Genomic DNA, 57,671 nt, shown 5'->3' with positions numbered 1-57,671 from the left:
ATGATCAAGGCCAACAGACCAATAATGACAAGATCCTTCATCGAAAAACTCCTAAATAAAAGCAAAATCAACCCATTAATTTATGGGACATATGTACCATAGACGGTTTTATGATACATGTCCCCCACGACATTCGCCCACCAATCCCTACACTAACAGCACACTTTATTACCATAGAATCGTCCTATGTCTGTCAGTACGTCTTGTATCAAGTTATGTCTGTTGGCGACCTTAGTCAGCAGCAGTTTCCTGTGCCACGCCGCGCATTCCGAGCTATCTCAAGCACTCACCACCAGCCAAGCAAGATTACATTCTCTATCTCAATCAGGCGGTCAGTTACCGCAATCACAAATAAGCTTAAGCAGTTCATCTTGGCTCAATGGCCTGCCGAGCATTAGCTTGAGTCACTTAGGTAGCCTAGATAATGGTAACAGCTACGAGCAGGAACTCTCACTCAATTTGCCAATAAAATCCCCTGCTTTGCACAGCAGCGATAAGCAAATTAAACAACTCACCCAAGGCATTCAGGTGCAACAAGCTGCGCTGCAAGGCCTGTATTTATCGGGATTATTGCGACAAAGCCTTTGGGAACATCGTCTTGCCGCAGTGAAACTGGCCCAGTTAGAACGCAAGAGCCAATTACTCGACAAACTCCATAATCAGCAAAAGCAACTCACAGATGCGGGCGAACTGCCGATTGCCCACATTCTCTTGTTAGAACGCGAACTGGTGGATATTGCACTGGAGCGGGTCGATCTTAATCAGCAACAGGCCGAGGCGCGTGCCCTCTATCAACAACTCACCGGACAAGAGCAAATACCGCAGAACATAGCCGAAACCGCGCGGCCACTTTCTGCCAACAACCAACCCAATGACATGCTCACGCAGCATCCATTATGGCAACTATTGAGCCTGCAGAAGCAGCAACAGCTGTTGATCATCCAGAGTCTGCAAGCAGGGAATAACGATCCTTGGGCAGTCTCACTCACGGCCAAAAATACCGCCGATAATCAAGTCGATGATCAACAGCTTGGCATCGCCGTTTCTGTACCACTGACCTTAGGTTCTGCACTATCACAAACCGAATTATCCCAATGGCAACAAGCCAATACCGAGCACACGCTCAACCTCGACCGTACCTATATCGAGCTAAAAACTCAGCTTAAAAAGCTAGAGCAACAGCAACAAAACTTACTCGACCAACAGACATTGCTAACCCAAGCCTTACACCTTAGCCGCACCATCACTGAAGAGCTGGCCAAGGTCAAAGACCAAAATCAAGTTAGCTACGAAGTCTGGCTGCGCCGCTATATGGATGCCCTCGATACTGAATCCCGCTTAGCACTGAACCAAGTCGCGCAGCAACAACTGCACTCCCAACAACTGCAAGCCTTAGGAATTTCATTATGATGGCCAAGTACGGCGCATGCCTTTTCTGTTTATCCGCCAGTGTTGCCACCTTAGTGCAGGCTGAATCCTTAACGATAAGTTCCCTCGGTAATTTAGACCTGAGCTACGTGCAACCACAGAAAGTCGCCAGTTATGAGGGCAGCCCGTTGCCAGCACAGGTTGAAATCCTCCCCGGTAATGATTACTGGATCAGCACGCCGGAGAATATCCAGCAGATCAGCTTTCTCGTCGGTCAAGGCCAGCTCGTCACTAAAGGCCAAGCGATTGTCAAACTGACTGGGCCAGAAGTGTTCCACTACCTCGCCCAAGTCGAAGCCGCCAGCAGCTTATATCAACTGGCCAAAAGCCGTTATGAGCGCAATAAACCCTTATTAAACAATGGCAGTATCAGCGCAGAAAAATGGCAAGAGATCAGCCAAGACTACTTCAGCACTCACCTCGAATACGAGCACATGCAGCATTTTATGGAGATAGTCAAAAGCACAGATGCCGCCACAGACTCCCTAGTGGTAGGCACGCCAGTGGCGGGGATCGTTAAACTCAACCAAGTGAATGGGCCTTATATGGCGGGTTCACAGCTATTCTCAATGGTGCCCAGCGACAGCATTCGCGTCAAGGTCAGTGTGCCTATGGGTCAGTCGCACTCGCTTTCGGCGGTGAATATCAATCAGTGCCATATCGCCATTGAGTCCGTGTCGGCCATCGCCGAAGGTGCCTTTGTGGCCGCTTGGTCATCACCCGTACCGCAGGAATGTAACTTACTGTTAGGACAACAGATCACTGTGATACCCGAGTATCAAAAGGCGGTGTATTTATTGCCTAAAAATAGCGTATTCAGTTGGGAGCAAGACAGCCAAGTCTTCACTAAAACCGCCGACACGCTCACCTCGATTACAATCAATATTCTTGGCTCAACCCCAGAGCAATATATCGTTGAAAGCGATCAAGAACTCAGCCAAATCCAAGTGTTATCCCAGTCGGTTGCCGCAGTCAAAGGCATAATGCTTGGCTTAGGAGGCGAATAAGATGTTGACCTCAGTCATCCGCTTTTCGCTTACGCAGCGCTTATTTGTGCTGATTGTGGCGCTGATCATCATGTTAGCGGGAGCGCGAGCCTGGTTTTCCATTCCCTTGGATGCCTTTCCCGATATTTCGCCCACCCAAGTGAAGATTATCCTCAAGGCGCCCGGCATGACGCCGGAGGAAATCGAAGCGCAAATTACCGTGCCGATTGAAACCGAACTGTTAGGTATTCCCCATCAATCGATTCTGCGCTCGACCACTAAATACGCCATCAGCGATATCACCCTCGATTTCGACGAAGGTACAGATATCTATTGGGCGCGCCAGCAGGTGAGTGAGCGCATCGCCGCCGTGTGGGACAGTTTCCCTGAAGGTGTAACGGGCGGCGTAGCGCCAATGAGTACGCCGCTCAGCGAAATATTTATGTTTTCACTCGAAAATCCCAATCTTTCGCTGATGGAAAGACGTCAATTACTCGAATGGGAAATCCGTCCGCTACTGCGAACCGTTGCAGGTGTCGCCGATGTGAATATCCTCGGTGGCTATGCCAAAAGCTTTAGTGTGACCCCCAAACCTGCGGCTATGGCGGCCGCGGGAGTAAGTTTTGCGGCGCTGCAACAGGCGATAGTGGAGAATAATCACAACGAAGGTGCGGGCAAGCTCACTATTGGTACAGATACCATCATAGTCCGCGCCGAAGGTCGCATCGATGATATCGACGAGCTCAAACAATTGGTGATCAAGGCCGATGATGCCAGAGTGTATCGACTGCAGGATTTAGCCGATATTCAAATTGGCCACTTAGCCCGCTATGGCGCAGTCACTAAGGACGGTAACGAAACCGCCGAAGCCTTGATCATCGCCCTAAAAGACGCCAATACCGCACAAGTGGTCAAAAACATTAAAGAAAAACTCGATCAAATCAGCCTAACCTTGCCAGAAGGGAGCCAGATAAACACCTTTTATGACCGCGCGAATCTGATCAATACCGCGATTGATACCATCTCCAATGCATTATTCGAAGCCGTAGTATTGGTGATCATCTTGCTGGCGCTATTTTTAGGCAACGTGCGCGCCGCATTGGTCGTGTCACTCTCGCTGCCTCTTGCCGCGTTGATGACGTTTTTGATGATGGATTACTTCAATCTTTCCGCGAACTTAATGAGTCTAGGTGGCTTGGTTATCGCCATCGGCATGTTAGTGGATTCATCTGTGGTCGTGGTCGAAAACATGGTGAATCTCATCGCGACTAAGCAGAGATTACCGCGGCTGCATTTGATTTTTCGCGCGACCAAGGACGTTGCCATTCCCGTGGTGTCGGGCACTGTAATCGTCATGATAGTGTTCTCACCCTTGCTGACCTTGAGCGGGCTTGAAGGCAAACTCTTCACCCCAGTTGCGGTCACTATCGTGTTTGCCATGCTGTCGGCACTAGTGTTGTCGTTAACTGTTATTCCGGTTATCGCTTCTTATCTCGTCAACGAAAAAGCCGCCAAGGAACCTAAGGCGATTGAAAAGCTTAAACAGCTTTATCTGGCCAGCCTCAAGAGCACGTTTAGCCATCAAAAACGCTTTATGGTGATCGCCTTTAGCTTGCTTATCGTCAGCCTAGGGCTGTTCGGGTTAGTGGGAAAAACCTTTATGCCGACCTTAGATGAAGGCGACATTATCCTGCAGCTGGAGAAATCCCCATCGATTTCACTCGAAGCTTCGATTGCCATCGACAAACAAATTCAGCAAACCTTGCTGGCTAAAGTTCCTGAAATCAAACAAATGGTGGCGCGTACTGGCGCGGATGAAATCGGCTTAGATCCCATGGGACTCAATGAAACCGATGTGTTCTTAGAACTTTTGCCCCGCAGTGAATGGCGCTTTGCCAATAAAGAAGCGCTTATCGATGCGATCCGCACTGTGTTATTGGACTATCCCGGCGTTAATTTTAACTTCACTCAACCGATACAAATGCGTGTGTCCGAAATGCTCACCGGCAGCATTGGCGACGTGGCGATTAAGGTCTTTGGTAATGATATCGACACCTTAGGTCTGCTCACGAGCCAAATCCAACAGCTGGTTAATGCCACCAGCGGCAGCGTCGATGTGAAAATGGCGATGATCGAAGGCAGTCCTTTTATCAACCTCACCTTAGATAACGAGCTCGCCCGTGGCTTTGGCATGAGCACCATGGAGTTTGCTCGCTACCTGAAAAGCCAACTCGAAGGCGTGATAGTGACCGAAGTGCTGCAAGGTAAGAAGCGCACACCCGTACTGATGGCTAACAATCAGAGCCACTTAAGCAGCATCAATGAACTTAAAAATCAATTACTGGTGATGCCAGATCACTCCTTAAAACGCCTTAGTGATGTCGCCACCTTAAGCTATAAGCAAGGCCCCATCCTTATCGAGCGTGAGCAAGGGAATCGCTTTTCAGTGATTACCACCAACGTGCAGGGTCGCGATATTGTGAGTTTTGTAGAAGAGCTCAACGCTAAAATCGCAAAGGAAATCAAACTCCCGAGCGGTTATAGCGTGAGTTTTGGTGGTGAGTTTGAAAACCAACAGCGAGCCACCAGCAATTTACTGTTAGTGATCCCCATTGCTATCGCACTGATCACTTTGATTTTATTCACCACATTTGGCTCGCTGGCCAAAGCGGGCTTAATCCTCGCCAACGTTCCCTTCGCTATGATGGGCGGCATAGTTAGCCTGTATTTATCGGGGGAATATTTGTCCGTGCCCGCCTCAGTTGGCTTTATCGCCCTGCTCGGCGTCGCTGTGCTCAATGGCGTGGTAATGGTCAGCTATTACGAACAAACCAAGCACATGTTCAGTCATCTGCGCGAACGGGTAGAACAAGGTGCGGCGCGGCGTTTACGCCCCATTTTGATGACGGCGACAACGGCCATGTTTGGTCTTATGCCGCTAGTGTTTGCCTCAGGTCCTGGGGCAGAAATTCAAAAACCTTTAGCGATTGTGGTGATTGGCGGTCTGCTCACTTCAACCATTACCACACTGTATTTACTGCCAATTCTGTATTTTTGGCTGGAGAAACGTAAATGAGCACAGAACAACTGTTAGTACTGATCGCCCAAAATGATATTAAGGACGACATAGTCGATACCTTGATAGAGTTAGAGTTTCTATCGGGTTTTAGCCTAGGGAATATTTGTGGTTTTAGCCGTGAACACAGCCATTTTAATATCAAGGAACAAGTGGAAGGTTATCGGGAGTTTTGCAAATTCGAAATCATGCACCCCGTTGCACAACAAGCCGCGCTGCTCGCTGCGCTGGCGTTGGTCTGCAAACATAATCCCTGTCGCTATTGGATTATGCCCATTTATCAAAATGGCACTTTGTCCTAACTCACTGCGCCATTAACCGCGTTAAATCTCGTCATCCGGCCTTATCGCTAAGGTCGGGATGCCTTATAAAATAGCTACAAAATTGGCGTTGGACGCCGCACTAAAAACCCACTCAGAATCGATAAAATGCAGTAAGCGGTAAAGAAGTAAAAACCATTTTCAAATTGCGCCTGTGTTTTTAACATTTCCCCCATGCCACCTGAGGCGTTCCCCGCCATAAAGGTGATGATCAGTGCTACCACAAACACATCGGCCATCGACCACTTGGCGAGTGCATTGACGACGGCATTAATCCTCAGTTTCAGGCCAATCGAGCTAACACATTGCTGTGCCAGCATTAAGCTCAACTTCAAGGCAGGCACCACCACACTGAATAACATGACTAATCCCGCGACGAGCCCATTACCAGAGTGATAAAGCTCGGTTACCGTTCCCCAAATACTACGAGTCTTCTGCAGCACTTGGACTTCACCTTTAAGGCTATTAAACCCAAGCAAACCACTGACCATGCTTAACATACCGCGGGCACTGTCACGCCCAGAGTCCTCATCAAAGCTTTGGGCAACTTGCTCTATGCCTTGTTCCGCCAGCTTGGCCTTATCGATACTGCCGCTGATACTCAAAATAGGTTGAGTCACCCCAGGGATTAACAAAGCCAAGGATAAGATAATGATAAAAATAGGAAATAGAGATTTCATAGCACTGTTCATAGCATTGCTCGACCAGAGAAATACTTTCAGTTTACGGTTTTTAGCGCAGGCTCTGCAATCATTCACACCAGCCATCGACTCAGATGACCGGCATTTAAGGTAGGATTTGAAGATTAATAGAAAGGAGTCGGATCGATATCTAATGTACTCGGTGACACACCGCGTTCAATATAAAGTTCAGATTTTAATAAATCCACCATAGCGACATCAGTGTAACGTTTTACTTTTAAAGAATAAAAACACTTTACGATTGGATGTAGCGCATCCCTATCTTTCGAGGCCCAAACAATACCAACACGACCATCCGACAATTCAACTAAGGAACCCACAGGGTAAACACCAATACAACGAATAAACTCATAGACCAATTCTTGATCCAAATGGAATGGCGTCAGACTGAGTAAAATTTTAAAGGCCGCGGCAGGGCTCATAGCCTCTTTATAACATCGCGTCGCTGTCAAAGCATCGAAGATATCGACTATACAACTCATACGGCCATGGCGGGGGATTTCATCACCCTTCAAACCCCTTGGATAACCTCTGCCATCTAATTTTTCATGGTGCATTAAGCAGATATCTTTACTGATCTGCGACAGACCAGTAGTTTCGTTCATAATTTCAAGCGCATACACTTGATGCAGCTTCATATGTTCGAACTCTTCCGGCGTCAGTTTGCCCGGCTTGTGCAGCACTTTATTGTCGACTTTAATCTTGCCAATATCATGCAAAATACCCCCGACCGCCATTTCCCGTAGCATGACACGATCTAGCTTTAAGTATTTACCAAAGGTAACCAGTAGAAAGGCGACATTCACTGAATGTTCAAGTAGATAGGCATCTTTTGAACGGAGTGCAGACATACATTTAAGCGCATCAGCATCCAACATCACTGACTCTATCATGGTATCGGCTAACGCTTCGAAGGGGGCAACTTCGATGGCTTTACCTTCGAAGGTCTCAGATAAGACTTTACGAATGAGGTCTTTCGCCTCGGTAAGCATGACTTTAGCTTGAGCTTGTTGCTTATCGCGGCTAATGAGTGCTTTTTTATTGTCGGTTTGATTATCGTTAGTGATTTTTTTCTTTAACCCACAATGTTCAGCCGAACGCTCGGCGTCTACCCAAACAAATTTAATACCGCTTTTGGCCAGTTTTAAAATCGCATCCTTGTGTTTAATTTGTCCTGCATTTGCAATAGCAAGTTGACCTTTATCATTTTTGTCTATGGCACTGACAAACATACCTAATGTCAATTGCGACACAGGTAATTTGATAAGTTCAACTGATTCTGCCGACTCACTCATATCTACAACCCCAAGGATGATGTGCCTGAATAAAATATCAACTTAACCATACGACATTAAAGCGACTTACGCTCAAATGTTCTGTTGTTATTTTTGATTATTATAGAACAGACGTGAGGGGCATTCTAAGACGAGGATTAGAAAATCACCATAGACTTTCTTGGTAAATAAAGGGGCTTAAACAAGATACGATGAAATCAGAGCTTAAGGTGTAGATTAGACCCATTTCAATCTCTCATTATTTCAACAAATGCCTAAGGGCTAGACATTCAAAACCTGCGCCCCTCACGCGCGAAAAGCTCACAACTACCCCACATAACGCTCAGCCATTTCAGTTGACTCTTCCACCAATAAACCATTACGTAAACTCAGTTGCCGTGACACTGCGCTGTGTTCAATGCTTCTGTGAGTGCTGAGCAAAATAGCGCAACCTTGGGAGCTTAACCGCTTTAGCAAGTACCACACTTTGCCGTAGTAATGCTTATCCATCCCCGCCAATGGATCGTCCAAAAGCAGCACCTTAGGGCGTAGACAGGCGAGTGACGCTAAGGCAATCAAGTGCTGTTGGCCGTAGGATAATTTGTGGGGCGACAGATGGGCTAAGCTAAATAAATCCAACTCGTCTAACATTTGCACCGCTCGCTCTTTGGGGAGCTCAAAGCGCCTAAGGCTAAACTGCATTTCGGCTAGCACGTTAGACTCGAATAATTGTCGACTCGGCCTTTGCATCAACAGTCCCAATTCAGCGCCATAAATCCCCAATTTAGGTCTTCGCCCTAGCACTTTAAGGGGAAGACGCTGCCTTAAACTGTGCACGCCCGCTATAGTTTTCAATAGACTCGTTTTACCAGAGCCGTTGTCGCCCACTAAGGTCACTATCTCCCCAGCTTGCAATTGGAATCCTTGTGGACACGCAAATAACGTGGGACAAGCATCGAACCCAAAATCAAAGGCTTCGGCACTGACCAAGACTTTGCCTAAATGCTCAAATTTAGCTTGATGTCGCCACGCAGGCGCTTCAATTTGCGGCGCATCGCTCACGGTATAGATGCCTTCGGACAACTTGCCAGCCTCTAACTGCCAATAATGCTGAATAATCTCGGCGAATGCCGAGGCGTTATGCTCAACTAATACTAGCGCCATACCATCTTGGATAAGATTGCGAAGCACGACCAGCAGCTCACTCACACCGTGATCATCGAGTTGTGCCCAAGGTTCATCGAGCAGCAGTAAATGCGGCTCTGACACTAGTTGGGCGGCGATCATTAAGCGATATTTTTGACCGAGGGAAAGCGTGCTGACTTGGGTATCGAGGCGCAGATACAAGCCCACACGCCGTAGTGCTAATTGCACTTTAGGTAGCATTTGCTCAGCGGGAATACCGAGGTTTTCTAAGGCGAGAGCCACCTCGGCACCAACGGTTTGCCTTAGTAGCTGAGTTTGTGGGTCTTGCATTACCAGACCCGTAACCAATTGAGGATAACGCCAGATGTCACCTTCATGCGGGCGATTTAACACGCCCGCCAGTAGGTTTAGCAGACTCGATTTTCCTGAGCCCGTAGGACCGCTCACGCAATGGCATTGGCCTGTACCAATCGCCAAGTTAATTTCCTGTAATACCGTCGGTAACTGGCTGCCATAGTTGAAGCTAACGCCTTCGAGATCTAAGAGTTTCATGCTATATCTGCCTATAAAGATCTAACGAACAGCCTATGACAAGGCTTCACCCTAGTCGTCTTTCATTCCCCACGGCGAGTCATACGTTAATAGACATCTAACTTGTCACGTAGAAAATTTAAGATGTGCAAGCTATTGTGGACCGCGATTATTCTGTCTCAACCGAAAAACGTTTAAAAACCAACCTAGATCGACTAATTACGACAAAGGGAAAGTACATTTAGCGACTAAGAGACAAAATGTCCACCGAGGGTGACTTGCCCGACAAAAAGACCCACTCAAGTCACATTTTTTATCAGCGTAAAATGAGACTATGGCGAAAGTCACACGATAGGGCCTTACATCTTGACACACTCGACCGTGGCCTTTAATTTGAGCGAAAGATTCTTATTTACAGACTAAAATCACTACAGGTAAATGGCTTGTAAAAGAGGACATTAACCTGAGTCGAATTTACTGACGCTGACAGAGTGACCTTCAGCTTTCGCCTTCATCCGTTATCTTTGGAGTTCTATTTGCCCGTTCATGCCCTGTCTGAAGACCTTAAGTCTCTCATCGACAAACTCATTCAATTAAAGCAAGTTCCACCGACGGAACCGATAGTGCAGTTGTCACTAAACACTGTCGCTATGCCTTTAATTTCATGGCTGGCATCCCAGGCTCAATACCCAAGGATCTACTGGCATGGGCGCGACAGAATCGAAGAAGTCGCGGCGATAGGGGCGTGCAAAGACTTTAGATTTGAAACCGGAATCAATGATCAGCAACTGGCCATGGCCTACCAAGAGCAGCGAGCCTTATCGACGAATCAGAATATTCGCTACTACGGCGGTGTTGCCTTTGATCGCACTATAGAGTCTTGGCCTGAGTTCGGTAATAGCCGCTTTATCCTGCCGCGCATTGAATTTAGACGCAGTGGGAACAAATTTAGCCTATTAGTGAATCTTAATTTTGCTGATAATGATCACCATAGCGAGATAGATAAGGCCATCGGCGCTATCGAAGCCGTCATGCCTGCTAAGCCACTCTCGCCACCTAAAAAGATCGTTCCACTTGGGCGCAGTGACAAACCTGATTTTGAACGTTGGAAGACATTAGTCGAGCAAGTGGTGGATCCTAAGTTCAATCAAGATACCCCAAAAGTCGTGTTATCCCGCTTAACACAACTTGAAGTCAACGAACCTATCGATCCTTGGATGGTGCTGGCTTGCTGGCAGGGCCGTAATCCCAATAGTTTTCAGTTTGGCTTTCAATTTAGTCCAGATCGCACTTTTATCTCTTGCTCACCAGAGCGTTTATTCCGCCGCCGTCAGCAGGAGCTATTTACCGAGGCACTTGCTGGTACAACGGTACGCGGTCTCAATCAAGAAGAAGATGTTGCGCTGGCGAACGCTTTATTAGAAGACAACAAAAATAGCGTTGAAAACCAACTTGTTCGCAGTCACATAGTGAATATGCTCACGCCGCTGAGCAATTATGTTGGCGCCGATGAATTAGCGACTATTTTTAAGCTGAACCATATTCAACATTTACACCGTGCAATTCGAGCCGAATTGAAACCGGGCGTGAATGATTTCCAACTGTTACAAGCCCTGCATCCTACTCCTGCAGTTGGCGGCTTGCCGCGGTATTCAGCGCTAAACTTTATTCGTCAACGTGAAGGTTATATTCGCGGTTGGTACGCCGGTGCCTGCGGCTATTTCAATAAATATGAGAGTGAGTTTTCGGTAGCGATCCGCAGTGCGCTGATCGAACCCGGTCGGATTAACCTATTTGCGGGTGCGGGAATTATTGCAGGTTCTGAGCCCGAAGCTGAGTGGCAAGAGCTTGAAAATAAACTCGCAACCATAATGTCGATTTTATTCGAAATGTAATAAGCCTAGTAAACATTAAGACTATTCAGCGCCGTCAGCCCTTCGTTTTTCAATCGTTTCAAGGTAAAGCCTGTCCTGTTCACCCGAATCGATTAAGCGCTTATGTGCAAGGTCAAAATGTTGTTTCAACATCTGGCCTTTCTCGGTGTTAGCGAAAACAAAATAGGTTTCGGCCTTGAGTACACCTTGAATAATCACAAAATTTTGTGGCGCCTTTAATTTAGGAACAAACGTAAGTAAATTAGGTTTGTAATCTAGCACGGCATCTATACGTCCAGCATTTAAGCTATTGAGCATAGTCAACATATCGCTACTTTCTTCGTAATACATAGGCACAGGTGTCAGCATATTGTATCTGTAGGCCAGCATGGCCTGAACCTTCTTGTGGGATAGGCTTTCAATACCAGTCCATCCTGCCGCCACCTCAGCAGTAACAGCCACATCGATAGAGTCCACTTCAACCATATTCTCTGTTAATAGCCCCTTTTTAATATCACCCTTGTAAACGCTGAGCGTGATATCGGTACGATTGTGCTCAACAAGATATAAACTGCGGGCAAAAGGCATAAACTGTACATTGAGCTGCCATTCTGGCTCAGGGAAAATCCGGTGAAGTAACTCGAAGTAGTAACCCGTTTTATCACGATTGGCAAATCCCTCCCACGTTGACGTTGCGACATTGACCACTATCGGCTGAGCGGCGGAAACAGATACAGGTAACACAGCTAAAAATAAGCAAAAAGTAGCAAAAAATCGTCTCATGGCTATCCTCCTTCGACGTATTCAAAGTGTAGAAGAGTTTTCATTCTATGTGCACATTTAAACAGCAGACTTGCATCTTAAAACTCGACCACTATAATGGCGACCCGATTTCAGCACGCTGTCACCGGCAATAAAGTCGTAAACATAATAAATTGAATATTAGCGGGTTCCCTCACCCCGCCCTACACAACTAAAAAGGCCACATATGTTAATGTTAACCACAGCGCAGCTTCGCCGCGCTTTATTCCTATTAGTAGGATTTCACATACTGATTATTTGCGTCAGCAACTACTTAGTACAATTGCCATTTCAACTGTTTGGCTACCACACAACTTGGGGGGCATTCAGCTTTCCGTTCGTGTACTTAGCCACAGATCTCACTGTCCGTATTTTTGGCCAACAAGCCGCACGAAGCATCATACTCAAAGCTATGATTCCCGCTTTGATGATTTCCTACGTGATGGGAGTGATGTTCCATCAAGGCAGCTTTCAAGGTGCTGATTCACTTGCACAGTGGAATACCTTTGTGTTCCGAATTGCCTTTGCCAGCTTCGCGGCTTATTTGATTGGTCAGTTGATGGATATTAAGGTTTTTGCCCGTATTCGAGCCAGTCGCTCTTGGTGGGTCGCCCCTGCAGCCTCCACCTTAGTTGGAAATCTGGTCGATACTTTAGTCTTTTTCAGTATCGCTTTTTACGCCTCTTCCGATAGCTTTATGGCAGCCAATTGGCCCGAAATCGCTACCGTTGATTACGGCTTTAAGCTAATCGTGAGCTTAGGCCTTTTCCTACCGGCATACGGTGTTTTGCTAAAAGTCTTACAGGACAAGATTTTGCGAGCCAATCCGCAAGAATCAATTTCCTGATTAACCCAACTGGCCAGACCTGTTATAATTTAACCAGTTAATAGCTCAGCCCTGCTCCTGTTAACGCGCGAGTGGGGCTGATTTTTTATGAGAGTAAACTATGTATTCTATTGAAATTAAAGCAGAGTCAAGTTTGACTCCCGAGTTAGCCGTTCAGCTTATCCAACTTAGTCAACAAATCCCAGAGCTCGATCACCCACTCACAAACGAAGTGTTGGACCAGCGCTTACAGGGCAAGACATGTTTGATCTTAGTCGCATACGTAGAAGGTGAACTTGCGGGTTTTAAACTGGGTTACGAGCAAGAAGAAACCATATTTTACAGCTGGTTAGGTGGAGTAGCATCCGACTTTAGACGTTTAGGCTTAGCGCAGAGTCTACTCGAATATCAAGAAACTTGGGCACGCCGCCATGGCTATAATCATATTCAGGTGAAGACGCTGAACCGCTTCCCTGCGATGCTTAATTTGTTGATCAGTAATCAATATTTAATTACTGAACTAACAGCCGATCCTAAAAGCTTAGTCGATCATAAACTGTATCTGTACAAGTCGATCTAAACCGTTAATGGATGAGAGCAAAACGATATTTGTAAAGATGTGCACTTTTTGCAATAAATAGCTTGCAAACACAATTGAGAATGATTATCGTTAACGTGCGTTCCAAAACTCATCTTTAACAACGATGACTGGTAATCGACGTTGTTATGGAGCTCCTGAGTTTGCAAGCACGACATTGCTCACACACACTCTTTGTGGCCGGACTCATCATCCGGCTTTTTTTTGCCTAAAAATCAGTAATGCAAAGCCACATAATACAAAGCCAGCAATCGCTCGACATATTTTAATTTAAACTTAATCAGCCAAATACAACACACTGCCTATCTAACGGGATAAGACTAATCTGCAGACATATCGCTGTAGTTGCCCGCAAAGTGTAAGCCATCGTAGGGATTATTTTGCTGATCTTCCTTCGCTTCATGATACAAACCTATGGTAAATAAAGACCCTTTACCCAAAGTTGAACTCACTTCTATCGTGCCACCAATCCGCTTGATAATGCCGTAACTGAGCGAAAGACCTAAACCAGTGCCATCCTTACGTGTGGTATAAAAAGGGTCGAAAATCCGTCCCAGCTGCTCTGGCGCTATCCCTGAGCCTTCATCTTCCACTTCGATTTTGACGCCAATCGGCATATCCTGCTGCACCCAGTCATAGGTTCGCACCCAAATACGTCCTTTACCGTCCATCGCATGCGCCGCATTCACTACAAGATTAATCAAGACTTGCAGCAACTGCGGACGATTAACCTGTACTGGACAACTGGCGTTTAACTCAGTGATCAGCACGACTTCTTGTTTTTGAATCGAATGTCGCACCAACACCAACATTTCTTCGATAATAGGAGTCATCGGATGCATTTCTAGTGGTGCGTTGAATTCGCCTGGTCGGCTGTATTGCAACAGGCTACGGATGATAGTGCTGATCCGCCCAACCTGTTGAATGACTAGATCAATTTCTTCTTTCACTACTTCTGCATTATCGCCAAGCTCGTAGCGCAGTAATTCCATATTGCCGAGGATAACGGCCGTCGGATTATTGATTTCATGGGCGATACCTGCGGTCAATTCGCCAAGAGCTGTGAGCTTCTCGTTAGTGACGAGCTGTTGACGCGTTTCGTTTAGTAATGCCACGTTACGTTGCAGCTCTAAGGTTTTATCCTGCAGGCTACGAGTACGCTCTTCAACCTTCATTTCAAGCTGTTCTGCCGCCGCTTGAATTTGGGCATTTCGACGCTGTAGCAAGTCAAGCATACTGTCAAATTGCTCGGCTAGGTTCGATAACTCGTTATCCCTATCTAATCCTAAGGCGCCAATACGAATATTACGCCCCGACTGCACAGCTTGTACAACATGGTGAATACGTTCAATGGGCTGCAATAAACTATAGGCGCCGCGATAAACCAGCAGGCCAGAGACCAACAGCACTAACATTAGAATCGTGCCTAGCTCTATGATATTGAGTAAATAATTATGGATAAATGGCGATTCAGAAAAGCCAGTATAGATCATACCGACACGTTGGCCGCGAACATCTTCCAAGGGGGCATAAGCGGAAATAAACCAATCGTTAAATACGAAAGCGCGATCGACCCACTGCTCGCCTTGAGTTAACACTTTGTCTTTCACTTCCTCCGACACTAAACTGCCAAGCGCGCGGCCCAGCGTCTCATTGCCTGTGGGATAAAAATGCAGCGGCACGTTGGTGGAAATACGGATGTTATCTAAGAAGATGGTCACAGTGCCGATGGAACGCTCGGGCAAGGTGCCTTTGTCGTATACCAGATCACGAATGTGGTCGACAATTCGAGTATCGCGATTAAACAAGATCCCACCATCGAGATACCAAGCCACTTTGCCTTCCATATCAGGGACGGGCAATAGGCTACGGCTCAATAAACCACGTTCTTCAACGGTTTTAACGGGGCTCTGCGCCCGCAAGGTTGCAACTATCGGAATGCTCGCAGTGATAGCCAATTCGGGATCGATACGTGCTAAACGCTCGGGCGGCAGCACCATCAAGCCGGAGTAAGGTAATAAACCGTCTAACTTAGGAAGGATTTGTCGTAAATCGGGGTCTGCGGCCGCTTCGGCAACACTAACTAAACGCAAATAATCGAGATTTAGCTGTTTTTTCTGTTCAAGAAGAAAAGCATCAATACTGGCTCGGTAGCTGACTTCGCCACTTAATTCTTTACCACTGAAAAGTGGCCTAAAGTCATTTTGAAAAGTCCAAGACGTCACCACACGTTCAAGTTGTTTTTCTTGGCGTACTTGCACTTGCTGCAAAGTGTTTTCGGCAACAGATAAGTCAGCTTTAACCTTCATAAACAGCTGCTTACCTGTATAACTGATGTTCCAGTAAATAGTGATAAACACTAAACTCACCAGTGTCAGTAGAATGGGCAGTAACGTCAGGATTAATATGCGATAGCGCACCTTGGCCTGCATTTGCTGCCAACTGACACCAAAAAAGTGAGTGAAGAATGACACTCTATGACTCCTGTTCGCCACTAAAATCAAACCACTCTTTATACTTGCGATCTAAGGTTTTGCGCGATACGCCTAAATCCCTCGCCGCGGCGGACTTATTGCCAGAATGTAAGTCCACAACACTGGTCACATGGTGTTTTTCCACGTCTTTCAATGGCCAATCCAATGGATAACCCGATGTGGATAAAGACTCACTCTTCAGCTGTTGCTTCCAATATTCCGCTGGCGGTTTGCCCAGCAAAATACAACGCTCAATCATGTTGCGCAGTTCACGAATGTTACCAGGCCACTCGTGTTGCTGTAGTTTCACCATATCTTCATGGCTCCATACGACTTCTCTTACCCCTAATTCAGCGGCAAGTTGGCGAGTGAAATGATGGGTTAACTCCACGACATCTTCGGGTCTATCACGTAATGGCGGGATTAAAATATCGAGCACATTCAGCCGATAATATAAGTCTCGACGGAAATTCCCTGCATCCACTTCATCAATCAGAGTACGGTTAGTGGCCGCGATCACTCGCACATCGATGTTCACTTCTTTCTCGCTGCCCACTGGGCGAATCGCTTTTTGCTCTAATACTCTGAGCAATGCCGTTTGCATTTTCAGTGGCATTTCGCCAATTTCATCGAGGAAAATCGTCCCGCCCGAGGCAAAACTGAATAAACCTTCACGATTGCCTTTCGCACCCGTAAATGCACCAGCGGTATGGCCAAACAATTCACTTTCGAGCAGTTCAGGGGCGATAGAGCCACAGTTAACGGGGACAAAAGGTCCCTGACGTCCACTGAGCAAATGTAATTGCCGTGCGACTAATTCCTTACCCGTGCCCGACTCACCTTGGATCAAGACGACGGCATTGGTCGGCGCTACACGTTCGATGATATGTTTCACCGACTTCATGGCTTCACTGCTGCCAATAATGGTCGATGAATAACCGATTGAAACCTCACGACGCAGCATCAAGTTTTCACGTTTGAGCAAGCGACGTTCGATACAGCGATCGACCGCAGTCATCATCTGTTCAAGGTGGAAAGGTTTCATGATGAAGTCAGAAGCACCAGCACGTAGCGCGGTAATCGCGACTTCCATGTCGGCATAGCCAGTCATAAATATGATGTCCGAACGACGCCCCTGCTCATCCAACGCTTCATGCCATTCGATACCTGAACGACCAGGCAGACGAATGTCGACGATAAGCAAATCGAAATGGCAACGGCTACGCAGCTGCTCAGCATCTTCGATACTGCCCGCCGTTTCGACTAAGGCAAATTTCTTCGAGAGTGCCTTATTTAAAAAACTCCGCATTCCGGGTTCATCATCAACAATCAGTACCGATACTGCCGATGGAAGAGGCTTGAGGTTATTATCTATCTGGCTCATATTGTCTGCTTCTGGACATTTTGACTCATTTGCGACCAATTCTAGCACTGAAAATAGATGAATAGGTCACTATGAACCATCAGAAGTTTGTCCTGAGACAATTTGTCTGAAGAGTATTTGTTAAGCTTGGGATCAAGCTCACAAATTAGGTTAAGCTGTGAAGAAAATGACCGCATTCTCAGCTTGGCATCTAACTTGCTTTCAACCGAACGTATTACAATTTACGAGACCTTCCACTCAGTAGGCATTTGAGTTGGAATCCTATTTTCCGCCAAGGAGTACCCATGCTAAACATGAAATCTCATATGAAGTCATTACTGGGACTGGTTGTTGCAGCCAGTATGTTCACTGTTTTACCCGCTCACTCGACTGAAATTATCAAGTTAGCCACCACCACCAGCACAGAAAACTCAGGCCTATTGAAAGAACTGTTACCTAAGTTCGAAAGTGAATCAGGCTACAAGGTTCAAGTCATCGCCACTGGTACAGGTAAAGCCCTGAAACTAGGTGAGCAAGGTGACGTGGATTTAGTCATGACTCACGCACCTAGCGCCGAAGCTAAATTCGTCGCCGATGGTTTTGGTGTCGAGCCCCGTGGCATTATGGAAAATGATTTCGTAGTACTTGGCCCTAAAAACGACCCAGCAAAAATCCGTGACAGCAAAACGGCCGAAGAAGCCTTCGTTAAAATGGCAAAATCAGGCGTACCTTTTATCTCTCGTGGTGACAACTCAGGCACTCACATCAAAGAGTTAGAAGTATGGAAAGCGGCAAATGTTACTCCTAACTTCAAAGGTTATACTTCAGTCGGTCAAGGCATGGGTAAAACCCTGCTGATGGCAAACGAAATGCAAGGTTACACTCTGTCTGACCGTGGTACTTTCGTGGCTTATAAAACTAAACTCGATCTTGCCGTTGATTTCGATGGTGGCAAAACCTTAGCCAACCCATACCAAGTCATTCTCATCAACCCTGCTAAATACCCAGATCTGAACCACAAAGGCGCTAAAGCATTCAGCGACTGGTTGATCAGCAAAGAAGGTCAAAGCATGATCAACAACTTCAAAGTCGAAGGCGAGCAATTGTTCAAGGCAACTTATAGCGAATGAACGACGGCTGGCTAGCACTATTACAGCAGGCGTTAAGCCTGCTGTTTTCTTTAGACCCTGACGTTTGGTCCATCATTTCGATCTCGTTTTCGGTTTCTTTCGCGGCACTGCTGATCACGCTGGTTCCTTCCATGGTGCTCGGCTTTGTGTTGGCGTTTGCACCATTTCGCGGCAAATGGATAGTCACTAACTTAGTTCAAACTCTGCAATCAATCCCTACAGTGGTTATCGGTCTACTCGTGTATTTACTGCTAACGCGTAACGGTCCTCTGGGCGATCTAAAATGGTTATTTACCCAAGAAGGCATGATTCTCGGGCAAATGTTCATCTGTGCCCCCGTGCTAATTGCAATGAGCCAAGCCGCATTCACTAGCGTTGATCGCAGAGCTTGGGAAACCTCACGCACCTTAGGTGCCTCTTGGTGCCGTGCAGTGTGGACAGTATGCCGAGAACTGCGCATGCCCTTACTGCTGGCGATTGTCGCGGCCTTTAGTCGCATTCTGACCGAAGTCGGCTGCTCTATGATGGTCGGCGGCAATATTTTAAACGTGACCCGTAATATTCCTACCGCAATCGCACTTGAAACCAGCAAAGGTGACTTCGCCCAAGCTATCGCCCTCGGGCTAGTGCTGCTAATCTTGGCCTTGATCCTCAACTTTGCCTTAGGTAGTTTACGCGGCAAAGCCATGCCAAGGAGCCATTAAGCAATGACTAAGGTCAAACTGATCGCCCGTGACGTAGAAATGTCCTTTGGTGCGCGCCTGTTATTCAAAGCCGACGTATTATCGCTCTGCCAAGGAGATGTGATTTATCTGCAAGGCGACAATGGCACAGGCAAATCAACCTTGATGAAAATTCTGGCGGGCTTAATGCCACCAACCAAAGGTCATATTGAGGCTGTCGGTTTTGCCCAAAATGCTTGGTGGCGACGCAATCCATTGTTAGGTAAGGCTGTTTATCTGCACCAACATCCTTATTTGTTCGACGGCACAGTAGAATATAATCTCACCTATGGGCTGAATTTCAGCTCAGAAACAAAAGCCAAGGCGAAACAGCGGATTACTCAAGCGATTGAGATGGCGCAGCTAGGATCGCTGCTGCAGGCAAGGGCCAGTAATCTCTCTGGCGGCGAAAGACAGCGCCTCGCGATTGCGCGCGCTTGGATCCTACAACCTAAACTGTTAATGCTCGATGAACCCACCTCCAATATGGACAAGGATTCCCAAGAGCTAGTATTAAAAATGATCCAACAACTCAAACACGAAGGCACAGGAATGTTACTGAGTAGCCATCAGAATTGCGCGCTAACCGCCATCTGCGAACAACAGTGGCACATAGAAGGTGAGCGCGTGATGACCTCTTATCAACAGCCTGAATCTTTGCCAGCACAGGAGCCTTTGTATGTCATCGCAAATTGATGCCGTTATTCTCGCCGGTGGTATGGCCCGTCGCATGGGTGGCGACGATAAAGGTCTTGTCGAATTAAACGGCGAAGCCATGATTAAGCACACAATAGATAGAATAAAACCTCAGGTTAAGGAGATCCTGATCAACGCAAATCGTAACCAAACACGTTATGCTGAGTTCGGTTTTAAGGTGATAAGTGACGAGCATAGTGGTTTCCTCGGACCTTTAGCGGGTATGATCACCGCTATGGGCCAAACAGATGCAGACTACTTATTAGTAGTGCCCTGCGACTGCCCACTCCTGCCACTCGACCTTGTTCCGCGTATGTTGGCAGCAATTGAAGCAGAAAAAGCCGAGATTGCTGTCGCCAGTGACGGTGAGTATGAACAACCCGTTGTTTTACTCTTAAAACCTAGCTTACGCGACTCGATGAAAGCGTTTCTTGAGGCGGGTGAGCGTAAAGTGGACTTTTGGTATATCAAACATCACTTCGTCGTAGCGTCATTCGCCGACCAGCCCAATGCTTTTGTGAATGTGAATACGCCAGAACAAAAACAACGACTAGCGATAGAAATCACCCAATAGCTAAAAAGGCTCCAATAACCCAAATTAGAGGTGCAAATGAGTAACCCCTTCGACAATCCGCTCGCTATTCCCGTTCTCGGATTTTGTGCCTACAGTGGCACGGGGAAAACCACCTTACTCAAGCAATTGATCCCCGAATTAAATCAACGTGGCCTGCGCTTAGCCGTAATCAAACATGCCCACCATAATTTCGACGTAGATATTCCCGGCAAAGACAGTTACGAAATGCGTAAAGCGGGCGCACGACAAATGCTGGTCGCCTCCCATGTACGCTGGGCGCTGATGACAGAAGATGCGCGCGATGGCGATCCTGAGTTAGTCCATTTACTCAAGCAAATCGAAGCCGACAAAGTCGATATCGTCCTCGTCGAAGGCTTTAAAAAACTTGCCTTACCTAAGATTGAATTGCACCGCGCCGCCCACGGCAAACCTTTTATCTACACCCAAGATGAGAATATCCTCGCCATCGCCTGTTGCGATGACACTCAGTTGCCAAACGACGCACTCCCGAGTGAGCTGCGCCGACTCGATCTCAACAATGTCAGCCAAATTGCCGATTTTGTGATGGAGTACGCCCAAAACTGGGAAGCGCCACTCCAATACCCCATTTCGGCAGTGGATACCTGCGCCATAGGCGACAACAAAAACCTCAGCGTCAGCCAAGGTTTAGCGCAAATTTTATCCCATGTTTCACCCGTGGCAGAGATTGAAGACATTGAGTTAGATGCCTTAGATAACCGCGTTCTGGCCAGCGACAGCATTTCTCCCGTCGACGTACCACAACAAACTAATTCGGCGATGGATGGCTACGCCTTTGTCTATCAAGACCCAATGCCTACCACCTTAAAATTAGTGGGAGAGGTTCTTGCCGGTCATCAATATTCGGCCACGCTTAAGGTCGGCGAAACCGTGCGTATCATGACAGGCGCAACAGTGCCCGCGGGTGCCGATACTGTGCAGCCCCGAGAGCTTGCCAAGGAAGTCGATGGCATTGTTAGCTTTGAAGGCCGTATTCTTTCTGGCCAACACGTTCGCCTCGCTGGAGAAGATATTGCTCAAGGCCAAGTCGCACTTGCAAAAGCCACTCGCCTAAGCGCCGCCGAACAAGGTTTACTGGCCTCACTCGGGCTCAATCACGTGAGTGTATATCGCCGACCAACTGTTGCAGTATTCTCCACCGGCGATGAAGTGAGCCAGCCCGGCGAAGTACTCAAAGCTAACTGCATCTATGACTCAAACCGCTTTACCATCAAAGCGATGGCAAAACGTCTCGGTTGTGACGTTATCGATTTAGGCATTATCGAAGATTCTGAAGCCGCCCTTGAAGCAACTCTCGCTAAAGCCGCCAACCTTGCTGATGTCGTCATTAGCTCGGGTGGTGTGTCTGTCGGCGATGCAGACTACATCAAAACCGTGCTTGCACGCCTCGGAAAAATTGATTTCTGGCGGATTAGCATGCGTCCGGGTCGGCCACTCGCCTTTGGTAAAGTGAATGACAGCTTATTCTTCGGGCTACCTGGCAACCCAGTCGCAGTCATGGTGTCTTTCCTGCAATTTGTGCAGCCCGCTTTACGAAAATTAGCAGGTGAAGTGAACTGGCAAGCGCAGCTATTCCCTGCAATAAGTGATGAAACTCTACGAAGCCGTCAAGGCCGCACCGAATTTATTCGCGGGATTTATCAGCTTGGTAAAGATGGACGTCTGCACGTGAGTAGCACGGGCAACCAAGGTTCTGGGATGTTAAGTTCAATGGTTAAAGGGAATTGCCTCATCATCATAGGGGATGATGCAGAAGCCGTGAATGCAGGTGAAACAGTATTTATTCAACCCTTTGCGGATCTGCTTTAGGATCCAGTGAGTTTTTATGAGTCTAATTGTGGATTCCTTTGGCCGTAAGGTCGAATATTTACGGCTCTCGGTCACCGACCGCTGCGACTTTCGCTGTGTTTATTGCATGACGGAAGATCCCTGTTTTCTGCCAAAGGACCACGTACTCCACCTCGAAGAATTAGCTTGGATTGCCCAAGCCTTTACCGAGCTTGGTGTGACTAAAATTCGCCTGACCGGCGGTGAGCCCTTAGTTCGCACCGATTGCGACCAGCTAGTGGGTCTGCTTGGCAAACTGCCTGGGCTGACGGATTTATCCATGACCACCAATGGTTCAAGGCTGACAAAATTAGCTAAACCCATGTTTGATGCAGGATTAAAGCGCCTCAATATCAGCCTAGATACCTTAAACCCCACACTGTTTACTCAGCTAACGCGTAACGGCAAATTAGACAGAGTCATCGACGGTATAGATGCGGCTATTGCGGCGGGATTTGAACGAATCAAGATTAATGCGGTGATTTTAAAACAGCAGAACGATAATGAAGTTATTGATTTAGTTGATTTCTGCCGTGGCCGCAACTTAAACATCGCCTTTATCGAAGAAATGCCACTTGGCGAAATGGATGAGCGGAAACGCGCCCGTCATTGCAGCAGCGATGAAGTAAAAGCCATCATTAATAGTCACTATCCGCTACAGCTTTCCAACAAACGTACCGGTGGCCCAGCACGTTATTACACTATGGCCGACAGCCCAATCCATATCGGCTTTATCTCGCCCCACAGTCACAACTTCTGCCACGAATGTAATCGCGTGCGCGTCACAGTCGAAGGCCAATTACTGCTGTGTTTAGGCAATGAACATGCCGTTGATCTCAAAAGCATAGTCCGGGAATTTCCGGCTGATATTGAAAGATTAAAAGTCGCTATTCTCGCGGGAATTAATCTCAAGCCTAAGCAGCACGACTTTGGCAATAATCAGGTACAAATCCTACGCTTTATGAATGCCACTGGCGGTTAAGCATCACCACTCCATCGCTTAAGGGCTAGCATCTCAATTTGGCCGTGATAAACTCGAAGCATCACCCCATACTTAGCGTTACACATTTCTATGGCATTAACTCGTAAGCAATGGAATAACATCATCATAGTCGCCTGCGCCTTTATGGTCGCCGTGCTGACTTTTATGGATAACAAAACCAATAATGTTCCGAGTGATGCTCAGCGACTATTTGACGATAATGCGCCGCTTTCACAGCTGCAACTCGACGGGTTATGGCTGCACAAGCAAGCATCACAATGGGAGTGCGACACTAAAGTCCTCAACTGTGATGAATGGGCAAAGGCGTGGCAAACCATACGGGTATCCCCCTTAACCGCCGCGCCAGAAACCACAGATAATCCGCAAGAGTTAGTCATCCAGATTGCAGATATCCGCGATGCTCAACTGTGGATCTATTTTCCCAATGAAGGCGCCTTAAAGTCTCCCGCAGGTAATTGGTATTTAGTACCACCGAGTTTAAGAGCTAAACTGCAACCGATCCTCGATGCGAAACCCGCAACTTAATGTCACCCCATTTTACTTAAGATAAGAAAGAATCCATGCCGGAATTACCAGAAGTTGAAGTCACCCGTCAGGGTATTGCCCCATACCTTGTCGAGCAAACCGTAATAGATCTTGTGATCCGCAATGGCTCGTTGCGCTGGCCTGTGCCTGACATAGCCAAACAGATTATCGGTCAAGTTATACGCCAAGTGCGACGCCGTGCTAAGTATCTATTAATCGACACTGACGCGGGCACCAGCATAGTGCATTTGGGTATGTCAGGGAGTTTACGGATTTTGCCCCACGACACGCCAGTGGAAAAGCATGACCATATCGACTTAGTGCTCGCCAACGGCCGCATTTTACGTTTTAACGATCCGAGACGATTCGGTGCTTGGCTATGGTGTGAACTCCCAGAAGAAGCGCATCCATTACTTGCCAAACTGGGGCCAGAGCCACTGACTAATGCTTTTAATGTCAAACAATTAGCAGCAGCTTTAACGGGCAAGAAAAAAGCGATCAAACTCTGTCTGATGGATAATCATATCGTAGTGGGAGTGGGCAACATTTACGCCAATGAAGCCCTGTTTGCGGCGGGCATTCACCCAGAGGCCGAAGCAGGTAAAATCGATATCGAGCGTTTGACCGTTTTAGTTGCCGAAGTGAAGCAAATCTTAGCCCATGCCATTAAACAGGGTGGCACCACGCTGAAAGACTTCACCAATGCCGATGGCAAGCCCGGCTACTTCGCCCAAAAACTGCATGTCTATGGTCGCGGCGGTGAAACCTGCACCAGCTGCGGTAACTTGCTGAGTGAAATCCGTTTAGGCCAGCGCACCACAGTATTTTGTGGCATTTGCCAAACACGCTAATATTGCGTTATTTATAAGCCAAAATGCCAAGCAAGTGCTTGGCATTTTTCGTTATTTAATCAATTATATCTGTCAAAAACGATACTCAAAACTGCTAAATAGCGTGGCATTGGTATCATTTTCTTGAACTTCAAATTCCGATCTCGATACTGTTCCACCTAAGCTCCACATGCCTTTCCACACTGGCATACGGTAAGAAAGCTCCAGCATCAATAAATCTTCTTTTGGCGGTTGTGGTGCCCAAGTGTTAACCACATTGGAGCCATCTTTATTCAGCTTTGCATAACGCAGCAACGAGGTAAAACCACGGCTGTTATTAAACTGGCCAACTAATCCAACCACAAACACTTGTGCATCACTATCATAGGTAGAACCCAAAGCACGACCATAGTAGCGAGCACCACTCAGATAGACAGGATCCTCATAGAAACAATTGGCACTATCACCATCGCATTTTACATAGGTGTCCGAATATTCCATGAACAACTTAAACTGCTTACCCGATGTGCCAAAATGGGTATCAATCCCCCAAAGTGAGCCACAGTCACTACCATTTTCACAACTATGTTCGAGATATAATCCAACGGGGATATCCTGCAAAGTATCGGCATAACGCATATCAATACTTTGAGTTCTATGGCCTGCATCGCGGCGCTCATTAGGCGCACAATCATTTGTACCATCGATACAAACAGCATTACTCGCAACCGAATCCCACCAAGAGTCAAAGTTACAATCTTGGCCCTCACCACAAAATAAGGTCGACCAAGACAATCCCACTTCTAACTGTTTAATCGGTCTTGCACTTAAGCGCATATCCCACTCAGCCGTCTTAGGCACAGCACGATCCACTTCAGTTAAACTAAATCCGGTTTTAAAGGTCCAAGGGCCAATCCAAGATAACCAAGGTGTTTCAAAAGCCGCGGCATTGTTACGGCTCAAGGTTAACGATGACATAGGGCGGGCGTTATTAGAACGATGTAGAGCCGAGTCAAACCCCGGTCCCCACCACTGCTCAACCGCGCCTAAGGTTGCGATCCAATTGCCAAAAATGATGGCAAAATAAGACTCATCAAGGCGGAAATTTTTATTATCTTGCGGATCATAGGTTTCTGCCACAGTCGCCTTATAAGCAACACGCGATCCTAAATACTCGTAGGAGCCCAGCACTTCACCTTTCTCGCGATAGTCAGAACCATAATGTTGAAAGCGAGCAGGATCAGATGCTGCCGATACTTTTATCCGTGCATTACCACGATTATCGACAGCATTTTGATAATAAAAATTAACCCGTGCAAAGGCTTGTACTAAAGAAGGAGAAAGCAGCTCAGGCTCAATTTTCGCTAAATCACCACCAATGCCAGACCACATCAATGGATAAGTATTCACAGGCACAGTGATCACACCCGCATCAGCAAGTGCTTGAATGTCAGCTCTAAGATATATATCAGAGGCATCGACCCAAGGTGCAGCAGCAAGCATTGAAGAAAAAAATAGGCCAGAGGCAATGCTAGTAGCAAGGATCGTGGGGGAAAAAAAAGCCTTCATAACATCCTTTTAAGTATCATCACAAGGCAACAATGCCTCAAAGTTAACACAAAACTCCTACGTAAAAACTATCTAGTTCGCAGGTAAAATCTAAGGTTTAACCAACTTAAGCTTTGCCACCAATGCAGCCGTTACTTCAGGGTGAACAAACTGGCTCACATCGCCACCATGCAGGGCGACTTCCTTTACTAAGGTGGAAGATATAAAAGAATTCTCCTCAGCGGGCGTTAAAAATACGCTTTCCAGATCTGGGCTCAATCTGCGATTCATATTTGCTAATTGGAATTCATATTCAAAGTCGGATACCGCGCGTAACCCACGCACAAGTACACTGGCCTTTTGCTCCTTGGCAAAATCCACTAGCAACCCAGAAAACCCCACCACCTCGACATTATCCAAATGAGCAGTCACCCGATTGACCAATTCAACTCGCTCTTCAAGGGTAAATCTAGGCTGTTTGGAAGGATTAGCCGCAATGCCAATCACCACATGTTTAAACAGTTTAGCCGCACGCTCAATCAAGTCGGCATGACCATTGGTGATAGGATCGAAAGTTCCTGGATAAATAGCTCTTGTATGCACTTTGCTGACTCAACTCACATGGATGCCAAAAATCATTGCTCGCCAGTCTACTCGTTTTAGCCAAGCGAGTGAATAATCGCAGCAAAAACGACTTTAAATACCGATAAAAAACTTAAAAATAAGCAAGAACGCTATTGATTAAGCCCATGTAAAGGCACGAACAGGTATAATGTTGCACGAAATTAAAACCGACCACATACAATGTTGCTCCCCCTGTTTAACGATATACACTGAGCAGTGTTAGGTTTAAAAAACGACGTTTGAAGACACGCAGAAGAGCATATATGAAGAAAATCGCGATTTTTTGCCATAACTTTTTCTCCAACGGCACAGTGAAAGTCGCCTTGTCGCAGGCAGAAGTGTTACAGGAAGCAGGACAAGATGTGCATTTGTTTGTGTTTCACAAGGAAGGCGATTTTATACCTCCGCAAAATGTGACCATTCATTATCTGTTTGAAGCGGGTCAAAAACCTTCGCTACAGGAGCAGATACAACAACTCAAAGCTAAAGTGAGCGCCGCCGAAAAAACGGGCAAGTTTTCACTCTTTCTAAGTAATTCAACTGACTGCGATGTTGTTGTTTCCGGCTGTCATTTCGATCCTTGCTACTACTTCTGTCATTGTGCGTTAAAACAAGAGTTATTGATGGAGTTAAAACGCGGTCCAGTACACTTCTGGCGCAGATGGAAAAAAGCCAAGGCTCTGATCGGCAAAAAAATCATCACAGTCTCAAATGGTATTGCCGACGAACTCAGAGCCACTTCTTGGTTAAAACCCCAGAGCGTGCAAACCATCTACAACCCTTTTCGCTTAGAAGAAATAAAAATTAAGACTCAAGAAGTCATCGCCGAAATTCCCAATGAGCCTTATATGATCCATGTGGGTAGAGTCACTCGTCAAAAGCGCCATGACATTCTCTTCAAAGCATTGAGGGATATGCCGACAGCACCTAAACTCGTGCTTCTCTGTAATCGACCAAATAAAGCGCGTAAATTAGCCAAAAAATACGGTGTTGAGCACCGAATTATCACACCCGGTTTTCAACATAATCCCTATGCTTGGATTGCCAACGCAGAATTAATGCTACTGAGCTCAGATTTTGAAGGCTTGCCAACGGTAGTCATTGAGTCATTGGCCTGTGGCACCCCCGTCGTAAGCACTGACTGCCCTCACGGCCCGAATGAAATCCTTACCGGACATTTAGCTAAATATTTGGTCCCCGTTCGCCAACCTGCATTGTTGGCACAAAAGGCTCTGGAATGTCTGGCATCGCCTCCATCGCTTGAAGACCTTGCTATTCTTAAAGCCGTAGATAGTCAAAATATTGCAAAGCAATATTTGAACTTAGCCGAATAAATATCTTTAATACGGTAAAAAGTAGAAACTCTATTGAATATAAGTAGAGTTTCTACTTAACCTCCAACACCCGTTACACTCTGATACAGTATGAAAGCTCGTTTTAATTGGATTAAAAAACACAAGACGTTAACAAATGCATCAAACAAAGAGTAATAACACACAGAAATACAATACATTTAACCTGTATAATTACTATTATTGAACATCGATAAAACAGTTTATTATAAGGTTAACCATTCTGTATTTATGAATAAATAAATTCATTGATAGTCTATTTGAAAAATATCAAAATACTTCCCATCAAATAATTCTGCCTAAGTAGAATTAGCAATAAATGATTTTTTGGGGTAGTAATGAGTAAGCTTAAAGTGGCTTTATTAGTTGATGAGTACTTTGGTGGTACAGGCACAGTGTATGGTGGATACGGTTTTCTAGCACGCCACTTAATCGCCAAACACTTACCCAACGAAAATATTGAAGTAGAAGTGCTGATAAAAAAAGACTGCAGCAAGCAAAGATTAATACCTCGTCGCTATATGATAGATGGCATTAAAGTTTATCGCTTAGCGGCTAAGTTTATGGATTTCCTTAATATTAGGTTTCTGAAAAAGAAGAATTACGATATATTTCTGTCAATAGAAATGACAACCCACTCATATCGTATTCTAAAAACTATCCCCAATATTGATAAAAAACTCCTATTTTGGGTTCAAGATCCAAGACCTGATTATGAATGGGATGAAATTAATACCGTAAAACTTTTCCCTGAGAAAAGTTATTGGGACAGTAATATTTATCAGTTTGTTCATGACCTTTGGGCGGCAGGGAAAGTCTCATTTATTTCTCAGGCACGCTTTTTAGATCGTAAAGCCAGAGATCTCTACAATCTCGATGATAAAACAGAAATCAAATATTTACCCAATCCTATCGAGATCGATCATAATTTCGATGTAGAAGCACACCCGAAGAAAAATCACATTATCTTTCTGGGACGAATTGAGTCAGTCAAACGTGGTTGGTTATTTTGCGAGATAGCTAAACTGATGCCTGAATATGAATTTTTCATGCTAGGTCAGTCATTTAGGCAGTCAAAGAAAAATCAGTCCATCATGAATGACTACCTAAATATTCCCAACCTACATTTTGTAGGGCATGTAGAAGGCGATCGAAAAAACCAGCTAATCAAAGATGCTAAAATTTTAGTCAACACTTCAATTCACGAAGCTCTACCAATTTCTTTCTTAGAAGCGTTATCTTATGGCACCCTTCTCGTCAGTTGCCGTGACCCCGACGAGCTGACGAGTCAATTTGGCGTATTTACAGGTACAGTGCTCGGAGATGGTTTTGATAAAGTCGATTTATTTGTCGATGGTATACGCCATCTGATGGAAAACGAACAACTAAGACAAGAACTCGCGGTTAAGGCAGTTGACTACATCAAAGCAAACCACAGTATTGAAGATTTCCAGAAAAATATGCAAGAAATCATCTTTAAACTGGTTGAAGAAACGAAACTGCAAGGCTAACAAAATGGGCCGATATTTCAATATCGGCCCATAAGTAACGACAACTAGCTAAAACAACTTCCAATAACCTAGCTTGCGCCGCATCTTAAAATGGCGCAACAAGTTCAATGGTTTAGGTTTTAGCCAATCTGTGCCTTTATCAATCAAAGCATCTGTTGCGGCTAAAACTCGCTGGCTAGATTGACCATCGCCCGTAGGGTGAATTTGATTGCAATAATCATGGATGTGCGCCATCAAATCATCAGGACGACTCAGTGCTCGCGTTAATGCAGATTCAATATCCTCAACCCGACTGATATCGATTAAATGATCTTTCGGTGACTGATTTTTAAAGGTCACCACTGGTTTTCGCTGCATTAAAAACATCAACAGAATCGATGAAGTGTCACACAACATCACATCCCCCGCCTGTAGCAAAGGGATCACATTATCAGTTTCAACAAACTGTAAATTCTCGTTTTCTAAAGCCTTGTACTGCTCAACAATCTTAGGATTCATCTTTGGATGAAATTGCACTAACCAGCGCCATTGGCTCTTTTGCGACAGGGCTTTAATCTGCTCAAATACCACAGGTGCGCAGGTCAAACTTGGGGAAAATGTTGAGCAAAAGAGTACTACTGGCCTTGGGTCATCAGCTTTGATATAGGGATTATCTTTATTCTCAAGAAATAGGGGGTCGAGCGCAGGCCATCCCGTTTCAACGACAGTAAAAGTACCAAACTTTTTCTCTAGTTTCAGAAAGGGCAGAGTCGTCGCAGGGCCTTGGGTACAATACAAATCAAAACAATCTCTGATTTCGAAGTGATCTTCTCGGCCCTTATGATTCATTTTACCCGCATTAAATCCATGGAATACGCACACTTTAACCCCAGGAATAAAACGAGGGACAACGTTCCCAGGGACGAATACCGCATCTGGTTTCCACGCTTTCACAGCATCGATGCTCTGCAAGCGCAGTTCATCGGTTTTTAAAAACTTAGGATCGACCTCATTTCCCTCTAAGAACCAGCTAACCTCATCACCTCTTTCCAAAATGACTTGTTGAAGTGGCCTTAACATCGCATAGGAATAGTTTTGCGCTATGTAAAATAAATAACGTCTTTTGGCTTGTTTGGCTTCTTCCACAAGCATGCTCCTAAAACACAAACGAATAAATTATTTTGCCAACGCTAAATATTGTTCGGCAATTAAGGTCGCATCGACTTTGGCCAAAATCTCAACCTGCTCGAGGGATGGCGGCAAGCTAACAACCTCGTCTATCATTTTAGCTAACGCTTTGGGATCACGACGCGGCACGAGATAAGGCACTAAATTCCCCGTTAAAATTTCACTGGGTCCATGTGGGCAATCAGTGCTCACAACAGGAGTCCCACAAGCTAAAGATTCAATCAAGACTGTCGGTAAACCTTCAAAATCAGAGCTGAGCACTAATGCCTTAGCCTGCTTAATCCATGGAAAAGGATTACTTTGAAAACCGGGAATAATTAATCGCTTTTCAATACCAAACTTTTTCGCTGCTTTTATCGCTTTTTTGTGGTTATGACACAAGAGCACGACAGGAAGTTGATTTTGCGTGAGCTTGAGGGCTTCAAACAACACATCATGGCGCTTTTGCTTAGCAAAGCGACCGACATGAATAAGATAATCTCCCTGAGGGATTTGCGGATTATCTTGCTGTGATTGAGATGTGATTTCGTTAAATTCAAATGGATTATAGATAGTTTGCATAGATGCTGGATGCAAACGACCTTTATCTTTAATCTCCTTTGCAATGCCATTTGAGACAGTAATCAAATGCTGGCCATTTAGCGCTTTTTTGGATTTTAGCTTCTTGAAATAAGCAAACGGTCCCAGTTTAAATTGGCGGCTCAACTCTTCTTCTACAGAAGAATGGACTATGACATAAAGCGGTGAAACACCAGTTTTGGTCATCATTAAATTGGTTTTATCTAAATTTGATAAAAACAAATCAAACTTGCCCACTTGAAATTCAATTTCCGCGATTTTTGCGCTGAGTTTGTTAACCGAAGCATTCAATCGCCCAAAATGGTCGAAATCTTTATCCTTAGGGACAAAACATTGATGAATGGGTAAGTCATCTGGGATTTCATAATAGCGATTATCTTCCATGACTAAAAAATGCGGCTCATGCCCTAAGCGAATAAATTGCTTGGCTAAGGTAATCATGACCTTTTCGGCTCCGCCACCCGCTAAACTGTCAATGGCAATGGCTATCCGCATGATTTATCTCCTAAACGATATTCTGAATACCCACCGCTAATGCAGCGATATTTCAAGAGTGCTGAACAAGAATGCACGATACTAACAAGCCTGAACTGAGTGTCTGCTGAACCACTAACTCAAACTTCTCAATCACAGCTTCAACACTGATCAATGACATTAGATGCTCGCCTTTGGCGCGAGTGCCCCACTTAACTTCGCCACTATGTTGGGATGCTATTGCCTCATCATAGGCGCTCGCCACATATTGCTGCGATAGGTAAGGACCTGTGCGCCCAGGATTGGAATGGGCATATAAACCAATGACTGGCGTGCCTTGGGTAACCGCCATATGCGCAGGGCCAGTATCCGGTGCTAACACTAAGCTTGCGCGTTTGAGCAGGGCCAATAATTGAGTCAGACTGGTTTTGCCAACTAAATTATCGATTTTAGAGGGACACGCCTGCAAAATTTGCTCTGCTAAATCCTTCTCAAGCTGAGTTGGGCCACCGCACAGCATGACTCTAAATCCTTTCGCAATCGCATGGCTCGCAACGGCGGCATAACGCTCTGGTAACCAGTTACGTTCAGCCTTACTGGCTGCGGCGCAAATGATAAAGACTTTTTCATTGTCTTTAATCTGCGTCTGGGCAAATTCAGTATCCGCAATTGGCACAGGAATATGCCATTGAGGAGTGAGATCGTTAACGCCAATCGCCTTAGCAAATCCCATAAATCCTTCGAGCACATGGGGATTTTCCAAGGGCTCCACCCTGTGATTTGTCACTAGCCACTGACCTTCTTTAGCGCGGGCACGATCAAAGCCTATGCGCACCTTTGCCGAAATGGCTAATGAAGCCAAAGTTGCACGCAGCGCAACCTGCATATGCAGCAGCACGTCAAAACGTCGGCCTTTTAAGGCCTTACGCAAATTAAAATAACTGCGCCACCCTTGAGATTTATCGAAAATAACAAACTCAATGCCGGGTAAATGCTTCAACAATTGATATTCGAGTTTACCGATCACCCATGTGATTTTGAGCTCGGGGTATTGCCGCTGAATCGCCTGCACCATAGCCACGGCATGACAGACGTCACCGATAGCGGATAAGCGAAGCAAACAAAGAGAATTCATGGTATTGGGATTTAAACTCATTGGGATTGAAGCTAAAAGCTCTTAAGGTTATTTGGCGCAAGCTAAGGATCTTAATGTAGAATGGCCCTAGGTGCCACGCTTAAGTCAACAAATCTCCGATGAATGCTCAGATACAGATCATAAAAACCGCCCAAGGTCACATGGCGCTTTGCCAAGATACGCCAACAGATATCGATCCCGCGTGGTTCTCGGTGGATTTTTGGCGGGCTAAAAATGCTGTCGTCGGTTCATCCAAAGGCCGCTACACCACTTGGTTTGTGGCATTTGAGCACAGTCATTGGGTATTGCGTCATTATTGGCGTGGCGGCTTAATGGAGAAATTCAGCAAAGATGCTTACGTTTATACTGGCCTCGAAAATACCCGCGCCATGGGTGAGTTACGCTTATTAGACATTTTGTATCGCGAAGATTTTGCTGTACCTAAACCGATTGCCGCCAACATAGTGCGCAATGGATTATTTTACCGCGCCGATATCATTATCGAACGGGTCGAAGGCGCCGAAGATTTAGTCGCTAAACTCGGCAAAGGGATAATGAGCACTGAGCAATGGCAAGCATTGGGAGCAACTATCGCCCAATTCCATCAGCGTGGTGTGTACCACGCCGACCTCAATGCCAAGAATATTCTGTTCCAGCCCGCACAAACTGAACCCTTAACGCCAGAGCGGTTTTATCTTATCGATTTCGACCGTGGTGAGTTAAAAACACCGAGCCCGCAATGGCAGCAATCGAATCTAGACAGACTGTTACGTTCCTTTAATAAAGAACAAGCCAAGCTACCCAACCTTGCCTTCACCGCTGATAACTGGTCATCACTGATGCAGGGCTACCAAACGGCGATGCAAAGCGCCTGATCCACTTAACAAATTATCCCGTTGAATTAAGCGGTTATTAAAGATTGCGCAAAAAGAAATTGTCGTTGCAAGGCACCACGATTAGCCTCAACCACAGCCAATCCCGCGTTCACCGCCTGCAGGCGTAACTCAGGTTTAGCAAAATACTCAATCAAGTTAGCGGCAAGTTCATCCGCCGAAGCGACAACCTTTAACCCACCAGCATCCGCCAACATCAGCGTAATTTGGGCAAAATCCCAATGGTTCGGTCCCACCATAACAGGCACGCCCATAGCAACAGGCTCCAAGGGATTATGACCACCGTTAGTGATCAGCGTACCACCGACAAAAGCTTGATCCGCGGCGCCATAAAAGGTCAGAAGTTCACCCATGGTATCGCCTACCAGCACTTGAGTCGTTGCCGCCACAGGAAGATTACCGCTGCGGCGAACAAATTCAAAACCTTGGCTGGCAACAAACTCAGCAACGGCAGAAAACTGCTCAGGATGACGCGGCGCAATAATCAGCAAGGCATCGGGCCACTGAGCCAATAATTGCCTATGGGCTGTAAGCATGGCGTCAAATTCTCCAGGATGCACACTGCCTGCGACCCAAATAGGCGAGGTTTCACGCCCCCAAGCTTGACGTAGCTGCTTGGCATTGGCTAAACGCTCGGGCGTAATACTGAGATCAAACTTCAAACTACCGCATACTGTCACTCTGTCTGGCGATACACCGAGTTCAATAAAACGCTGCGCTTCCACTTGAGTTTGCACCGCAATAACATCGAGTCGTTGCAACATAGGTCGATTGAGTGTTGGATGCTTAGCATATTGCGCCGCCGACTTGGCCGACAGGCGGGCATTCGCTAACATCAAACGCACACCGCGTTTGGCAGCAACAGCAACTAAGTTAGGCCACAGCTCAGTTTCCATAATCACGCACCACTTGGGCGAGACTTGGCGCAAGAAACGCCGCACACACCAAGGTAAGTCAAAGGGCAAATAACAATGCTGCACTGAGTCACCAAAGGCTTTGCGCACTTCGGCAGATCCCGTTGGACTGGTTGTGGTAACCGTAATGCTTAGCTCAGGGTGTGATTGCATAATCAAACGGATCAAGGGGATTGCCGCGAGCGTTTCCCCCATAGACACAGAATGGATCAGTAAATCCGTCGATTTTAGTCGGGTTAATCCAAAACGCTCCCCCCAACGACCGCGGTAATCAGGGCTTTTAATAGCACGAAATGCTAAATAGACGATTAGCAAAGGGGATAATAAATATAAGATCGTGGAATAGAGAAAACGATTCATTAAAAACGTGCTTATGAGTTTTGCCTGTTGAATGGCGGCAATGTTAGCATATGCACCAAATTAGGGATAATTTACCAGCAGTATGGCGGTCGTTGGTTAACTCTATCTATGATGTGGCGTTCACTAGCAATTTGGATAACTTATGAAAACCCGCGACAAAATAATCTATGCCAGTCTTGAACTGTTCAACGAGCATGGCGAAAGAAACATCACCACCAATCACATTGCCGCTCACTTAAATATGAGTCCCGGGAATCTTTATTACCATTTTCGCAATAAAGAAGACATTATCCGCTGTATTTTCAGCTTATATGAGAATCATCTCGAATCGGGTTTCCAACCCTATGAAGATAAGCAAGTGGATGTAGAACTGTTAATCGGCTACTTCGATGCGATGTTCTATACCCTGTGGCAATTCCGCTTTATGTACGCCAACCTTGCGGATATTCTCGCTCGCGATGAAGAGCTAAAAAAACGTTATTTGCATGCACAGCAACAAGTTTTAACGCGTTCGAGCCACGTGCTGCATAAACTTAAGCAAGATGGCTTTTTACACTTAGAGAGCGACAAAATCACGCCACTGGCGGATACCATCAAGATGATCGTCAGCTTTTGGATCGGTTACCAACTCACGCAATCCAGCACGTCGACCATCACTAAAGCGACGCTCTATGAAGGTGTATTGAGGGTACTGATGATTTTCAAAGCCTATGCAACCCCGACATCCGTCGCGACGTTTACTCGCCTAGAGCAGCATTATCACGCGTTAGCGAATCAAGAATCCCTCTAACATCGTCCCAAACACCTTTGTTGGGAACTCGCATTCGGTACTAGACTCAAAGCAATTATAGTGCTGAGTGCGAGCTCGGTTTTCGCTCTACATCCCTTAAAAGAAGACTCAGCCAAACAGTGGCAAACTTATATTGCACATTAGTTTTTATAATGTAAAAACTACTTTAACCCTAAACTAGTTTATCTTGCGAACCTGCATGAAAAAAAGGCTGTAGGCCGATTAGGTTTAGAGTTAGAATGCCGCCACTCCCAAAATCAGAATAAAGTTAACTAAGGAGATATCAGGTGGCCTCTACCTCATTCTACGCACAGATTAATCAACAGCTTGCAGACATCAAAGCCGAAGGCTTATATAAAAGCGAGCGTGTTATTGCCTCACCGCAACAGACAGCCATTCAAGTTAATCAGCAAGAAGTTATTAACTTTTGCGCGAATAATTACTTAGGCTTAGCGAATCACCCAGAGCTAATCAAAGCCGCCCAACAGGGCTTAGACAGCCACGGCTTTGGTATGGCGTCGGTGCGCTTTATTTGCGGCACGCAAGATATCCATAAAAAGCTAGAAGCTAGCCTAAGCGAATTCCTCGGCACTGAAGACACCATTCTTTACTCTTCATGTTTTGATGCAAACGCCGGCCTGTTCGAAACCCTGTTAGATGCAGAAGACGCGATTATTTCCGACGCGTTAAACCATGCTTCTATCATCGACGGTGTACGTTTATGTAAAGCCAAGCGTTTCCGTTATGCCAACAACGACATGGCCGATTTAGAAACTCAGCTGATCGCCGCTAAAGAAGCAGGCGCCCGTAACATCTTGATCGCCACCGACGGCGTATTCTCCATGGACGGCGTGATTGCTAATCTGCAAGGCGTATGTGATTTAGCCGATAAATACGGCGCACTGGTGATGGTCGATGACTCTCACGCGGTAGGCTTTATTGGCGCAAATGGTCGTGGCACCCACGAATATTGCAATGTGATGGACAGAGTCGACATCATCACAGGCACCTTAGGCAAAGCCTTAGGCGGCGCATCGGGCGGTTTCACTTCGGGTAAAAAAGAAGTCATCGACTGGTTACGCCAGCGTTCACGTCCTTACCTGTTCTCTAACTCATTAGCGCCGTCAATCGTGACTGCATCTATCCATGTGTTAGAAATGCTCAAATCAGGCCAAGCCCTGCGCGAAGCCGTATGGGAAAACAGCCGTTATTTCCGTGAGCAAATGTCAGCAGCTGGCTTTACCTTAGGCGGCGCCGACCACGCGATTATCCCTGTGATGATTGGCGATGCGAAACTGGCGGGCGACTTTGCTAACCGCTTATTAGCAGAACATATTTATGTTATTGGCTTCTCGTTCCCTGTGGTTCCTAAGGGACAAGCCCGTATCCGTACGCAAATGTCAGCGGCACATACCCGTGAGCAACTCGACAAAGCGATCACCGCCTTTACACGTATTGCCAAAGAAATGGGCATTATTTAGGACTCAAGACAATGAAAGCACTAAGCAAGTTAAAAGCCGAAAAAGGTATTTGGTTAGTCGATGCGCCTAAGCCAGTAATGGGCCACAACGATCTGCTGATCAAAATTAAAAAAACGGCGATTTGTGGCACCGACATGCACATCTACAACTGGGACGAGTGGTCACAAAAAACCATTCCCGTTCCTATGGTTGTTGGCCATGAATATGTAGGCGAAGTGGTTGATATCGGACAAGAAGTGCGTGGTTTTAAGATTGGTGACCGCGTATCTGGCGAAGGTCATATTACCTGCGGCCACTGCCGTAACTGTCGCGCTGGCCGCACCCATTTATGCCGCAACACCTCTGGTGTCGGTGTAAACCGTGAAGGTTCATTCGCGGAATACTTAGTGATTCCCGCCTTTAACGCCTTTAAAATCCCTGATGACATCAGCGATGATTTAGCGTCAATCTTCGACCCGTTTGGTAACGCTGTGCACACAGCATTATCCTTCGATTTAGTCGGTGAAGACGTGTTGATCACAGGCGCAGGTCCCATCGGCATAATGGCTGCGGCAGTGTGTCGTCATGTAGGTGCGCGCCATGTGGTGATCACAGACGTTAACGAATACCGCTTAGAGCTGGCCCGTAAAATGGGTGCAACTCGCGCAGTCAACGTGTCTAAAGAAAGCCTGAAAGACGTGATGAAAGAACTGGGCATGACCGAAGGTTTCGACGTCGGCTTAGAAATGTCTGGCGTACCATCGGCCTTCCACGCCATGTTAGATACCATGAACCACGGCGGCAAAGTCGCTATGCTCGGTATTCCAAGTGGTGAAATGGCCATCGACTGGAGCAAAGTGATCTTCAAAGGTTTGGTCATTAAAGGCATCTACGGCCGTGAAATGTTCGAAACTTGGTACAAGATGGCCAGTCTTATCCAATCAGGCTTAGATATTTCACCTATCATCACTCACCACTTCAAGATTGATGATTTCCAACAAGGTTTCGACGCCATGGGCTCGGGCCAATCGGGTAAAGTGATCCTCAGCTGGGATTAATCCACCAGAGCATAACCTCGATAGGGGCTGTACACTCGCAGCCCCTTGTTGCACACTTATCCCATCTTGATTTCCATCTCTTAGCTTTGTCAGGTTTTATTATGTCTTCCTTTAAACACTTAAGCGTTAATCAATTCCTACAAATGACCGAAGCACAGCCAGTGCAAATCGTCGATATCCGCGATGGCAATAGCTTCACCAACGGCCATATTGCAGGTGCAACTAACCTGAATAACGAAAACCTGGCGCAATTTATTAGCCAAGCCGATATGGACAGCCCGCTAGTGGTGGTTTGTTACCACGGCATGAGCAGCCAAAATGCGGCGCAATATTTATGCGAGCAAGGGTTTGATGACGTTTACAGTCTAGACGGCGGCTATAGCGCCTGGCATGAGGCAAATGCATGATAGAAATTGGCCGACTCCCCAACAGTAGAGCCGCGCAGGCATTTGTCGATTACCTCAAAGGTGAGCACATTGACTGCCAAATTGAGCCGCTGGAGCAAGGTGTCGCCATTCTCGTCATCCATGACAAAGATCTGGAGCAAGCGCGCAAAGAGTTTGCCCATTTCATGGCTCATCCCTACGACAGTAAATATCTGCAAGCCTCGTGGGAACACGGCGATACCCAAACTAAGATAGATTACGGTGCCCCTTCGCTACAGTTGTTTACCCAATTCATTACCGGCGCAGGCCCAGTCACGTTGATCGTTTTTGCGGTTTGCGTACTCATTTTTGCGGCGATGAACTTAGGGTTCGCCAACCAAACCTACGCAGCACTGTCCTATTTTGGCGCGGTACCAAATTCAGAGTTCAGTCAATTCTGGCGCGTTTTCACTCCGAGCCTGCTGCATTTTTCAGCCATGCACGTCATCTTTAACTTGCTCTGGTGGTGGTATTTAGGCGGTAAAATCGAAACCCGTATCGGCACAGCGCCATTGCTAATCTTGCTGTTTGTGGCGGGCACACTGCCAAACGTCATCCAATATTATGTCGGTGGACCTAACTTCGGCGGGCTATCCGGCGTTGTGTATGCCGTGGTGGGTTACACTTGGGTCATGGGGATACGTAAACCTGCTGCTGGAATAGACTTTCCACCATCATATATGGCCTTTATGATGATTTGGTTGGCATTGGGATTCACGGATATTCTAGGGGTTTCGGTTGCTAACGGCGCCCACATTGGCGGCTTACTCATAGGTTTAGCCCAAGGTTTATTTGATAGCCGCAAATCCTCGAGCTCAATCTAATAACTCAATCTAATATAGTGAACCAAGATAAATCCTAAAATTTATCTTGGTTCAATAACTCGCTTCACCCCTCTGCAAACCGCTCAAACTAACTCAGATCAGTCATTTCTAGTAGCTTAACGACTAGCTTCTCGATGCCTGAATGCGCTTCAGCAATATTACCAGCCAACATATAAGCGGGAGTGCTGACAATGCGATTCGCTTCATCCACGACTATCTCATGTACTGTCGCAACCTGATGCTCACCGCCCATCAAATTAAACGCTGCAACAGTATCGCTATCATTACCGATAGTGCCTTTTACTCCCTGGGGATATAAACGCGGGATCATCATAGGAGCAATACAGATAAAACCAACGGGCTTTTTCGCCAGAATGAACTCATTGATAAAATCAGTCACCAGCGGTTCCAATTCACACTCACTGCCATTCGTCGCAAAGTTACACAGATTTTTCGCCGCACCAAAGCCACCGGGAATGATCAAGGCATCAAATTCGGCGATATCTAATTCTGTGGTCGCTTTGACTTCGCCACGGGCGATACGTGCCGACTCCACCAGCACGTTACGACTTGCAGCAGCATCGACCTCACCAGTGAGATGATCTACCACATGCATCTGTTTGATATCTGGTGCAAAACACTGGTAGTGAGCCCCTGATCGGGATAAGCATAAAAGCGTTAAAACCGATTCATGTATCTCAGTTCCATCGAAAACACCACATCCACTCAGTAACACTGCGACTTTTTTCATTAAAAATATCCTTCTTATGTCATTAAGTTTTAACAAACCATAAACAAACTAGTTGATCTGATTAAAAATCGTGCTAACTTAATTCGTCGAATCTGACGAGTGCCGAAAATTAAGCCAATCCTTAGATGTATTTTACGGAGTCAATAAAAAATCCACAAATTGGGAAGATTTTTTAAGAAACAGTATTGAACTCACACAAATCTTTTATAAACATAAAAAACAACAACTTAAAAAAATCGCACTAAGCCGTAATCATCGCCATTATTCTCAGTTGACTTTTTCACTCACAGACTTATCCACAGGCTGAGAGTCATTTTGCCATGGCTGAAATAGTGCTTCTGTGGCATGCTTAGCGCCATCTAAGTCATCGATAAACGAAAAATACCTATGCCAACCGTCGCTAAAAACCCACTTGTGCTTGTGGATGGATCTTCTTATTTGTATCGCGCTTATTATGCGCCTCCTCACCTAACAAACTCAAAGGGCGAAGCAACGGGTGCCGTTTATGGCGTAGTGAATATGTTACGCAGCTTGTTGACCCGTTATCAGCCAAGCCATATAGCAGTCGTGTTCGATGCCAAGGGAAAAACCTTCCGCAATGACATGTACAGCGAATACAAAGCACAGCGCCCACCTATGCCTGATGATCTACGTTCGCAAATCGAACCCTTGCATCGCATTATTCGCGCACTGGGTTTACCACTGATTTCAATTTCCGGCGTCGAAGCCGATGACGTGATTGGAACTATTGCCCGCCAAGCCAGCTTAGAAAACCGTGCCGTGCTTATCAGCACAGGCGATAAAGACATGGCCCAGTTAGTGGATGAGAACGTTACGCTCATCAACACCATGACAGACACCATAATGGGCCCAGAAGAAGTCGTCACCAAATTTGGTGTCGGTCCAGACCGTATCATAGATTTACTCGCACTGATGGGCGACAAGGCTGACAATATTCCAGGCTTACCCGGCGTGGGAGAGAAAACGGCGCTCGCTATGCTCACGGGAGCCGGCAGTGTGAGTAACTTATTAGCGGAACCCGAAAAAGTCGCCGAGCTCGGCTTTAGAGGTTCTAAAACCATGGCGGCAAAAATCATTGAAAATGCCGACATGCTCAAGCTTTCTTACGAACTCGCCACCATCAAAACCGATGTCGAACTTGAGCAAGATTGGCACGAACTCACTCTCATGCCAGCAGACAAAGATGAACTGATCAAATGCTACGGCGAGATGGAGTTTAAACGTTGGTTAGCTGAAGTCTTAGATAATAAAATGACGGCAAATACCTCAATTGATGCGGCATCCACAGAAACACAAGAATACTCATCTCCAGTCGAAGCGATTGAAACACAGTACGACTGCATTCTCACCGAAGCCGAATTAGACACTTGGATTGCTAAGCTTAAACAAGCCGACTTAATGGCAGTAGATACTGAGACCACCAGCTTAGATTACATGGTGGCCGAATTAGTCGGGATTTCCTTCGCCGTTGAGACAGGAAAAGCCGCTTATCTTCCTTTGACCCACGATTACGTTGGTGCACCGACTCAAATCGATAAAACGGTCGCGTTAGAAAAACTGCGTCCGCTGCTTGAGGATCCAAAACTTAAGAAAGTCGGTCAAAATCTTAAGTACGACATCAGTATCTTAGCCAATGCAGGGATCAAACTACAGGGCGTCGCTTTCGACACTATGCTCGAATCCTATGTTTTCAACTCAGTGGCTTCGCGCCATGATATGGATGGTTTAGCACTCAAGTATTTAGGCCATAAAAATATCAGTTTTGAAGAAATTGCTGGCAAAGGTGCAAAACAACTGACCTTCAACCAAATCCCGCTAGAGACGGCTGCACCTTATGCAGCAGAAGATGCTGACATCACACTGCGTTTACACCAACATTTATGGCCAAGACTCGAGAAAGAAGCCGAACTTGCCGCCATGTTTACCAAAGTCGAATTACCGCTAATCCAAGTGTTGTCGGACATTGAACGTCAAGGGGTCTTAATCGACAGTATGTTACTCGGCCAACAGAGCGATGAACTGGCGCGTAAAATCGATACCTTAGAAGAAAAAGCCTACGACATTGCTGGTGAAAAATTCAATCTTGGTTCACCTAAGCAGCTGCAAGTATTGTTTTATGAAAAGCTAGGTTATCCGATCACCAAAAAGACCCCAAAGGGTGCGCCATCGACCGCGGAAGAAGTATTAGTCGAATTAGCCTTAGATTTCCCACTGCCAAAGGTGATCCTCGAGCATCGAAGTCTATCTAAGTTAAAGAGCACTTACACCGATAAGCTGCCACTGATGGTCAACGCCAAAACGGGGCGCGTACACACTAGCTATCATCAAGCTAATGCGGCAACTGGTCGCTTATCGTCAAGCGAACCTAACCTGCAGAATATTCCGATCCGCACCGAAGAAGGTCGCCGAATTCGCCAAGCCTTTATCGCCCCAGCAGGCCGTAAAATTTTGGCAGCCGACTACTCGCAAATCGAACTACGGATCATGGCCCATTTATCTCAAGATGCAGGCTTACTCAAAGCCTTCGCCGAGGGCAAAGACATTCATAGAGCCACTGCTGCAGAAGTATTTGGTACCGACTTTGATGAAGTCACCACAGAACAACGCCGCCGTGCCAAAGCGGTTAACTTCGGCTTAATTTATGGCATGTCAGCCTTTGGTTTGGCGCGTCAGCTTGATATCCCACGCCATGAAGCACAAACCTATATCGATACCTACTTTGCCCGTTATCCTGGCGTATTACGTTATATGGAAGAAACGCGGGCGGGTGCTGCTGACTTAGGTTATGTGTCAACTCTGTTTGGTCGTCGCCTCTACTTGCCCGAAATTCGTGATCGTAATGCGATGCGCCGCCAAGGTGCTGAACGTGCTGCGATTAACGCGCCAATGCAAGGTACGGCTGCCGACATCATCAAAAAGGCCATGATCAATATTGCCCAGTGGATCAAAACAGAAACCCAAGGCGAAATCACTATGATCATGCAGGTTCACGATGAATTAGTGTTTGAAGTCGATGCGGATAAAGCAGAGGCACTTAAAAAGACAATCTGCACCTTGATGGCGCAAGCAGCTAATCTCGATGTTGAACTGCTTGCCGAAGCAGGCATTGGTGATAACTGGGATGAAGCCCATTAATCTCAGTAATATCCAGAAGAACACTATCAATATGATTTAACTGCAAATAAAGCTAATCTAACTTCAATATTTTGAGCTCAGATTAGCTCTCTCCCGTCTTAATCGCCTCTAAGCACATCAATACAGAGTCCTTTTCATCACTCAGCATAAATAACCCTTTCACAATACAAATTAGCTCGTTAAGTTAGACAAACTTCATCGGCAGAAAATGATTCACTCACAGCCAAACAATCTTTACCTGATACATTTGGCAGTAGAGTTCATCGATACACTGCCACAGCAGATGGATATTAAAGGGTGTGATTTACTCGAATTGAAACTGCATTCAAGTCAGCCATATATGCTCAAGAGTGCCATAACGGTTGTTCTCTCACGCGTACACCAAAATCTTAGGTCAGGATTAGAGTAAAAAATCAAATCTCAAGTATTGATCACTTTTGTATATAAATTTCGAGTTTCATCTATAAATCAGCCAATTAATCATTTTCAATGAAATTTTAGGATCAATTTGAGATGCTTTTTCACTCACAACCTGAGATCAAGTGCACATAATTACCTCTTTTTTGAAAAAACTGTTTTCCATTTAAAGATAAATAGAGTAATATTCTCTGCGTAGGGTACAGAGGTTAAGATGTTCTATCTTTCAGACCTTTATTTCACTTATAGTGATGAGCCAAATTCTGGCGCCTCAGCAACTTGTTTGCTGAGGCTTTTTTTTTGCTCTTTTTTCAGACTTTAAGTAAATTTTAGAGTATTTACTTTAATAAGGAATGAATTGGCTGTATGCTAGTTTCATTGAGAACCATTGAAGCTAATTTGATGGTGCTTGAGTCTTGTTGAATTTAGCTTCTCCCCAAAAGAGCTAATATTTTTGGCCGATGATGATATCATCGGCTATTTTTTTTTGCCTGGAATTAACGAAGAACCGATGGGAATGAGACTGAACAAAAGAGAAAAAATTGCAGTAAAAACAAAGAGGAGGTATACACAGTCAAATTCTACCATGTACACCAAAACAGGCGATATTATTCAGCGTTATTCGCTGCATCTAACTCATCCGTCAGCCACTGTGGATGACACCATTCATTAAGAATTGCCAACACTTTAGGCTTACCAGTTCCTTTGAGTGATGAGAAGGGTTCAACTTGCACCCAGTCGCCAAACTCACTTAGTGCGAGACGCACTTCATTTACGGTTTTCATCTTAGCACTTTGGGCTAATTTGTCTGATTTCGTTAGCAAAGCTAATACAGGAATTTCACTAGCAACTGCCCATTCAATCATCTGCATATCGAGATCTTTTAGTGGATGACGAATATCCATCAAGACAACCACGCCACTTAAACAAGCGCGTTTTTGCAAATATTCACCTAATGCTTGCTGCCATTTATTTTTCAACGCAAGTGGGACTTGTGCAAAGCCATAGCCAGGTAAGTCAACTAAACGACGCTGAGCATCTAACTCAAATACGTTAATTAGTTGAGTACGGCCCGGTGTTTTACTGGTTCTGGCTAAACTTTTTTGCTCAGTTAATGCATTGAGTGCACTAGACTTTCCAGCATTAGAGCGGCCAGCAAATGCAATCTCAACTCCAACATCGCCGGGCAGATATTGATCCAAATGTGCAATGTCAGGTGCACTGATTAAAAACTTTGCCCTACGAAAATCTATACGAGATTCAGTCACTATTTACTCCGAAATTTTTCTACGCAATACCATAATTTATGAAGAATTACTTACTTTCCCACGTTTTCGTGTAAAATATTACTCCGATCACATTAATCATATTTTACCACGCTTGCGGGTCACCCTAGTAAGCTCAGGATAATAATTTAACCAGAAGTTGGAACGCCATGAAAAAGCTAGCTCTTGCGCTGTCTGTTGTAATTGCCGCCATATCTTCACCTGCGATTGCTGAAGGTAATGCTGAAGCGGGAAAAACGAAAATCATTGTCTGTTCGGCCTGTCACGGTATGGACGGTAACAGTATGATCGATATGTACCCCAAAATTGCGGGCCAACACGCCACTTACCTCCAAAAGCAACTACATGATTTCCGTAGCGCAGCACAAACTGGCGGTAAAGATGGTCGTATGGATCCTATCATGAGTGGCATGGCAATGCCTCTAAGCGATCAGGATATTCTCGACATTAGCGCATATTTTTCTAGCCAAGCAATCCAAGTGGCTGAAGCAAAAGATGTTCCTGAGTTAGGTGCTAAACTTTACAAGGGTGGTGATGTTTCTCGTGGCATTACCGCTTGTATGGCATGTCATGGCCCAGATGGTAAAGGCGCTGAGCTTGCAGGTTTTCCAACGTTGGCAGGCCAACACGCAAACTACATCAAGATCCAGCTGACAAAATTCCGTGAAGCTGGCCGCCATAATGACTTGAATGGCATGATGCAAGATGTGGCTAAAAAACTAAATGATAGCGATATCGACGCGCTATCAAAGTATCTTTCTAGCCTGAAGTAATCTTCGCGAGTGAAAAGAAGGGTGTATTGTCACCCTTTTTTTACACCACAAAGTTGACGTGGACGTAAACTGCAAAGATTCGTGCTTGACATAGATCACAGATTTCGGTTTAATAAGCCCCGTACCGAGATAAACCCATCTGTTTGTACAAAAAGATTAATAATAACTTACAGGTTTCGGTATAATTAACGTTCAAGATATAAGAATAAAGATACTCAATAACAATAATATACTTAAGACCACTCTCTAATAATAACAAGAGTCGTGATTTCCACTTGAAATCCAGGTCAGCACAATTTTGTAAGGGATGGCCGATAACGCCAATTTGCTTCTAGCAAAACACCTTACACTCAGGGTAACTTGCCCCATCAGGACATAGTTTACATGATGTAAACTGTAGCAAAGGAAGCGATAAGCTTAGGATGCACTGGCTGGATGCTTGTTATCACAGGAAGGTACTTAAGTAACATGGATGGTTAACTCGACGTCAATGATGACGATGCTTTAAAAGATGTGTCGCGAGACCATCTACGGAAACTGTAGTCAGGATGGCGACAGAAAAAAATAAAGTGTCTGGAAGACCATTAACAAAAATAATGCAGGGAAAGCAGTAAAAAAAAGAAGGATACCGACCGGGAAAGTCGCATAGCAAGTATGGATACTTGGAATCAGGATAAGGTGCTAAAGCACCCTTTGTAAGGCGGCAGTTTAACTGCCGCCTTTTTTCTTTTATAACACCCCATTAGTGTCTAAAATGTGCACTCAACCAATATAATTGGTACAATCAAAGCCTTAATAACCACTTCAGCAGACTCAATGCCCAGATGCCCTCTTTGTCATAACAGTCAGACACGACTCCTTCATCAAGATAAAAAGCGGAGTTTTTATGTTTGCAAGACATGTGAGTTAACCTTTGCGGATGCGAATAGCCATTTACCCCCCGCGGCAGAGAAGCAAAGATACGGTCGTTCACGCATAGCGTCGAAGCAAAAACAGTTATCGCAATTTATTTTGCCGCTGTTAGCGCAATTAGAGCAGCAACAAGCGGGCAGTTTATTAGGATTGAATTTTGGCCGCATACTCGATGATGAGAGCCTGACGACCATAGAAAATGCGGGCCACAAGTTAAATCAATATGATCCCTTTTTTGCCCCTAATCATGACGTGTTAAAGCTAGAGTATGATTTTATCTGCTGTTATCGGGTATTTGAGCATTTTCAAAACCCTATAAAAGAGTGGACTTTGCTCTCTCGGCTACTGCATTCTGGTGGTTGGTTAGCGATAAGTACACCATTACTGACTGAATTAGATGGTTTTGCTAAGTGGCATTATAAGAACAACCTCACCCATGTGAGCTTTTATCAGCGACAAACCTTCGAGTACCTCGCAAACAATAGCGATTTTGAACTATTATTTGCCGCAAAGGACCTCGTTTTGATGCAAAAAACATCATAATCTGGTATAACACTCGGCCTAATTTCGCACCTTGTAGACAAGCTCACCCTTAGTCTGCAAGGCCATACGTTGTAAATAATTGAGAAGACCATGTCTCGTAGCAAGAAAACACGCAAGGGCGGCGAGAACAGCCCTAAGTTACAGCCAAGAGTGAAGAAGCAAGATCGCGCTGTAGCGACTGGCAAACGTAAAGATTCTGGCAATAAATCAGGTAGTCGTCATAACGAAAGCTTAATTTTAGCGCAAGCGCCGCAACAGCAGGCCGCTAAGAAAAAAGACCCGCGTCATGGCAGTAAAAAGCCTGTGGCTTTAGCGATTCCTGCGGCAGTGGTAACAGATAAAGCCGCTCAGCCAAAAGTAAAACAAGCTAAGCTGACTGACGAGCAAAAACTGCTGAAATTGGAAGAAGATCCAAGACTAAATCAGCTGTTAGATATGCTTGAAGAAGGCCGCGACCTCAACGAGGTTGACCAAAAGTGGTTAGATCAACAGCTAAATAAAATTGAAGCTCTGATGATTAAACTGGGCATTAGCGACAATATGGATGATGATGCACCTTCATCACCAGCTAAGTCTTTATCTGACGATGAGTTGTTCGACAAATTCGAATCAGGCGCTGACTTACTAAAAGATTATCAAGACAAGTTCTAACCTCTCAGTGCTAAGGCATAGGGAACTCAGTTTTTAGCTGTGGCTCCTTATGCCATTCATATAAGGAGTCTTTGTGTCTACGACTATCATTATTCTCGGTTTTATCATCATAGTAGCGCTAAGTAGCTACGCCACCTTCTTAATCCTAAAACTCAAGCAGCAAAAAAAGCGTCAGCAGGCTGAACAAGCAGAGCGTGAAGTGACTGCGAACGCAAAACGTGCCCAAGTTTTAGATGATATCCGCTATATCGCCACCGCTATGATTGAAGACCGCTGTGAGATCTCTGAAGGCGTGGTCAGGATTGGGCGATTATTTGAAATCCTGTCATTAAGTGAGCGTGTGGCTCCTGATTACCCTTCATTATTCAAACACTTTGAGCTAATTAAAGATCATCCCATCATGGATGCTCGCCAAGCCTTGCCTAAGCAAGAAAGGATGAAGTTAGACTTGATCAGAATGAAGTCCGAAGCGGCATTAGAGCAAGGCATTAGTGATGATGCGAAAAAGCTGGCGGATTACCAAGCCAAAGCGATGCATTAAACCCGCTCATTGTTATACCTCAAGACCACTTATATTGTGGTTTTGAGGTCATCTCGATAAAACCCGCACCAATTTTACCCTCCTTACTCCCGTGAGCCTGCGCACAAAACCGCCAAATATCGACAGACAAGCGTACTTTTTTGATAGATATTGCGTAACTTCTAAAAAGACAGACGTCATTTTTACAACCTAGATCAAGGTTATTTACTTAAGAACCTTGCATACTTCGCTTGTTGCTAATTTACCCACGGAGGACACGCCTTGAAGCAGCCCACTCAGATTAGCTGGGATCAGTCGATGATCGAAAAATATAACTACAGCGGTCCCCGTTATACCTCTTACCCAACGGCATTAGAGTTCGATGATACATTCACCGAACAAAATCTGCTGACGGCCATTGAAAATAGCAAAAGCGATAAACTGTCGCTGTATATTCATATCCCGTTCTGCGCCAAGCTTTGTTATTACTGCGGCTGTAATAAAGTCATCACCCGCCACCAACACAAAGCCGATCAGTACATTGAATATTTAAGCCAAGAAATTATTAAACGTGCGCCCCTGTTCAAACATTACAGTGTGACCCAAATGCATTGGGGCGGCGGTACACCCACGTTCTTAAATCCAGAGCAAATACTAAAGCTGACGTCATTGATTAAAGCCAACTTTAATTTTGCAGATGAAGGCGAGTACTCGATTGAAGTCGATCCTCGCGAGATTGAGCTGTCAATGCTCGACACGTTGAAAGAAGCGGGCTTTAACCGGATATCCATCGGTGTGCAAGATTTCAATAAAGAAGTGCAAATTGCCGTTAATCGCGAACAAGATGAGCAATTTATCTTCGACTTAATGGCTAAAGCGAAAGCCATGGGTTTTGTGTCAACCAACATAGATTTAATCTATGGTTTGCCACACCAAACGCCAGAAACCTTTGCCGTCACTATGCAGCGCGTTTTAGATTTATCGCCTGACCGTCTGTCGGTATTTAACTATGCTCACTTACCTGCGCGCTTTGCCGCTCAACGTAAGATCAAAGACGAGCATTTACCTTCGCCAAAACAAAAACTCGAAATGCTGCACCAAACTATCGAGACCTTAACTGGCGCTGGTTACCAATATATCGGCATGGACCACTTTGCTAAACCCGATGACGAGTTAGCCAAGTTGCAGCGCGAAGGCAGACTGCACCGCAACTTCCAAGGTTATACCACCCAAGAAGAATGCGATTTGTTAGGTCTTGGCGTATCGTCTATCAGTCAGATTGGCGACTGCTATGCGCAAAACCAGAAAGATATCCGCCCTTACTATGAGGCCATAGATAAGGAAGGCCATGCTTTGTGGAAAGGTTGCAGCCTAAACCGTGACGATGAAATCCGCCGCGTAGTGATTAAACAGCTGATTTGCCACTTCGAACTGGATATGGCGAAAATTGATGAGAAACTGGGGATTAACTTCGAAACCTATTTCGCGGAAGATCTTAAGTTAATGCAGACATTTATCGATGACAAGTTAGTTGAAATCGTCGACAGACAGATCACTATCAGCCCTACTGGCCGTTTATTGATCCGCAATATCTGTATGTGCTTCGATCTTTACTATCGTCAAAAAGCGCGTCAGCAACAGTTCTCACGCGTGATCTAAAACGCTTATTGCTGCACTCGCAAACGCTCATAAAAAATCCGACTCTAGAGTCGGATTTTTTATTGATGGCAATTTTTAGTAACGACTCAGAGCTTATACCTTAGCGGCATACAGTGCTTTGCGATCACTGTCGGATAAAAACGCCATTTCAACGCCGTTGCGTTGCACCTGCGCTAACTCAGCATCGGTTAACTTGAGTTCAGATTTGGCGATACGATACTCATGCTTAATATCGATAGCGCTCACACCGGGATCATCGGTATTTAGGCTTATCAACACGCCTGCATCCATAAAGGTTCTGAATGGATGCTCAGCGTAAGAAGCCACAGTAGAAGTATGCAAGTTACTGGTTGGGCAAGATTCGATGCCAATACGGTGCTTAGCAAGATATTCCATCAGCTTAGGATCGTGAATCGCGTTCACCCCATGACCAATTCGAGTTGCGCCAAGTTCTTGAATCGCTTGCCACATACTTTGTGAACCCGCAGCTTCACCGGCGTGAGCCGTAATCGCAAGGCCAGCATCACGAACACGTTTAAAGTGATCGTTAAATAACTCGCCAGGGAAGCCTAATTCATCACCGGCTAAGTCCATAGCCACGAGATGTTGTTTATGGGCGAGTAAGCCTTCAAGTTCTTGAGTACAAGCAGCTTGACCAAATGAACGTGACATAATGCCAATCAAATTGATCTTCACGTTATAGTCTTTTAAGCCCGCTTTAACGCCATCAACGACCGCCTCAACTACGCCTTCAATCGGTAACTTATGGTTCATCGCCATATAGTAAGGACTAAAACGTAACTCAGCGTAATCTAAGCCAGATAACGCCGCATCGGCAACGTTTTCATAGGCGACGCGTTTAACCGCATCCAAATCTGCAAGTACGGCAACCATCCAATCGAGCTTCTTTAAGAAGGCGACTAAGCTAGTTTCTTTCCCCTGAATTTGCACAAAAGGTGCGAGCGTCTCTAAAGAATCGGCAGGTAGCGCAATGCCGTGTTGGTGTCCTAGTTCCCAAATGGTATTTACCCGCACATTACCGTCTAGGTGACGATGCAGATCCACCAATGGAATGGATGTATCAATCATATTTAACCCCTATTTGAACTACCCAGCCAATGCTTTTGTTATTTGGTCGCGGGCGGACACTAAGTTTAACACGCATTTTCGGGGGCATTTATGCGCCAAACGCATTTAAATTCATATTCAGTCACAATTCTGCTTAATATCCATACAAGGAACGGCCGCATTCATCAGGCATAATGACTTCAATAACAACGAAAATATCAGAGATCGACTATGCATAAACTCTTAACCCCCAGTTTATTGATATGCGCATTAAGCGCCTGCAGTACTACTCAGACCACAAAAAATAGTCAAATCGCAGCGCCACAGACAATATCGGCAGCACAGTCGCAAGTTGAGCCAATCGCTCCCGCGCTGCAGGCGATCATCGACCAAAGCTGGCAATTACAGCTCAGCGCCAGTCCTGAAATGGCCTATGGCATGGGCGATGCCAGTGCAGCAGGAAAGCTATCGGATCTCTCGCCAGCTGCGCTCGCTAAGCTTAATCAAGGTCAAATCGCAGTATTAGCGCAGCTCAAAGCACTCGACCGCAGCAGTTTGAGTAAAGAAGATAAGATTAACGCTCAAATACTGGAAGATCAGATCCAAAACGATGTCGACCTGTATCGCTTTAAAGATTATTACTTGCCCATTACCGCAGAAAGCGGCTTCCACGCTTATATCACCTCAATCGCACAGGGAAGATTCAACACCCTTGAGGATTACCGCAACTATATTGCCAAACTCAATGCACTCCCGACCTATTTCGCCCAGCAAACTCACTGGCTAAAGCAAGGATTAGCCGAGGGAATAACGCCGCCTAAAGTGACACTCAATGGCTTTGAAGACAGTATCAGTGCTTATATCGTCCCTATGGAAAAGAGTGGTTATTTCAAACCTTTTACCCAATACCCCAGCTATTTCACTGAAGCACAAAAAACTCAGCTGACCCAAGAAGGTCGCGCTTTAGTCGAGCAAAAAGTCCTACCGCTATATCAAAACTTCTATGATTTTATGACTAAAGAGTACATTCCCAATGCACGGGAAAATATCGCGGCCAGCAGCTTACCTAACGGCGCAGAGTTTTATGAGAATCGGGTGCGTTACTATACGACCTTGAATATGACGTCGGCAGAAGTGCATGAGCTGGGCTTAAAAGAAGTTAAGCGTATCCGCCAAGAGATGGAGCAAATCATCAAGTCCGTTGGCTTTAAAGGCAGCTTTGCCGACTTCTTACATTTCCTGCGGACCGATCCCAAATTTTACACCACAAGTGCCGATCAGTTACTCAAAGAAGCGGCATTTATTGCCAAAAAAGCCGATGCCATGCTGCCTAAGTACTTTGGCAAACTTCCCCGTAAACCCTATGGCATAGCGCCAGTGCCCGCCGAAATTGCGCCGAAATACACCACAGGCCGATATTCAGGATCGAACAGCGATGACGAACCCGGTTACTACTGGGTCAACACTTATGCATTGGATAAGCGCCCACTCTACGAGTTAGAAGCCTTAACCTTGCACGAAGCTGTACCCGGTCATCATCTGCAAATTTCACTCAACTCTGAGCTAACGTCACTCCCTGACTTCCGTCGTTATGGCTATATCTCTGCCTTCGGTGAAGGCTGGGGTCTGTATTGCGAATACTTAGGTTTAGAGGCTGGCTTCTACCAAGATCCCTACAGTAACTTTGGCCGCTTAACCTATGAAATGTGGCGGGCGGCGCGTTTAGTCGTAGACACAGGCATGCATGCCCAAGGATGGAGTCGTCAACAAGCCATCGATTTTATGGCCAGCAATACCGCGCTATCACTGCACAATGTCACGACCGAAATTGACCGTTATATTTCGTGGCCAGGACAAGCTTTGTCCTACAAGATTGGCGAATTAACGATCAAGCGGTTACGTGCTAAAGCAGAACAGGAACTCGGCGACAAATTTGATATTCGTGCCTTCCACGATGCTGTGCTCGAAAATGGCTCGGTACCTATGTCGATCCTCGAACAGCAAATCAATGATTTTATTGAAGCGAAAAAGGTGACACGCTAAGTTAATGAAATTCATGGGAGTCGGTATTTTCAGACTCCCATGGTTGTCTGTTACACTCTAACAAACCATTCAAGCCAAATGATTTGCGACTGAGTATGAGCCAAGCCAAAGCGACATTTTCGACTGAACACGATTTAAATACCTCAGAGCAGCAAGCCTTCTGGCAAAGCGTTGTTCAAGACACGCTAGCCTCTGCCGACGGTGTTACGCTGGCCTATATGATGGTCAAACATCCCCAAGCGCATACCGCAATCGTTCTCAGTAGTGGCCGAGTAGAGTCCTATTTAAAGTATCAAGAATTGGTCTTCGACTTGTACCAACAAGGTTACTCTGTTTATGCCATAGATCACCGTGGCCAAGGATTGTCGGATCGTATGACAATCAATCCGCACATGGGTCATGTGCGAAGATTTAATGATTATATTGATGATTTTGCACTGTTTATGCAGAAGAAAGTGTTACCGCAAAACGACAAACAGCTCATGCTACTCGGTCATTCAATGGGTGGTGCGATTGGTACTTTGTATCTCAAACAACATCCCGATATTTTTACCGCCGCGGTATTTTCAGCGCCCATGTATGGCATCAAATTACCTATGCCAAAAGCATTCGTGCGCTGGTTAGCCAGTAAGCTCGATAACACTCTCAATGGCGGCGAACCTAACTATGTGCTTGGAGGGCAAAACTATAAGCCGGTTCCCTTCAAAGGGAATGAGTTAACCCATTGCCAAACTAGATACCAAGCCTATCGAGACTTGTATGATGCGGCGCCTAAGTTACAACTCGGTTCCCCAACTAACCGTTGGTTGACAGAATCTTTAGATGCAGCAGACACTTGCGTACTGGCAACAGCGCAAATTCGCACGCCGATCCTGATACTGCAAGCGAGTGAAGATAAGATTGTTGATAATGCGGCTCAGAATCTTGCGGTGAGCACTCATTGCCAATTGAAGGTGATAGCGGGGGCTGCCCATGAGATTTTTATGGAAAAAGACGCCTACCGAAATCAAGCCTTAAATTATGCCCTCGACTTCTTTAAACGCTACGCAGCAAAGGACAAGGACAAACAAGCTGGATAAAGTCTGCTTGATTTAGTACTCGGCTGAATAAATAGCCCTGATAACCATCACAGCCAAATTCAACAAAGGCTTGATATTGTTGAGGCGATTCAACGCCTTTAGCCACAACATGCAAATTAAATTGCTGTGCAGAGACAATTAACGCCTTCACTCTTTGTGGCATTGTGGCTAATGAATCAATACAACTCATATCCAATTTAACCGCAACTAATGGCTGGTTGGCTAAACAACTCAAAGCACTCGAGCCAGAACCGAAATGATCGAGGACGATACCTATCCCCGCATCGACCAACTTAGACACGCGCTCAGCCACAAACTGTGGTTGCATTAACAATGCGGCCTCATTGAGCTCGATACCCAGTTGATGAGCCGCAATGCCATGTTCCTTAACTAACGCAACCAATGCATCAACAAAATCTGCCTGACCAAATGAGAATGCACTGATATTAAGGGTTAAAGTCGGTAAACTCCGACCTTGAGTATGGGATGTCTGAATAAACTGACACGCACGTTTAGCGACCCAAAGATCAAGCTCTGCAATCATTCCACCCTGTTCGGCTAACGCTACAAACTCTGCAGGCGGAATAAACTCGCCATCGGCACGATACCAACGTGTAAGCACTTCGGCCGAGACCAGTTCACTGTGCGCATTCATTACAGGTTGGAACATTAACGTCATGCTATCTTGCTGTAATGCCGTCTGTAATTCCTGTTGTAACTGTTCATCACGGCTCTGACGTAAATCCATCTCAGCATGATAGAAAGCGCATCCCGCTTGCCCTGGTCGCTTAGCACTCAAGGTTGCTAGCTCGGCGCGGCGCATCACTAAAGCAGGATCTAAGGTCTCTATGCTGTCGAGCAAACAAATCCCCACATTCGCGCTAAGCTCAAAGTGATGATGGCCGTAATGGAATGGTCGAGCAATCACTTGCCTTAACTCACTCGCAAGCGCTAAAGCACGACGCGCAGCCACTGAAGCATCTATCGCTAAGTCTTTAGCCAGCAAAACAAAATCACCGGACTCTAATCGACCAACGGTTATATTTTCAGTGAAATAACTCGATAGACGTGCAGCCACTTGCGTGAGTAAACGCTCTAATTCGTGGGAGTTTAGAGTAGCGACCAAGCCTAATTTATTCACCTCAACGAGCAGCAATGCTCCCCATTGACCTGAACTATTACCTTGGGTTAAAAATTGCGACAGTCGTGCCATAAAGACATCGGGTAACATCTTGCGACCAGTAACCGATTGATCCACAAGTTCATTAATCGCAGCATGATTCTTGGCACTTTCAGATACATCCATATGAATGCCGATCATCCGAGTCGGACGTCCTTGAGGATCCCAATCAACCAACATGCCGCGATCCAGCACCCACACATAATGCCCCTCTCTATGTCGCAAGCGATGGACACTTTCAAATTCTTTACTTTTACCGCTAACGTATTCCTGTAACGCATCGAGTACGATATCCCTATCATCGGGATGTAACCGCGTTTCCCAAGTCTGGAATACGCCCGCTAATTCATCCGGCGCATAACCGATCATCTCTTTCCAGCGATCAGAAAGAAAAACCTCACCCGTGCTGATATCCCAATCCCAAATACCGTTCCGCGAACCTTCCACCGCAAACAGCCAGCGCAGTTCGCTGTCATTCAACTGTTTCACGGCACGGCTCAAGCGTTCATGTACCAGCTGCAAGCTCTCTTGCAATGATAAAACTTCTGATGAGCTCCAAGGGATCGATGTCGAAAAAGAAGAAGTCCCTACCTGTTTAGCGGCCTCGCTCAACATTTGGAATGGGCGGATCAACAGGAAATATAAAATAAAGGTAAAGCCAATCAGCAATAATCCGCCAAGGCCCCAAACCCGCATAAAACGTTGCTGCAACTTAGCAGAAGCTTCGGCAACTAAAGGGGCTAAATCGGCTTCAAGATAAATCAAATCAACAGCCCCACCATACTGGGGAAGAACGGGATAATATGCTTGAATAGTTAAACGGTCGAGATTAACGAGGATCTGCGGAAAAAAAGCTTGAACCACAGAGCGGTGAAGATCTACATCATAACCATCGATGACTTGAGTCGCATTGCTATCACGCCACACAGTATGATTAGCAAAACGAATACGGCTTTCAGCATCAACCAAGATATACACCATAGTGCCCATATCCAGCGCAGCTAAGGAAACTTCCTGCTCAATCCGCTCCATATCCTGTAAAGCTTGCGCCGATTGAACCACATTCTGCATGCGGAACAACTGTTGCTTTATCAAAGCCGACTGTCGCTGCGCAAGTTCAGCCCTTACTTGGTCACTTTCGAACAGGTACTCGCCTATGACCAACACTAAATATAGGGTCAGCATACAAAGAGGAAGCAGTACCGCGAGCGAAAGCTTACGAAGCATAGGCAACAGATGGCCGTTAACAAAAAAATTAATATTTTTGTATGCTAACGGGAAACTAACCACTAAGCAAAAGGACTTATCAAACTAAGCGAGATCTTCATGTAAATAATCAACTTAGAGTATAAAAGTCTGAAATAAAGGAAGGAAAAAACGTAAAGAACTAGCAGAAGAACCAAAACTAAAATAAATAGAGCAATACTCGATAGCATTGATCTTTAAATGACAATTTAACAAATTGCAGATGCAAAAAAGCCAGCTTATTCAGCTGGCTTGATTACATCTCAATGAGATAATTAGGCGCTTGGCGATGACCTACTCTCACATGGGGAGACCCCACACTACCATCGGCGCGTTTGCGTTTCACTTCTGAGTTCGGGATGGGATCAGGTGGTTCCACAAGGCTATTGTCACCAAGCAAATTCTGTTTATTACCGTGTCCATCTCTGGCTCACGTTAATAATAATTCGGAAAGCTGATTTGCTTTGTTTGAGTTCAAACTTTATCAAGTGTCGATATTCTGTCTAAGGCTTCTTTGTAAAACCCATCTG

General features: G+C 45.7%; 48 protein-coding genes and 1 rRNA gene (1 of these 49 running past the window's edge). 31 read left to right on the top strand and 18 right to left on the bottom strand.

Features of this window, described 5'->3' with window-relative positions; translation table 11 throughout:
• On the bottom strand, window positions 1-41 hold the 5' end (the start) of the coding sequence (locus tag L5M28_RS13390; protein WP_105250726.1) for a helix-turn-helix transcriptional regulator. Its footprint begins 505 nt before the window's first position; the window shows 41 of its 546 coding nt (coding positions 1-41); it begins with the start codon at window positions 39-41; its stop codon lies beyond the left edge, outside the window.
• Between the two features lie 145 nt (window positions 42-186).
• On the opposite strand from L5M28_RS13390, the gene L5M28_RS13385 reads away from it, so the two are divergent.
• From L5M28_RS13385 to L5M28_RS13370, 4 genes are read left to right on the top strand one after another with little or no spacing between them, the layout of a single operon-like run.
• The gene (locus L5M28_RS13385; RefSeq protein ID WP_263203580.1) at window positions 187-1,410 is read left to right on the top strand and encodes a metal transporter; all 1,224 of its coding nucleotides are present in this window, start codon (window positions 187-189) and stop codon (window positions 1,408-1,410) included.
• On the top strand, window positions 1,407-2,435 hold the full coding sequence (locus tag L5M28_RS13380; RefSeq protein WP_263203578.1) for a membrane fusion-like protein: 1,029 nt from the start codon (window positions 1,407-1,409) through the stop codon (window positions 2,433-2,435). Before L5M28_RS13385 ends, L5M28_RS13380 begins: the two co-directional genes overlap by 4 nt.
• A gap of 1 nt (window position 2,436) precedes the next feature.
• Entirely contained in the window at window positions 2,437-5,490 is a 3,054-nt protein-coding gene (locus tag L5M28_RS13375) for an efflux RND transporter permease subunit (protein ID WP_263203577.1), read from the top strand.
• On the top strand, window positions 5,487-5,792 hold the full coding sequence (locus tag L5M28_RS13370; protein WP_105250730.1) for a DUF3240 family protein: 306 nt from the start codon (window positions 5,487-5,489) through the stop codon (window positions 5,790-5,792). The genes L5M28_RS13375 and L5M28_RS13370 overlap by 4 nt, the downstream gene beginning before the upstream one ends.
• A 74-nt stretch (window positions 5,793-5,866) precedes the next feature.
• Here L5M28_RS13370 and L5M28_RS13365 read toward each other — a convergent pair whose 3' ends face one another.
• The 3 genes from L5M28_RS13365 to L5M28_RS13355 form a co-directional block, all read right to left on the bottom strand.
• A complete protein-coding gene (locus L5M28_RS13365) occupies window positions 5,867-6,502 on the bottom strand; it encodes a paraquat-inducible protein A (protein ID WP_263203608.1) in 636 nt (211 codons plus the stop codon).
• Window positions 6,503-6,615: 113 nt separating this feature from the next.
• Complete coding sequence (locus L5M28_RS13360; RefSeq protein WP_263162609.1) at window positions 6,616-7,806, bottom strand: HD-GYP domain-containing protein; 1,191 nt, start codon at window positions 7,804-7,806, stop codon at window positions 6,616-6,618.
• A gap of 306 nt (window positions 7,807-8,112) precedes the next feature.
• On the bottom strand, window positions 8,113-9,483 hold the full coding sequence (locus L5M28_RS13355; protein ID WP_263198573.1) for an ATP-binding cassette domain-containing protein: 1,371 nt from the start codon (window positions 9,481-9,483) through the stop codon (window positions 8,113-8,115).
• A gap of 515 nt (window positions 9,484-9,998) precedes the next feature.
• Here L5M28_RS13355 and L5M28_RS13350 point away from each other — a divergent pair.
• Window positions 9,999-11,357, top strand: a complete 1,359-nt coding sequence (locus tag L5M28_RS13350) for an isochorismate synthase MenF (protein WP_168826140.1) — start codon at window positions 9,999-10,001, stop codon at window positions 11,355-11,357.
• A 21-nt stretch (window positions 11,358-11,378) separates the two neighbouring features.
• Here the strand turns inward: L5M28_RS13350 and L5M28_RS13345 are convergent, their stop codons facing one another.
• Window positions 11,379-12,119, bottom strand: coding sequence for a substrate-binding periplasmic protein (locus L5M28_RS13345; protein ID WP_263203575.1), 741 nt, complete (start codon window positions 12,117-12,119; stop codon window positions 11,379-11,381).
• Window positions 12,120-12,324: 205 nt separating this feature from the next.
• On the opposite strand from L5M28_RS13345, the gene L5M28_RS13340 reads away from it, so the two are divergent.
• Window positions 12,325-12,984, top strand: coding sequence for a 7-cyano-7-deazaguanine/7-aminomethyl-7-deazaguanine transporter (locus L5M28_RS13340; protein WP_105250735.1), 660 nt, complete (start codon window positions 12,325-12,327; stop codon window positions 12,982-12,984).
• Window positions 12,985-13,084: 100 nt separating this feature from the next.
• Window positions 13,085-13,543, top strand: coding sequence for a GNAT family N-acetyltransferase (locus L5M28_RS13335; protein ID WP_263203574.1), 459 nt, complete (start codon window positions 13,085-13,087; stop codon window positions 13,541-13,543).
• A gap of 338 nt (window positions 13,544-13,881) precedes the next feature.
• Here the strand turns inward: L5M28_RS13335 and L5M28_RS13330 are convergent, their stop codons facing one another.
• Together L5M28_RS13330 and L5M28_RS13325 are read right to left on the bottom strand one after the other, a co-directional pair.
• On the bottom strand, window positions 13,882-16,035 hold the full coding sequence (locus L5M28_RS13330; RefSeq protein WP_105250737.1) for a cache domain-containing protein: 2,154 nt from the start codon (window positions 16,033-16,035) through the stop codon (window positions 13,882-13,884).
• A gap of 1 nt (window position 16,036) precedes the next feature.
• Window positions 16,037-17,419 carry a sigma-54-dependent transcriptional regulator gene (locus L5M28_RS13325; protein ID WP_105250738.1) on the bottom strand — a complete coding sequence of 461 codons (1,383 nt, stop codon included), beginning with the start codon at window positions 17,417-17,419 and terminating at the stop codon, window positions 16,037-16,039.
• A gap of 284 nt (window positions 17,420-17,703) precedes the next feature.
• On the opposite strand from L5M28_RS13325, the gene L5M28_RS13320 reads away from it, so the two are divergent.
• The 8 genes from L5M28_RS13320 (at window position 17,704) to mutM (ending at window position 24,765) form a co-directional block, all read left to right on the top strand.
• Complete coding sequence (locus L5M28_RS13320; protein ID WP_105250739.1) at window positions 17,704-18,528, top strand: substrate-binding domain-containing protein; 825 nt, start codon at window positions 17,704-17,706, stop codon at window positions 18,526-18,528.
• A complete protein-coding gene (locus L5M28_RS13315; RefSeq protein ID WP_105250740.1) occupies window positions 18,525-19,232 on the top strand; it encodes an ABC transporter permease in 708 nt (235 codons plus the stop codon). Before L5M28_RS13320 ends, L5M28_RS13315 begins: the two co-directional genes overlap by 4 nt.
• 3 nt (window positions 19,233-19,235) lie before the next feature.
• On the top strand, window positions 19,236-19,946 hold the full coding sequence (locus L5M28_RS13310; protein ID WP_263203573.1) for an energy-coupling factor ABC transporter ATP-binding protein: 711 nt from the start codon (window positions 19,236-19,238) through the stop codon (window positions 19,944-19,946).
• On the top strand, window positions 19,930-20,520 hold the full coding sequence (gene mobA, locus L5M28_RS13305) for a molybdenum cofactor guanylyltransferase MobA (protein WP_113940167.1): 591 nt from the start codon (window positions 19,930-19,932) through the stop codon (window positions 20,518-20,520). Before L5M28_RS13310 ends, mobA begins: the two co-directional genes overlap by 17 nt.
• A 36-nt stretch (window positions 20,521-20,556) precedes the next feature.
• A complete protein-coding gene (locus tag L5M28_RS13300; RefSeq protein WP_263203572.1) occupies window positions 20,557-22,368 on the top strand; it encodes a bifunctional molybdopterin-guanine dinucleotide biosynthesis adaptor protein MobB/molybdopterin molybdotransferase MoeA in 1,812 nt (603 codons plus the stop codon).
• Window positions 22,369-22,384: 16 nt separating this feature from the next.
• The gene (gene moaA, locus L5M28_RS13295; RefSeq protein WP_263203570.1) at window positions 22,385-23,368 is read left to right on the top strand and encodes a GTP 3',8-cyclase MoaA; all 984 of its coding nucleotides are present in this window, start codon (window positions 22,385-22,387) and stop codon (window positions 23,366-23,368) included.
• A gap of 90 nt (window positions 23,369-23,458) precedes the next feature.
• On the top strand, window positions 23,459-23,914 hold the full coding sequence (locus L5M28_RS13290) for a hypothetical protein (RefSeq protein ID WP_212599448.1): 456 nt from the start codon (window positions 23,459-23,461) through the stop codon (window positions 23,912-23,914).
• Between the two features lie 35 nt (window positions 23,915-23,949).
• Window positions 23,950-24,765 carry a bifunctional DNA-formamidopyrimidine glycosylase/DNA-(apurinic or apyrimidinic site) lyase gene (gene mutM / locus L5M28_RS13285; RefSeq protein ID WP_011787487.1) on the top strand — a complete coding sequence of 272 codons (816 nt, stop codon included), beginning with the start codon at window positions 23,950-23,952 and terminating at the stop codon, window positions 24,763-24,765.
• A 72-nt stretch (window positions 24,766-24,837) separates the two neighbouring features.
• Here mutM and L5M28_RS13280 read toward each other — a convergent pair whose 3' ends face one another.
• Both L5M28_RS13280 and coaD read right to left on the bottom strand, forming a co-directional pair.
• Window positions 24,838-26,313 carry a capsule assembly Wzi family protein gene (locus tag L5M28_RS13280; protein WP_263179255.1) on the bottom strand — a complete coding sequence of 492 codons (1,476 nt, stop codon included), beginning with the start codon at window positions 26,311-26,313 and terminating at the stop codon, window positions 24,838-24,840.
• 90 nt (window positions 26,314-26,403) lie between these two features.
• Window positions 26,404-26,895 carry a pantetheine-phosphate adenylyltransferase gene (gene coaD, locus L5M28_RS13275; RefSeq protein ID WP_212599446.1) on the bottom strand — a complete coding sequence of 164 codons (492 nt, stop codon included), beginning with the start codon at window positions 26,893-26,895 and terminating at the stop codon, window positions 26,404-26,406.
• Between the two features lie 284 nt (window positions 26,896-27,179).
• On the opposite strand from coaD, the gene L5M28_RS13270 reads away from it, so the two are divergent.
• Entirely contained in the window at window positions 27,180-28,250 is a 1,071-nt protein-coding gene (locus L5M28_RS13270; protein ID WP_105250748.1) for a glycosyltransferase, read from the top strand.
• A gap of 356 nt (window positions 28,251-28,606) precedes the next feature.
• Window positions 28,607-29,779, top strand: a complete 1,173-nt coding sequence (locus L5M28_RS13265) for a glycosyltransferase family 4 protein (RefSeq protein ID WP_173497803.1) — start codon at window positions 28,607-28,609, stop codon at window positions 29,777-29,779.
• 48 nt (window positions 29,780-29,827) lie between these two features.
• On the opposite strand, the gene L5M28_RS13260 is transcribed toward L5M28_RS13265, so the two are convergent.
• From L5M28_RS13260 to L5M28_RS13250, 3 genes are read right to left on the bottom strand one after another with little or no spacing between them, the layout of a single operon-like run.
• Entirely contained in the window at window positions 29,828-30,910 is a 1,083-nt protein-coding gene (locus L5M28_RS13260) for a CDP-glycerol glycerophosphotransferase family protein (protein ID WP_411569179.1), read from the bottom strand.
• A gap of 24 nt (window positions 30,911-30,934) precedes the next feature.
• The gene (locus L5M28_RS13255; protein WP_263203565.1) at window positions 30,935-32,020 is read right to left on the bottom strand and encodes a glycosyltransferase; all 1,086 of its coding nucleotides are present in this window, start codon (window positions 32,018-32,020) and stop codon (window positions 30,935-30,937) included.
• 52 nt (window positions 32,021-32,072) lie between these two features.
• Window positions 32,073-33,155 (bottom strand): glycosyltransferase family 9 protein, encoded by a 1,083-nt coding sequence (locus L5M28_RS13250; RefSeq protein WP_263203563.1) that lies wholly within the window; start codon window positions 33,153-33,155, stop codon window positions 32,073-32,075.
• A 98-nt stretch (window positions 33,156-33,253) separates the two neighbouring features.
• Between L5M28_RS13250 and L5M28_RS13245 the strand changes: the two genes are divergently transcribed.
• Window positions 33,254-34,009, top strand: coding sequence for a 3-deoxy-D-manno-octulosonic acid kinase (locus tag L5M28_RS13245; protein WP_263203562.1), 756 nt, complete (start codon window positions 33,254-33,256; stop codon window positions 34,007-34,009).
• Between the two features lie 26 nt (window positions 34,010-34,035).
• Here the strand turns inward: L5M28_RS13245 and waaA are convergent, their stop codons facing one another.
• On the bottom strand, window positions 34,036-35,301 hold the full coding sequence (gene waaA, locus L5M28_RS13240; protein ID WP_263203561.1) for a lipid IV(A) 3-deoxy-D-manno-octulosonic acid transferase: 1,266 nt from the start codon (window positions 35,299-35,301) through the stop codon (window positions 34,036-34,038).
• Between the two features lie 142 nt (window positions 35,302-35,443).
• Between waaA and L5M28_RS13235 the strand changes: the two genes are divergently transcribed.
• The 5 genes from L5M28_RS13235 to glpG all read left to right on the top strand — a co-directional run bounded on the left by L5M28_RS13235 (window position 35,444) and on the right by glpG (window position 39,858).
• Window positions 35,444-36,091, top strand: coding sequence for a TetR/AcrR family transcriptional regulator (locus L5M28_RS13235; RefSeq protein ID WP_011845372.1), 648 nt, complete (start codon window positions 35,444-35,446; stop codon window positions 36,089-36,091).
• 287 nt (window positions 36,092-36,378) lie between these two features.
• Window positions 36,379-37,572, top strand: coding sequence for a glycine C-acetyltransferase (locus L5M28_RS13230; RefSeq protein WP_006079371.1), 1,194 nt, complete (start codon window positions 36,379-36,381; stop codon window positions 37,570-37,572).
• 11 nt (window positions 37,573-37,583) lie between these two features.
• Window positions 37,584-38,609, top strand: a complete 1,026-nt coding sequence (gene tdh, locus L5M28_RS13225; RefSeq protein WP_113940153.1) for an L-threonine 3-dehydrogenase — start codon at window positions 37,584-37,586, stop codon at window positions 38,607-38,609.
• Between the two features lie 101 nt (window positions 38,610-38,710).
• Window positions 38,711-39,016: a thiosulfate sulfurtransferase GlpE gene (gene glpE, locus L5M28_RS13220; protein WP_259582140.1), complete on the top strand. Its 306-nt coding sequence runs from the start codon at window positions 38,711-38,713 to the stop codon at window positions 39,014-39,016.
• Window positions 39,013-39,858, top strand: coding sequence for a rhomboid family intramembrane serine protease GlpG (gene glpG, locus L5M28_RS13215; protein WP_263203558.1), 846 nt, complete (start codon window positions 39,013-39,015; stop codon window positions 39,856-39,858). Before glpE ends, glpG begins: the two co-directional genes overlap by 4 nt.
• An 88-nt stretch (window positions 39,859-39,946) precedes the next feature.
• Here glpG and elbB read toward each other — a convergent pair whose 3' ends face one another.
• Window positions 39,947-40,609 carry an isoprenoid biosynthesis glyoxalase ElbB gene (elbB, locus tag L5M28_RS13210; protein WP_173497796.1) on the bottom strand — a complete coding sequence of 221 codons (663 nt, stop codon included), beginning with the start codon at window positions 40,607-40,609 and terminating at the stop codon, window positions 39,947-39,949.
• A 387-nt stretch (window positions 40,610-40,996) separates the two neighbouring features.
• On the opposite strand from elbB, the gene polA reads away from it, so the two are divergent.
• Window positions 40,997-43,765 carry a DNA polymerase I gene (gene polA / locus L5M28_RS13205; protein ID WP_263203555.1) on the top strand — a complete coding sequence of 923 codons (2,769 nt, stop codon included), beginning with the start codon at window positions 40,997-40,999 and terminating at the stop codon, window positions 43,763-43,765.
• A gap of 1,025 nt (window positions 43,766-44,790) precedes the next feature.
• Here polA and yihA read toward each other — a convergent pair.
• Entirely contained in the window at window positions 44,791-45,450 is a 660-nt protein-coding gene (gene yihA, locus L5M28_RS13200; RefSeq protein WP_006079362.1) for a ribosome biogenesis GTP-binding protein YihA/YsxC, read from the bottom strand.
• A gap of 167 nt (window positions 45,451-45,617) precedes the next feature.
• On the opposite strand from yihA, the gene L5M28_RS13195 reads away from it, so the two are divergent.
• The 5 genes from L5M28_RS13195 (at window position 45,618) to hemN (ending at window position 50,526) form a co-directional block, all read left to right on the top strand.
• A complete protein-coding gene (locus L5M28_RS13195) occupies window positions 45,618-46,241 on the top strand; it encodes a c-type cytochrome (RefSeq protein WP_105250761.1) in 624 nt (207 codons plus the stop codon).
• An 816-nt stretch (window positions 46,242-47,057) separates the two neighbouring features.
• The gene (locus L5M28_RS13190) at window positions 47,058-47,696 is read left to right on the top strand and encodes a class I SAM-dependent methyltransferase (protein WP_105250762.1); all 639 of its coding nucleotides are present in this window, start codon (window positions 47,058-47,060) and stop codon (window positions 47,694-47,696) included.
• Window positions 47,697-47,786: 90 nt separating this feature from the next.
• On the top strand, window positions 47,787-48,347 hold the full coding sequence (gene yihI / locus L5M28_RS13185; protein WP_263203553.1) for a Der GTPase-activating protein YihI: 561 nt from the start codon (window positions 47,787-47,789) through the stop codon (window positions 48,345-48,347).
• 73 nt (window positions 48,348-48,420) lie between these two features.
• The gene (locus tag L5M28_RS13180; RefSeq protein ID WP_263203551.1) at window positions 48,421-48,888 is read left to right on the top strand and encodes a DUF2489 domain-containing protein; all 468 of its coding nucleotides are present in this window, start codon (window positions 48,421-48,423) and stop codon (window positions 48,886-48,888) included.
• Between the two features lie 261 nt (window positions 48,889-49,149).
• On the top strand, window positions 49,150-50,526 hold the full coding sequence (hemN, locus tag L5M28_RS13175; protein WP_263203548.1) for an oxygen-independent coproporphyrinogen III oxidase: 1,377 nt from the start codon (window positions 49,150-49,152) through the stop codon (window positions 50,524-50,526).
• Between the two features lie 93 nt (window positions 50,527-50,619).
• On the opposite strand, the gene add is transcribed toward hemN, so the two are convergent.
• Entirely contained in the window at window positions 50,620-51,615 is a 996-nt protein-coding gene (gene add, locus L5M28_RS13170) for an adenosine deaminase (protein WP_263203546.1), read from the bottom strand.
• A gap of 210 nt (window positions 51,616-51,825) precedes the next feature.
• Here add and L5M28_RS13165 point away from each other — a divergent pair, with 210 nt between their 5' ends.
• Complete coding sequence (locus L5M28_RS13165) at window positions 51,826-53,637, top strand: DUF885 domain-containing protein (RefSeq protein WP_263203544.1); 1,812 nt, start codon at window positions 51,826-51,828, stop codon at window positions 53,635-53,637.
• Window positions 53,638-53,732: 95 nt separating this feature from the next.
• The gene (locus L5M28_RS13160; RefSeq protein ID WP_263203542.1) at window positions 53,733-54,716 is read left to right on the top strand and encodes an alpha/beta fold hydrolase; all 984 of its coding nucleotides are present in this window, start codon (window positions 53,733-53,735) and stop codon (window positions 54,714-54,716) included.
• Here the strand turns inward: L5M28_RS13160 and L5M28_RS13155 are convergent.
• Together L5M28_RS13155 and rrf are read right to left on the bottom strand one after the other, a co-directional pair.
• Complete coding sequence (locus L5M28_RS13155; protein ID WP_263203540.1) at window positions 54,673-57,123, bottom strand: GGDEF domain-containing phosphodiesterase; 2,451 nt, start codon at window positions 57,121-57,123, stop codon at window positions 54,673-54,675. The two genes, L5M28_RS13160 and L5M28_RS13155, sit on opposite strands and share 44 nt — an antisense overlap.
• A gap of 299 nt (window positions 57,124-57,422) precedes the next feature.
• A 5S ribosomal RNA gene (gene rrf / locus L5M28_RS13150) occupies window positions 57,423-57,538 on the bottom strand.
• Window positions 57,539-57,671 lie beyond the last annotated feature (133 nt).

This window comes from Shewanella sp. SW32 (genome assembly GCF_025653365.1).
Classification (GTDB): domain Bacteria; phylum Pseudomonadota; class Gammaproteobacteria; order Enterobacterales; family Shewanellaceae; genus Shewanella; species Shewanella oncorhynchi.
Note: the sequence above shows the minus strand (reverse complement) of the source record. Positions and strands in the feature narration are given on the sequence as shown.

Coding starts and splice junctions, on each gene's coding strand:
- L5M28_RS13380 (WP_263203578.1), top strand. CDS start 1,407: ATGATGGCCAAGTACGGCGCATGCCTTTTCTGTTTATCCGCCAGTGTT.
- waaA (WP_263203561.1), bottom strand. CDS start 35,301: ATGAATCGTTTTCTCTATTCCACGATCTTATATTTATTATCCCCTTTG.
- L5M28_RS13290 (WP_212599448.1), top strand. CDS start 23,459: ATGGCATTAACTCGTAAGCAATGGAATAACATCATCATAGTCGCCTGC.
- L5M28_RS13160 (WP_263203542.1), top strand. CDS start 53,733: ATGAGCCAAGCCAAAGCGACATTTTCGACTGAACACGATTTAAATACC.
- L5M28_RS13375 (WP_263203577.1), top strand. CDS start 2,437: ATGTTGACCTCAGTCATCCGCTTTTCGCTTACGCAGCGCTTATTTGTG.
- add (WP_263203546.1), bottom strand. CDS start 51,615: ATGATTGATACATCCATTCCATTGGTGGATCTGCATCGTCACCTAGAC.
- L5M28_RS13195 (WP_105250761.1), top strand. CDS start 45,618: ATGAAAAAGCTAGCTCTTGCGCTGTCTGTTGTAATTGCCGCCATATCT.
- L5M28_RS13345 (WP_263203575.1), bottom strand. CDS start 12,119: ATGAGACGATTTTTTGCTACTTTTTGCTTATTTTTAGCTGTGTTACCT.
- L5M28_RS13280 (WP_263179255.1), bottom strand. CDS start 26,313: ATGAAGGCTTTTTTTTCCCCCACGATCCTTGCTACTAGCATTGCCTCT.
- L5M28_RS13370 (WP_105250730.1), top strand. CDS start 5,487: ATGAGCACAGAACAACTGTTAGTACTGATCGCCCAAAATGATATTAAG.
- tdh (WP_113940153.1), top strand. CDS start 37,584: ATGAAAGCACTAAGCAAGTTAAAAGCCGAAAAAGGTATTTGGTTAGTC.
- L5M28_RS13250 (WP_263203563.1), bottom strand. CDS start 33,155: ATGAGTTTAAATCCCAATACCATGAATTCTCTTTGTTTGCTTCGCTTA.
- L5M28_RS13190 (WP_105250762.1), top strand. CDS start 47,058: ATGCCCAGATGCCCTCTTTGTCATAACAGTCAGACACGACTCCTTCAT.
- mobA (WP_113940167.1), top strand. CDS start 19,930: ATGTCATCGCAAATTGATGCCGTTATTCTCGCCGGTGGTATGGCCCGT.
- polA (WP_263203555.1), top strand. CDS start 40,997: ATGCCAACCGTCGCTAAAAACCCACTTGTGCTTGTGGATGGATCTTCT.
- L5M28_RS13360 (WP_263162609.1), bottom strand. CDS start 7,806: ATGAGTGAGTCGGCAGAATCAGTTGAACTTATCAAATTACCTGTGTCG.
- L5M28_RS13165 (WP_263203544.1), top strand. CDS start 51,826: ATGCATAAACTCTTAACCCCCAGTTTATTGATATGCGCATTAAGCGCC.
- L5M28_RS13155 (WP_263203540.1), bottom strand. CDS start 57,123: ATGCTTCGTAAGCTTTCGCTCGCGGTACTGCTTCCTCTTTGTATGCTG.
- L5M28_RS13315 (WP_105250740.1), top strand. CDS start 18,525: ATGAACGACGGCTGGCTAGCACTATTACAGCAGGCGTTAAGCCTGCTG.
- L5M28_RS13235 (WP_011845372.1), top strand. CDS start 35,444: ATGAAAACCCGCGACAAAATAATCTATGCCAGTCTTGAACTGTTCAAC.
- L5M28_RS13365 (WP_263203608.1), bottom strand. CDS start 6,502: ATGAACAGTGCTATGAAATCTCTATTTCCTATTTTTATCATTATCTTA.
- L5M28_RS13355 (WP_263198573.1), bottom strand. CDS start 9,483: ATGAAACTCTTAGATCTCGAAGGCGTTAGCTTCAACTATGGCAGCCAG.
- elbB (WP_173497796.1), bottom strand. CDS start 40,609: ATGAAAAAAGTCGCAGTGTTACTGAGTGGATGTGGTGTTTTCGATGGA.
- glpG (WP_263203558.1), top strand. CDS start 39,013: ATGATAGAAATTGGCCGACTCCCCAACAGTAGAGCCGCGCAGGCATTT.
- L5M28_RS13255 (WP_263203565.1), bottom strand. CDS start 32,020: ATGCGGATAGCCATTGCCATTGACAGTTTAGCGGGTGGCGGAGCCGAA.
- yihI (WP_263203553.1), top strand. CDS start 47,787: ATGTCTCGTAGCAAGAAAACACGCAAGGGCGGCGAGAACAGCCCTAAG.
- L5M28_RS13385 (WP_263203580.1), top strand. CDS start 187: ATGTCTGTCAGTACGTCTTGTATCAAGTTATGTCTGTTGGCGACCTTA.
- L5M28_RS13310 (WP_263203573.1), top strand. CDS start 19,236: ATGACTAAGGTCAAACTGATCGCCCGTGACGTAGAAATGTCCTTTGGT.
- L5M28_RS13320 (WP_105250739.1), top strand. CDS start 17,704: ATGCTAAACATGAAATCTCATATGAAGTCATTACTGGGACTGGTTGTT.
- glpE (WP_259582140.1), top strand. CDS start 38,711: ATGTCTTCCTTTAAACACTTAAGCGTTAATCAATTCCTACAAATGACC.
- moaA (WP_263203570.1), top strand. CDS start 22,385: ATGAGTCTAATTGTGGATTCCTTTGGCCGTAAGGTCGAATATTTACGG.
- L5M28_RS13265 (WP_173497803.1), top strand. CDS start 28,607: ATGAGTAAGCTTAAAGTGGCTTTATTAGTTGATGAGTACTTTGGTGGT.
- L5M28_RS13245 (WP_263203562.1), top strand. CDS start 33,254: ATGAATGCTCAGATACAGATCATAAAAACCGCCCAAGGTCACATGGCG.
- L5M28_RS13325 (WP_105250738.1), bottom strand. CDS start 17,419: ATGAGCCAGATAGATAATAACCTCAAGCCTCTTCCATCGGCAGTATCG.
- mutM (WP_011787487.1), top strand. CDS start 23,950: ATGCCGGAATTACCAGAAGTTGAAGTCACCCGTCAGGGTATTGCCCCA.
- L5M28_RS13260 (WP_411569179.1), bottom strand. CDS start 30,910: ATGCTTGTGGAAGAAGCCAAACAAGCCAAAAGACGTTATTTATTTTAC.
- L5M28_RS13270 (WP_105250748.1), top strand. CDS start 27,180: ATGAAGAAAATCGCGATTTTTTGCCATAACTTTTTCTCCAACGGCACA.
- L5M28_RS13335 (WP_263203574.1), top strand. CDS start 13,085: ATGTATTCTATTGAAATTAAAGCAGAGTCAAGTTTGACTCCCGAGTTA.
- L5M28_RS13300 (WP_263203572.1), top strand. CDS start 20,557: ATGAGTAACCCCTTCGACAATCCGCTCGCTATTCCCGTTCTCGGATTT.
- L5M28_RS13340 (WP_105250735.1), top strand. CDS start 12,325: ATGTTAATGTTAACCACAGCGCAGCTTCGCCGCGCTTTATTCCTATTA.